This window comes from Leptospira wolffii serovar Khorat str. Khorat-H2 (genome assembly GCF_000306115.2).
Classification (GTDB): Bacteria; Spirochaetota; Leptospiria; order Leptospirales; family Leptospiraceae; genus Leptospira_B; species Leptospira_B wolffii.
Genome location: NZ_AKWX02000007.1, coordinates 863,153 through 920,285 on the forward strand (window position 1 = coordinate 863,153; position 57,133 = coordinate 920,285).

The 57,133-nt window shown below is 46.0% G+C and carries 61 protein-coding genes (2 of these 61 cut by a window edge); 56 read left to right on the forward strand and 5 right to left on the reverse strand.

Annotation, left to right across the window (positions count from 1 at the left end):
* Both LEP1GSC061_RS08230 and LEP1GSC061_RS08235 read left to right on the forward strand, forming a co-directional pair.
* A protein-coding gene (locus LEP1GSC061_RS08230) for a flagellin N-terminal helical domain-containing protein (RefSeq protein ID WP_010515586.1) crosses the window boundary here: on the forward strand, positions 1-356 show its 3' portion. It extends 493 nt beyond the left edge of the window; only the last 356 of its 849 coding nucleotides appear in the window; its start codon lies off the left edge, out of view; its stop codon occupies positions 354-356.
* Positions 357-645: 289 nt separating this feature from the next.
* Entirely contained in the window at positions 646-2,289 is a 1,644-nt protein-coding gene (locus tag LEP1GSC061_RS08235) for an ArnT family glycosyltransferase (protein ID WP_040508138.1), read from the forward strand.
* On the opposite strand, the gene LEP1GSC061_RS08240 is transcribed toward LEP1GSC061_RS08235, so the two are convergent.
* The gene (locus LEP1GSC061_RS08240) at positions 2,280-3,269 is read right to left on the reverse strand and encodes a glycosyltransferase family 2 protein (RefSeq protein ID WP_016544817.1); all 990 of its coding nucleotides are present in this window, start codon (positions 3,267-3,269) and stop codon (positions 2,280-2,282) included. The genes LEP1GSC061_RS08235 and LEP1GSC061_RS08240 overlap by 10 nt on opposite strands.
* Before the next feature lie 167 nt (positions 3,270-3,436).
* Between LEP1GSC061_RS08240 and LEP1GSC061_RS08245 the strand changes: the two genes are divergently transcribed.
* The 8 genes from LEP1GSC061_RS08245 to LEP1GSC061_RS08280 all read left to right on the forward strand — a co-directional run bounded on the left by LEP1GSC061_RS08245 (position 3,437) and on the right by LEP1GSC061_RS08280 (position 12,077).
* Positions 3,437-4,528: a CehA/McbA family metallohydrolase domain-containing protein gene (locus LEP1GSC061_RS08245; protein WP_016544182.1), complete on the forward strand. Its 1,092-nt coding sequence runs from the start codon at positions 3,437-3,439 to the stop codon at positions 4,526-4,528.
* A gap of 88 nt (positions 4,529-4,616) precedes the next feature.
* A complete protein-coding gene (locus LEP1GSC061_RS08250) occupies positions 4,617-5,042 on the forward strand; it encodes a hypothetical protein (protein ID WP_016544300.1) in 426 nt (141 codons plus the stop codon).
* Positions 5,043-5,084: 42 nt separating this feature from the next.
* Positions 5,085-6,473 carry a TolC family protein gene (locus tag LEP1GSC061_RS08255; protein ID WP_016544856.1) on the forward strand — a complete coding sequence of 463 codons (1,389 nt, stop codon included), beginning with the start codon at positions 5,085-5,087 and terminating at the stop codon, positions 6,471-6,473.
* A complete protein-coding gene (locus LEP1GSC061_RS08260) occupies positions 6,470-6,925 on the forward strand; it encodes an LIC13259/LIC11441 family protein (RefSeq protein WP_016544503.1) in 456 nt (151 codons plus the stop codon). Before LEP1GSC061_RS08255 ends, LEP1GSC061_RS08260 begins: the two co-directional genes overlap by 4 nt.
* A 25-nt stretch (positions 6,926-6,950) precedes the next feature.
* Positions 6,951-7,976, forward strand: a complete 1,026-nt coding sequence (locus LEP1GSC061_RS08265) for an efflux RND transporter periplasmic adaptor subunit (protein ID WP_415751829.1) — start codon at positions 6,951-6,953, stop codon at positions 7,974-7,976.
* A 9-nt stretch (positions 7,977-7,985) separates the two neighbouring features.
* A complete protein-coding gene (locus tag LEP1GSC061_RS08270) occupies positions 7,986-11,378 on the forward strand; it encodes an efflux RND transporter permease subunit (protein ID WP_016544697.1) in 3,393 nt (1,130 codons plus the stop codon).
* Between the two features lie 33 nt (positions 11,379-11,411).
* Positions 11,412-11,624, forward strand: a complete 213-nt coding sequence (locus LEP1GSC061_RS08275; protein WP_040508139.1) for a hypothetical protein — start codon at positions 11,412-11,414, stop codon at positions 11,622-11,624.
* A gap of 144 nt (positions 11,625-11,768) precedes the next feature.
* Positions 11,769-12,077, forward strand: a complete 309-nt coding sequence (locus LEP1GSC061_RS08280) for an LIC_10421 family protein (protein WP_016545084.1) — start codon at positions 11,769-11,771, stop codon at positions 12,075-12,077.
* A gap of 74 nt (positions 12,078-12,151) precedes the next feature.
* Here the strand turns inward: LEP1GSC061_RS08280 and LEP1GSC061_RS08285 are convergent, their stop codons facing one another.
* Positions 12,152-13,003 (reverse strand): flagellin N-terminal helical domain-containing protein, encoded by an 852-nt coding sequence (locus tag LEP1GSC061_RS08285; RefSeq protein ID WP_016544695.1) that lies wholly within the window; start codon positions 13,001-13,003, stop codon positions 12,152-12,154.
* 317 nt (positions 13,004-13,320) lie between these two features.
* Between LEP1GSC061_RS08285 and LEP1GSC061_RS08290 the strand changes: the two genes are divergently transcribed.
* Genes LEP1GSC061_RS08290 through LEP1GSC061_RS08300 form a run of 3 tightly spaced genes read left to right on the forward strand, consistent with a single transcriptional unit; the run spans position 13,321 to position 16,405 of the window.
* Positions 13,321-13,881, forward strand: a complete 561-nt coding sequence (locus LEP1GSC061_RS08290) for a cob(I)yrinic acid a,c-diamide adenosyltransferase (RefSeq protein WP_016544570.1) — start codon at positions 13,321-13,323, stop codon at positions 13,879-13,881.
* Positions 13,851-15,155, forward strand: coding sequence for a peptide MFS transporter (locus LEP1GSC061_RS08295; RefSeq protein WP_016544841.1), 1,305 nt, complete (start codon positions 13,851-13,853; stop codon positions 15,153-15,155). Before LEP1GSC061_RS08290 ends, LEP1GSC061_RS08295 begins: the two co-directional genes overlap by 31 nt.
* Positions 15,155-16,405, forward strand: a complete 1,251-nt coding sequence (locus LEP1GSC061_RS08300) for a C40 family peptidase (protein WP_016544331.1) — start codon at positions 15,155-15,157, stop codon at positions 16,403-16,405. The genes LEP1GSC061_RS08295 and LEP1GSC061_RS08300 overlap by 1 nt, the downstream gene beginning before the upstream one ends.
* 105 nt (positions 16,406-16,510) lie before the next feature.
* Here LEP1GSC061_RS08300 and LEP1GSC061_RS08305 read toward each other — a convergent pair whose 3' ends face one another.
* A complete protein-coding gene (locus tag LEP1GSC061_RS08305; protein ID WP_016544913.1) occupies positions 16,511-17,122 on the reverse strand; it encodes an LON peptidase substrate-binding domain-containing protein in 612 nt (203 codons plus the stop codon).
* Between the two features lie 62 nt (positions 17,123-17,184).
* On the opposite strand from LEP1GSC061_RS08305, the gene rfaE1 reads away from it, so the two are divergent.
* The 28 genes from rfaE1 to LEP1GSC061_RS08445 all read left to right on the forward strand — a co-directional run bounded on the left by rfaE1 (position 17,185) and on the right by LEP1GSC061_RS08445 (position 41,044).
* Positions 17,185-18,195 carry a D-glycero-beta-D-manno-heptose-7-phosphate kinase gene (rfaE1, locus tag LEP1GSC061_RS08310; protein WP_016544599.1) on the forward strand — a complete coding sequence of 337 codons (1,011 nt, stop codon included), beginning with the start codon at positions 17,185-17,187 and terminating at the stop codon, positions 18,193-18,195.
* Complete coding sequence (rfaE2, locus tag LEP1GSC061_RS08315; protein WP_016544254.1) at positions 18,192-18,686, forward strand: D-glycero-beta-D-manno-heptose 1-phosphate adenylyltransferase; 495 nt, start codon at positions 18,192-18,194, stop codon at positions 18,684-18,686. The genes rfaE1 and rfaE2 overlap by 4 nt, the downstream gene beginning before the upstream one ends.
* A 99-nt stretch (positions 18,687-18,785) precedes the next feature.
* Positions 18,786-20,399 (forward strand): CTP synthase, encoded by a 1,614-nt coding sequence (locus LEP1GSC061_RS08320; RefSeq protein WP_016544824.1) that lies wholly within the window; start codon positions 18,786-18,788, stop codon positions 20,397-20,399.
* A gap of 2 nt (positions 20,400-20,401) precedes the next feature.
* Positions 20,402-21,256, forward strand: coding sequence for a 3-deoxy-8-phosphooctulonate synthase (gene kdsA / locus LEP1GSC061_RS08325; RefSeq protein ID WP_016544498.1), 855 nt, complete (start codon positions 20,402-20,404; stop codon positions 21,254-21,256).
* 72 nt (positions 21,257-21,328) lie between these two features.
* Positions 21,329-21,883, forward strand: coding sequence for an LPS export ABC transporter periplasmic protein LptC (lptC, locus tag LEP1GSC061_RS08330; protein ID WP_040508278.1), 555 nt, complete (start codon positions 21,329-21,331; stop codon positions 21,881-21,883).
* Positions 21,884-21,886: 3 nt separating this feature from the next.
* On the forward strand, positions 21,887-23,215 hold the full coding sequence (locus LEP1GSC061_RS08335; RefSeq protein WP_016544260.1) for an LptA/OstA family protein: 1,329 nt from the start codon (positions 21,887-21,889) through the stop codon (positions 23,213-23,215).
* An 8-nt stretch (positions 23,216-23,223) separates the two neighbouring features.
* Entirely contained in the window at positions 23,224-23,949 is a 726-nt protein-coding gene (gene lptB, locus LEP1GSC061_RS08340; protein ID WP_016544377.1) for an LPS export ABC transporter ATP-binding protein, read from the forward strand.
* A complete protein-coding gene (gene rpoN, locus LEP1GSC061_RS08345) occupies positions 23,946-25,376 on the forward strand; it encodes an RNA polymerase factor sigma-54 (protein ID WP_016544478.1) in 1,431 nt (476 codons plus the stop codon). The genes lptB and rpoN overlap by 4 nt, the downstream gene beginning before the upstream one ends.
* A 4-nt stretch (positions 25,377-25,380) precedes the next feature.
* Positions 25,381-26,343, forward strand: coding sequence for an HPr(Ser) kinase/phosphatase (hprK, locus tag LEP1GSC061_RS08350; RefSeq protein ID WP_016544588.1), 963 nt, complete (start codon positions 25,381-25,383; stop codon positions 26,341-26,343).
* Complete coding sequence (locus LEP1GSC061_RS08355) at positions 26,318-26,584, forward strand: HPr family phosphocarrier protein (protein ID WP_198014244.1); 267 nt, start codon at positions 26,318-26,320, stop codon at positions 26,582-26,584. The genes hprK and LEP1GSC061_RS08355 overlap by 26 nt, the downstream gene beginning before the upstream one ends.
* Complete coding sequence (locus tag LEP1GSC061_RS08360) at positions 26,581-28,377, forward strand: LIC_11548 family sensor histidine kinase (protein WP_016544415.1); 1,797 nt, start codon at positions 26,581-26,583, stop codon at positions 28,375-28,377. Before LEP1GSC061_RS08355 ends, LEP1GSC061_RS08360 begins: the two co-directional genes overlap by 4 nt.
* A 1-nt stretch (position 28,378) precedes the next feature.
* Positions 28,379-29,722 (forward strand): sigma-54-dependent transcriptional regulator, encoded by a 1,344-nt coding sequence (locus tag LEP1GSC061_RS08365; RefSeq protein ID WP_016544546.1) that lies wholly within the window; start codon positions 28,379-28,381, stop codon positions 29,720-29,722.
* Positions 29,715-30,569, forward strand: a complete 855-nt coding sequence (locus tag LEP1GSC061_RS08370) for a hypothetical protein (protein WP_016544204.1) — start codon at positions 29,715-29,717, stop codon at positions 30,567-30,569. The genes LEP1GSC061_RS08365 and LEP1GSC061_RS08370 overlap by 8 nt, the downstream gene beginning before the upstream one ends.
* Positions 30,566-32,509, forward strand: a complete 1,944-nt coding sequence (gene priA / locus LEP1GSC061_RS08375) for a replication restart helicase PriA (protein WP_016544372.1) — start codon at positions 30,566-30,568, stop codon at positions 32,507-32,509. The genes LEP1GSC061_RS08370 and priA overlap by 4 nt, the downstream gene beginning before the upstream one ends.
* Positions 32,509-33,453, forward strand: a complete 945-nt coding sequence (fmt, locus tag LEP1GSC061_RS08380) for a methionyl-tRNA formyltransferase (RefSeq protein ID WP_016544782.1) — start codon at positions 32,509-32,511, stop codon at positions 33,451-33,453. The genes priA and fmt overlap by 1 nt, the downstream gene beginning before the upstream one ends.
* Positions 33,450-34,454 (forward strand): PASTA domain-containing protein, encoded by a 1,005-nt coding sequence (locus tag LEP1GSC061_RS08385; RefSeq protein ID WP_040508140.1) that lies wholly within the window; start codon positions 33,450-33,452, stop codon positions 34,452-34,454. Before fmt ends, LEP1GSC061_RS08385 begins: the two co-directional genes overlap by 4 nt.
* Complete coding sequence (gene rpe / locus LEP1GSC061_RS08390; protein WP_016544560.1) at positions 34,451-35,107, forward strand: ribulose-phosphate 3-epimerase; 657 nt, start codon at positions 34,451-34,453, stop codon at positions 35,105-35,107. The genes LEP1GSC061_RS08385 and rpe overlap by 4 nt, the downstream gene beginning before the upstream one ends.
* 93 nt (positions 35,108-35,200) lie before the next feature.
* Entirely contained in the window at positions 35,201-35,467 is a 267-nt protein-coding gene (gene rpsP, locus LEP1GSC061_RS08395) for a 30S ribosomal protein S16 (RefSeq protein WP_016544449.1), read from the forward strand.
* Positions 35,467-35,697 (forward strand): KH domain-containing protein, encoded by a 231-nt coding sequence (locus LEP1GSC061_RS08400; protein WP_016544305.1) that lies wholly within the window; start codon positions 35,467-35,469, stop codon positions 35,695-35,697. Before rpsP ends, LEP1GSC061_RS08400 begins: the two co-directional genes overlap by 1 nt.
* A complete protein-coding gene (gene rimM, locus LEP1GSC061_RS08405) occupies positions 35,690-36,208 on the forward strand; it encodes a ribosome maturation factor RimM (RefSeq protein WP_040508141.1) in 519 nt (172 codons plus the stop codon). The genes LEP1GSC061_RS08400 and rimM overlap by 8 nt, the downstream gene beginning before the upstream one ends.
* Positions 36,198-36,866, forward strand: a complete 669-nt coding sequence (trmD, locus tag LEP1GSC061_RS08410; RefSeq protein ID WP_016544991.1) for a tRNA (guanosine(37)-N1)-methyltransferase TrmD — start codon at positions 36,198-36,200, stop codon at positions 36,864-36,866. Before rimM ends, trmD begins: the two co-directional genes overlap by 11 nt.
* Positions 36,863-37,291 carry a 50S ribosomal protein L19 gene (gene rplS / locus LEP1GSC061_RS08415; protein WP_016544183.1) on the forward strand — a complete coding sequence of 143 codons (429 nt, stop codon included), beginning with the start codon at positions 36,863-36,865 and terminating at the stop codon, positions 37,289-37,291. The genes trmD and rplS overlap by 4 nt, the downstream gene beginning before the upstream one ends.
* A gap of 147 nt (positions 37,292-37,438) precedes the next feature.
* On the forward strand, positions 37,439-38,137 hold the full coding sequence (locus LEP1GSC061_RS08420; protein ID WP_016544808.1) for a ribonuclease HII: 699 nt from the start codon (positions 37,439-37,441) through the stop codon (positions 38,135-38,137).
* Positions 38,100-38,903 (forward strand): hypothetical protein, encoded by an 804-nt coding sequence (locus LEP1GSC061_RS08425; protein WP_016544179.1) that lies wholly within the window; start codon positions 38,100-38,102, stop codon positions 38,901-38,903. The genes LEP1GSC061_RS08420 and LEP1GSC061_RS08425 overlap by 38 nt, the downstream gene beginning before the upstream one ends.
* Complete coding sequence (locus LEP1GSC061_RS08430; RefSeq protein ID WP_040508142.1) at positions 38,891-39,172, forward strand: EscU/YscU/HrcU family type III secretion system export apparatus switch protein; 282 nt, start codon at positions 38,891-38,893, stop codon at positions 39,170-39,172. The genes LEP1GSC061_RS08425 and LEP1GSC061_RS08430 overlap by 13 nt, the downstream gene beginning before the upstream one ends.
* Positions 39,169-40,353 (forward strand): HD domain-containing phosphohydrolase, encoded by a 1,185-nt coding sequence (locus LEP1GSC061_RS08435; RefSeq protein WP_016544459.1) that lies wholly within the window; start codon positions 39,169-39,171, stop codon positions 40,351-40,353. Before LEP1GSC061_RS08430 ends, LEP1GSC061_RS08435 begins: the two co-directional genes overlap by 4 nt.
* 42 nt (positions 40,354-40,395) lie before the next feature.
* A complete protein-coding gene (locus LEP1GSC061_RS08440) occupies positions 40,396-40,752 on the forward strand; it encodes a YraN family protein (protein WP_016544577.1) in 357 nt (118 codons plus the stop codon).
* Positions 40,753-40,846: 94 nt separating this feature from the next.
* Positions 40,847-41,044, forward strand: coding sequence for a hypothetical protein (locus LEP1GSC061_RS08445; RefSeq protein WP_016544752.1), 198 nt, complete (start codon positions 40,847-40,849; stop codon positions 41,042-41,044).
* Positions 41,045-41,076: 32 nt separating this feature from the next.
* Here the strand turns inward: LEP1GSC061_RS08445 and LEP1GSC061_RS08450 are convergent, their stop codons facing one another.
* Entirely contained in the window at positions 41,077-42,612 is a 1,536-nt protein-coding gene (locus LEP1GSC061_RS08450) for a YifB family Mg chelatase-like AAA ATPase (RefSeq protein WP_016544867.1), read from the reverse strand.
* Positions 42,613-42,702: 90 nt separating this feature from the next.
* Here LEP1GSC061_RS08450 and LEP1GSC061_RS08455 point away from each other — a divergent pair, with 90 nt between their 5' ends.
* From LEP1GSC061_RS08455 to LEP1GSC061_RS08525, 15 genes are all read left to right on the forward strand, one after another.
* Entirely contained in the window at positions 42,703-43,068 is a 366-nt protein-coding gene (locus LEP1GSC061_RS08455) for a type II secretion system-associated lipoprotein (RefSeq protein WP_040508143.1), read from the forward strand.
* A complete protein-coding gene (locus LEP1GSC061_RS08460) occupies positions 43,037-44,050 on the forward strand; it encodes a M23 family metallopeptidase (RefSeq protein WP_040508144.1) in 1,014 nt (337 codons plus the stop codon). The genes LEP1GSC061_RS08455 and LEP1GSC061_RS08460 overlap by 32 nt, the downstream gene beginning before the upstream one ends.
* 83 nt (positions 44,051-44,133) lie before the next feature.
* Positions 44,134-45,030 carry a type IV pilus biogenesis gene (locus tag LEP1GSC061_RS08465; protein ID WP_016544623.1) on the forward strand — a complete coding sequence of 299 codons (897 nt, stop codon included), beginning with the start codon at positions 44,134-44,136 and terminating at the stop codon, positions 45,028-45,030.
* Between the two features lie 7 nt (positions 45,031-45,037).
* Positions 45,038-46,825: a type II secretion system secretin GspD gene (gspD, locus tag LEP1GSC061_RS08470; protein WP_016544296.1), complete on the forward strand. Its 1,788-nt coding sequence runs from the start codon at positions 45,038-45,040 to the stop codon at positions 46,823-46,825.
* A 6-nt stretch (positions 46,826-46,831) separates the two neighbouring features.
* Positions 46,832-48,505, forward strand: coding sequence for a type II secretion system ATPase GspE (gene gspE / locus LEP1GSC061_RS08475; protein ID WP_016544375.1), 1,674 nt, complete (start codon positions 46,832-46,834; stop codon positions 48,503-48,505).
* Between the two features lie 9 nt (positions 48,506-48,514).
* Positions 48,515-49,741 (forward strand): type II secretion system F family protein, encoded by a 1,227-nt coding sequence (locus LEP1GSC061_RS08480; protein ID WP_016544965.1) that lies wholly within the window; start codon positions 48,515-48,517, stop codon positions 49,739-49,741.
* A gap of 24 nt (positions 49,742-49,765) precedes the next feature.
* Positions 49,766-50,233, forward strand: a complete 468-nt coding sequence (gspG, locus tag LEP1GSC061_RS08485) for a type II secretion system major pseudopilin GspG (protein WP_016545096.1) — start codon at positions 49,766-49,768, stop codon at positions 50,231-50,233.
* Between the two features lie 6 nt (positions 50,234-50,239).
* A complete protein-coding gene (locus LEP1GSC061_RS08490; protein WP_016544728.1) occupies positions 50,240-50,806 on the forward strand; it encodes a type II secretion system protein in 567 nt (188 codons plus the stop codon).
* A complete protein-coding gene (locus LEP1GSC061_RS08495; RefSeq protein ID WP_016544398.1) occupies positions 50,778-51,311 on the forward strand; it encodes a type II secretion system protein in 534 nt (177 codons plus the stop codon). The genes LEP1GSC061_RS08490 and LEP1GSC061_RS08495 overlap by 29 nt, the downstream gene beginning before the upstream one ends.
* Positions 51,311-51,994: a type II secretion system protein GspJ gene (locus tag LEP1GSC061_RS08500; RefSeq protein WP_016544983.1), complete on the forward strand. Its 684-nt coding sequence runs from the start codon at positions 51,311-51,313 to the stop codon at positions 51,992-51,994. The genes LEP1GSC061_RS08495 and LEP1GSC061_RS08500 overlap by 1 nt, the downstream gene beginning before the upstream one ends.
* The gene (locus LEP1GSC061_RS08505; protein ID WP_016544203.1) at positions 51,991-53,127 is read left to right on the forward strand and encodes a type II secretion system minor pseudopilin; all 1,137 of its coding nucleotides are present in this window, start codon (positions 51,991-51,993) and stop codon (positions 53,125-53,127) included. The genes LEP1GSC061_RS08500 and LEP1GSC061_RS08505 overlap by 4 nt, the downstream gene beginning before the upstream one ends.
* On the forward strand, positions 53,127-54,743 hold the full coding sequence (gene pilM / locus LEP1GSC061_RS08510; protein ID WP_016544281.1) for a pilus assembly protein PilM: 1,617 nt from the start codon (positions 53,127-53,129) through the stop codon (positions 54,741-54,743). The genes LEP1GSC061_RS08505 and pilM overlap by 1 nt, the downstream gene beginning before the upstream one ends.
* Positions 54,744-54,761: 18 nt before the next feature.
* A complete protein-coding gene (locus LEP1GSC061_RS08515; protein WP_016544816.1) occupies positions 54,762-55,295 on the forward strand; it encodes a hypothetical protein in 534 nt (177 codons plus the stop codon).
* A gap of 3 nt (positions 55,296-55,298) precedes the next feature.
* A complete protein-coding gene (gene gspN, locus LEP1GSC061_RS08520; RefSeq protein WP_016544389.1) occupies positions 55,299-56,237 on the forward strand; it encodes a type II secretion system protein GspN in 939 nt (312 codons plus the stop codon).
* A gap of 40 nt (positions 56,238-56,277) precedes the next feature.
* On the forward strand, positions 56,278-56,790 hold the full coding sequence (locus LEP1GSC061_RS08525) for a hypothetical protein (RefSeq protein ID WP_016545009.1): 513 nt from the start codon (positions 56,278-56,280) through the stop codon (positions 56,788-56,790).
* A 106-nt stretch (positions 56,791-56,896) separates the two neighbouring features.
* Here LEP1GSC061_RS08525 and LEP1GSC061_RS08530 read toward each other — a convergent pair whose 3' ends face one another.
* A protein-coding gene (locus LEP1GSC061_RS08530; RefSeq protein WP_016544943.1) for a vitamin B12-dependent ribonucleotide reductase crosses the window boundary here: on the reverse strand, positions 56,897-57,133 show its 3' end. The gene runs 3,363 nt beyond the window's last position; only the last 237 of its 3,600 coding nucleotides appear in the window; its start codon lies off the right edge, out of view; its stop codon occupies positions 56,897-56,899.

A 57,133-nucleotide genomic window follows, 5' to 3' on the forward strand; every position in this document is an offset into this window, starting at 1 on the left:
TCGAAACGATGAACACCGCGGCTCTGGGTCTCAGAAACCCGACCGTTCTGACTTTCATCTCTCTTTCTACGGCGGGAAAAGCGAACTCCGTAATCGGCCTTGCCGACGACGCTCTGAGATTGATCTCCAAGCAAAGAGCGGACTTGGGAGCTTATTACAACCGTCTGGAACATGCTGCTAAAGGTCTCATGAACGCTTATGAGAACATCCAAGCGGCTGAATCACGGATTCGTGATACTGATATGGCTGAGCAAATGACCAGCTTTACCAGATATCAGATTCTGACTCAAGCTGCGACTGCGATGCTCGCTCAGGCGAACATGAAGCCGCAAACCGTGCTCCAGCTATTGAAGTAATTCAAGTAGCTAACCTGCCGGTTTGACTCGTGTGATTCCGGCAGGGGAGCGCCAAGCCAGTGAATGTTGGTTCTTTCGACGGGACCACGGATTTATAATTTATTATAAATCGCCGTACGACTCTGAAGCCTAACTTCTCGTAACGAAGGTTAGGCTTTTTTTTATTTTTATCCGTTTTGTAATAGAACGAGCGGTTCCGGCCACGGTTTTAGAATGCCGATTTCATAGTGTTTCCATTTTTGGAAGAGGGAAGGTGACTCCTCCTTTCCAAGGATAGATTCTTTCTTCGATGCGAAATCCGTTTTTCCCACTCTCTATTTTGGCTTATATCGCACTTTTACTCTTCGGTTTGGGAAGCTTTCCCCTCATCGATTGGGATGAGAATATCTACGGGGCTATTTCGAAGGGAATGTTCCAATCCGGAGAATACTTCCGGATGCAAGTGAACGGTCAGACTTTCGGAGAAAAACCTCCCTTGTTTTTTTGGATCGCAAACGGATTCTATAAGATCTTGGGGATTTCGGAAATCTCCACAAGACTTCCTTCGGTTCTGAGCGGACTCATTTCTTTCTTCGTTTTGGTCCGCTTCGGTTCTTATCTTCGCAACCGAAATTTCGGATTCGTCTGGGCTGGGATCTACGCTTCTTCCCTGCTCCCCTTAGTACTTGCGAGAACCGCGTATATAGATCATCTATTCAATACTCTCATTCTTATTTCCGTTCTCAGTTTTTATCTGTATAGCGAAAGAGAAGAGCAAAACTTCCGAACGAGGATTGTCTGGGCGGTCGGTGCCGCATTCTTCGGGAGTCTGGCGGTTCTAACGAAAGGTCCTTTGGGACTCGGGATCCCGATTCTAATCTTTGTGGGAAATCGAATCTGGGAAAGAAGGTTTCGATTCCATTTTTCGGATGCTCTTGTTTTTGCGGGAGTTTGCTTGGTCGTTCTTTCCTTTTACTACCTGACGAATTTTCTTATCTACGGAGATGAATTCCTGGTTCAATTCTTCGATTTCCAGAAGAAGTTACTGACCCAATCCCTGGAATCGCATACGGGTCCCTTTTATTATCATTTCATTGTGGCCTTCATCGGATTTTTCCCGTGGACGGTCTTTCTATTTTACCTACCCAAGAATATTCAGATTTTTAAATCTAAGGAAACTGCAAAAATCTCCCGCTACTTTCTCATCTGGATACTTTCGGTTTTACTTATCTTCTCCGTTGTCAAAACCAAATTGCCTCATTATTCCTCTTCGATCTATGTCGGTTTCGCTTTTTTCGCGGCCTTGCTATGGGAAGAAAGGAAAACCGAATTAGGCAAAGCGTTTGGATTCGTATTCCTTGGGATCGGATTGGTATTCGGATTATTATTTGCCGGCCTCCCTTGGATCCTGTTACAGGTCGCATCCAATTTCGGAGTTTCCCCTTCAGACCTCCCCGAATTTTCGGCCTGGGATTCTATCCCCGGACTCTTGTTGGTTTTAGGAATCACGATTTCCTTTTATTACCTAATCGACGATAAAAGGAAAGGCTCGGTGAATTTCCTAATTTCCGGGGTATTCGGTATGCTTTTGTTTATCGCAAGTCTCTCGGCGATTTTAGTTCCTAAGGTGCTTCATTTTTTACAAGACGGAACCTTGAGACTCTTCGATTCGGCGTCTTCTTCCGGAAATAAGATCGTATTTTACAAATATCTTTCCTTTTATCCCATGTTTTATCGGGAAGATAGAATCCATATAGTAGGAAGCTATAAATTCAAGGACGAGTCGGAACTATTCAAATCCACAGAGAAACTTTCCATTATCTGCAATGAAAACAGTCTATTGGAATTGGTTCTCTCTTATCCGGATCGCAAATTCGAAACAGTTTCCAAGGAGAATACGGTAATTCTTATCAAATCCGAGCCCAAGCTCGGATCCGGTTCGGATCAGCGATAAGAGACCGGATCGGAGAATATCTTAGAATATTGCTTTCCGCTATTTCTGCTTTCGAAGCGCAATAGAGAATGTTCGAAATTCGTTCTTTGGATTTTGGCGACAGTATGAAGAATAAGACCTATACTGATCTGGATCCAGGATAAAACAACTAGGCCTGTCGCTAGGATCGCCAAAGGAACATGATATACGTATCTAAAACGGATATAATCCACAATTGCCGGATAACCGGCCAAAAGCGCAAGTCCGGCAGTCACCACGGAAAAGAACCCGAAGAATTGCATCGGTTTGTAATCCTTGAAGATCCATAAGATATGTTTGAGAACCCGGTATCCGTCCCGAATCGTATTCAATTTGGAAAAACTACCTTGGGGCCTATCCTTATAAGCGATCGGAATTTCTCCGATGCGGAATCTCTTATCCAAAGCGTGTAGGGTCATTTCGATTTCCAGCTCGAAACCGGAAGCAAGCACGGGGTAGTTCTTTACGAATTTACGAGAGAATACCCTATAACCGCTCATGGGATCCCTCAGTTTGGAACCGAATAGAAAATTGATCAGGCTAAGGACCAATCGATTCCCTGTGGAATGGAAGGGACGCTTATTCTCCTTGCCGTATCTTCCGTTACTCAATCTGTCACCTACTAGCATATCCAGGCTTTTCCTTTCTCTCTCCGCAAGTAAGGCGTGGATTTCTTCGGCGGGGTAGGTAAGATCCGCATCCGACATGATATATATGTCCGCATCGGTTTCGTAAAACGCCGTCCGAACCGCATTCGCTTTTCCCGGGCGAGGCTCGTGTAAAACCGTCCCTGTTATTTTATATTCTTCTAATGTCTTCTTTGCGATCTCGAAGGTTTTGTCCGAGGATCGATTGTCTACGATCACGAACACCGCTTGAGGCAATTCTCGAAAAAAGGAAAGAATCGTCTTTTCTATGGTCAATTCTTCATTATAGGCTGGTAGTACGACGGCGATTTTCATCTTCTTCCGGTTTGAAAGTGTGTAGAAGATTGTAACTTCCAATTCATCCCGGGATTGTTACAGAAGGATGAAATCCGTTCTCTCGAAATTTTTCGTATAGAAGTTGTAATATTCACTTTGGCGAATTCTTGTTTTCACTCGAACCTCGAGGATAGACTGGGAAAAGAATGTGGAAAAAAAGAGCCATTCTATCCGCCATCGGAATTCTAGGCGTAGCACTTGCGTTCAATCTAATCACTTGGATCCTATTGAGAGCCGAGCCGGACCTGACTCGCACAGAAAAGGACATACTGAAATTCGGAAATCCGTATGCCAGATCGACCGGCTTACGTTGGCTGAAAGCGGGTATGCATCTCCATACCAACCGGACTTGGTTCACTCCCGGCAGAAATTCTCCGGAGGAAATCGAAACGGCTTATTCCTCCAATGGATACCAGATTTTAGGTTTTACGGATTACGAAAGAATCACCAAAACAGAACACCCACAGCTCTTGCAAATCGACGGTTACGAATGGGGAATGAACCTGAGAAAAAGGCATCTCTCCGTTTTCGGGTCGGAGTCTCCGAAATACGATTTGTTTCCATTCTATGCGGATCAGAAAAACCTGCAATGGCTGATCGATACCATCAGGAACGAGAACGGATTTATTGTAGTCAATCATCCCAATTTAAACGACGCATTTCCTTTGGAATCCCTCTCCCAATTAAAAAATTATAATGCGATAGAAGTTTTCAGTCCCTTCGGAGACATTCCCAAATTTTGGGACAAGTTGCTCACAATGGGAATTCCTTCCTTTTGTATGGCCTCGGACGATTTGCATTATCTTCCCAGGGAGGAATATTTACGAACCCGAACCTCGGGAATCCCGAACTGGAGAGATCTAAGCTCCGAGATCTACCAGCAGGACGGAGAATCTCTCATGAGGTATATACTCGTAAATGCGGACGCAAAAACCGAGCCGGAAATTTTACGCTCCTTATCGGAGGGCAATTATCTTTGCATTCGCAAGATGGCGAGGACCTTGGACGACCCGAAAATCAGGGATTTGGGCAAAAAAAAGAACGGGGAGATTTTCTACGAATTCGAGGACACTCCCATGACTGTGGATTTCGTAGGGCCGAATTCGGAAATCCTCGCAAGGACTTCCTTCCAAAAGAAGGGAAGCTATCTTATGAAACCGAGCGATAAATATGTGAGAGTCCAGGCGGTGTTTCCTACGGCGGTTCTACTAAGTAATCCTTTCTTCAGCTTGCCCTGATTCGTTCTCTGCCGATTCGAAAAGGTCAACCTGCTCGATCTCTTTTTTTATTGACATTTTTCCGGGAATCATAGTCAGAATAGATGGTATGACCCGCAGGGCGAAACAATCGATCGGTTTGTTCATAGGAATCGGATTCCTATTACAACTCGTTTGCGTCTCCTTCGCCCAAGTTTCCGGAAATTGCCCTATTTTGATCTCCTCTCAGGAAAAGAAATCGGAGGCATCGGAACTTCCTCCTTGTCATCACAATACATCCTCGGAAAAGCAAACTTCTGATTCTTCCGACCAAAAGGAGAATTGCTGCAGCAAGGATGCCCAGGTTTCCGTTTCCGAATTAAGCCAGAGCTTAGATTGGAAAAAATTAGGAATCCAGAAGGTTCTAGTGGATTGGTTTATTCCCTCCGAGAATCCGACTGTATTTTCCCTAAGCAATAAGGAGTTCGGTTTTCTCCTAGCCTTTCTACCTTCTTCTCCGCAAGAACAAAGCGTACTCCAAGTATTTTTGATTTAAGATTCTCATCTTCTTCTCTTCGTAAATTTTTAGGAGGAAGATATGAATCGCGCATTCATCGTCTCATTCATTATAATATTCTCATTTTCCCTTTCGGCCAAGGCCGAGAAAAAAGACCTAGAAGAGATTCTAGGAATACTAGCTACGGAACATCCCGAATCCAAATCCTTGGCGGGACTTTCCCAGGCTCATAAATCCCATTCGGAGGCGGCAGGTATCCTTCCGGATCCGAAAATCGGATTCGCTTATAGGAATTATCCCACTCGAAACGGATATTCACTAAATGGAGATCGTGCCCTGGATACTCCCACCATGACCGGGGTGGAGCTTTCCATTTCCCAAGAGTTTCCATTTCCGGGAAAACTAGGAACGGAGAAAAGAATCTCCAAACTCATGCAAAACGAAGCCTCTTTCGCATATATGTCGGGGGTAAATAGAATTCTTGGAGAATTCTTTTCTAAATTAAATCGCTACCAGCATTCGGAAAAGAAAAAGGCCATTAACGATAAGATCCTAGTCGTTCTAGGCGCCCAAAAATCCATTAGCGAAAGTTCCTACGCTTACGGAGGAAACACTCTCTCAGGCGTTCTGAAATCCGCCGTGGCAAAAACGGAAGCCGCAGAAAAGGAGACGGAGTATTCTACCCAACTCAAGGACCTAAGGTCCCAATTGGAATATTACCAAATCTCCAATAAGCTTTCTTTCCAAGAGATCCGCGAATTGGAATTGGATTCTTTCCTGGACAAGAAATTCGAGGAACTGGAGAATTTGGTCGGCTCCGAAGCGAAATTAGTCGAAGAAAGTCCAGAGTACAAGATCCAAACCGAAGAGGAAAAACGACTTAAGGAACAGGCCAAATTGGCGAAATATTCCCTGGCTCCCCAAACGGAAGTATTCTTTTCCTACATGAAGAGAAGATCCCAGACCTACGCTCTGGACCAAGGCCCCCTGAATTACGGACTCATGGATAGTACGGAATATAGAGGAGATCTATTCAGTTTGGGCATGAACATGCGAGTGCCGTTCTGGTCCGCCTTCAAATGGAATTCCATCACCGGAGAAAGCGAACACCTTGCGGAAGTAGGAAAAGACTCCGTAGAAAAGACAAGAATCCAAATGCGTTCCGAGTTGAATCGTAGCCTATCCCTGGCGAAAGGAACGATGGATCAGATCCGTCTTGTGGAAAAAAGACTCATCCCTGAATTGGAGCGCTCCGCAAGAGCCGGTTCCTACCAATATGCGGCGGAAAAATCCACGGTCCAAGACAGTCTGCTCGCGCAAACTGAGATTCTAAACGCTAAAATAAGATTGGAGGATTTGAAGGAACGTAAGAACGAATCCGTTCTGAACGCCTTGAAACTTTTAAGCCTTATCTATAAAGAGAACGAAATTCCAAACCACGATAAACACAATACGGGAGATAAAAAATGAAATTAGCTCTTTTCCATCTTATACTTATCCTATCCATCGTTCTTTCCTTGCCGGTTTTCGCCCACGAGGGAAAGGAAACCTTCGTATTGAAAGAAGTCTCTAAGATCCACTCCGAGATCTTCGCCGAAAAACCGGGACCATTGGATACCAAGAAACTCTCCGACTTACTTAAGAAAGAAGCGGACAGTAAGAAAGACACCGAAGCATTTCGCAAAGCCGCTCCCATTGCGGAAGAGCTAGGGCGCACAAATGAATTGGATAAGAAGAGGGAACTCTTCCAAAAGCTTTCCGAGGCATTGGAACCTATCTTAGGGCATCATGATAAATCAGGAGTTTCCTTATTCTATTGTCCTATGCTGAAAAAGAAATGGCTCGCTTCCGGTAAGGAAATTCGAAACCCCTATGATAAAAAGATGAAAGGCTGCGGGGAGATCGTTCGTGAAGCCCAGTGATTTTTTGCCCAGGGCAAATCATACGATCTTGAGAGGACTCATTCGATCTTCTTTTATACTCGCAGTCTTATTCTTTATCGTAGAATGCGGGCATAAGAAAGAGATCTATTATTGCCCGATGCATCCGCATTATACATCGGATAAACCGGGTACTTGTCCTATCTGTAATATGGACCTCGTAAAAAAAGAGGATAGTAATTCGGACCATTCCGATCACGAGAAAAAATCCACTCTTTCTGAAGCTAAGCAAATGGAAGAAGGAGAACTTCTTCTTTCCAACGAAAAACAACAGTCCATCGGAATCAAGACCGAGGAGGTTGCATTGAGAGATCTGGCCAAAAAGTTCCGGGCTTATTCCAATGTCGCCTATGATCCCGAATTGTACGCCGCCTTGACGGAATACAAGGAAGCTTTACGGTCCTCTGCTGTGCTTTCCGATTCCGCTGGAATCGGTTTGGGAAACCTACAACTTAGATTACGACAGCTCGGACTCTCTCCCGACCAGATCCGACTCTGGGCCTCCGGAAAAAGGGACCCGTCCGAATTGATCCTAGGTGGAAAAGGGGGAAGGGCGCATATATATTCCCAGATCTACGAATCGGATCTCACCTCCGTAAAACCGGGCCTGGAAGTTCGATTCAAGACGGACGTCTATCCTGAAAAGGAATTTCCCGGAAAAATCCAAAGCATAGACACTATATTAGATAAAAATAACAGAACCTTGCGATTACGCAGCGAGGTATCGGATCCGCAGCATCTTCTCAAACCCCAAATGTTCGGAGAAGTGGAGATCGACTGGAAATTGAAGAGAATTTTATCCGTTCCGACCTCCGCCATTCTGGATACGGGCAGAAGAAAAATCGTATATATGCAAACGGGACCCGACCGATTCCGCGCCGTAGAAGTAGAAACCGGCAAGTCCACGGATACTTGGACGGAAATTCTTTCCGGCCTAGAGCAAGGCCAGAGAGTCGTAAGCGAATCCACCTTTTTATTGGATTCGGAAGCAAAGATCCGATTCGGTTCCGGTTCCGAACCGCATGTACACTGAGGAGAATTTATGATCCAAAAGATAATTCGATTCTCCGCTGAGAACAAATTCTTAGTCATCGGGATTACCCTTCTTCTGCTCTTATCCTCTTACTTCGCAATGAAGAATATTCCTCTGGATGCGATTCCTGACCTTTCGGATACGCAGGTAATCGTCTATTCCCGCTGGGATAGAAGTCCGGATATCATAGAAGACCAAGTCACTTATCCAATCGTGACCTCTCTTTTGGGCGCACCCAAGATCAAGGTAGTCAGGGGATTTTCCGACTTCGGTTTCTCCTATGTTTACGTCATTTTTCAGGACGGAACGGATATCTATTGGGCGAGATCCCGGGTCTTGGAATATCTATCTAGAATCCAATCCTCTCTTCCTCCCGGAGTTAAGACGGAACTCGGACCGGATGCAAGCGCGGTCGGATGGGTTTACCAATACGCACTGGTGGATAAGGCAGGAAACAATTCCCTTTCCGATTTACGAACCTACCAGGATTTCCATTTACGCTACCTTCTGAACGCGGTTCCGGGAGTCTCTGAAGTCGCAGGCATAGGAGGATTCAAGAAACAATACCAAATCACAGTACATCCGAATGCTTTAAGATCCTATAATATAGATTTCGAAACCTTGGTAAGAAAAATCCGCGAAAGCAACCAGGAGACGGGCGGAAGGCTTCTGGAAATTTCCGGCGCTGAGTATATGGTGAGAGGTAGGGGATATCTATCTTCTTTGCAGGATATTGAGAATATTCCTCTCTCTACGGATCTGAACGGAGTCCCTATTCTTTTGAAGAATGTGGCCTCCGTACAACTCGGACCGGATATACGAAGAGGAATCGCCGATTTAGACGGAGAAGGGGACGTTGTAGGCGGCACAATCGTTATGCGCCACGGGGAAAACGCTCTCTCTGTGATAGAAAGAGTGAAGGAAAAACTATCCGAGATCAAGGAAAGCCTTCCTAAAGGTTCGGAACTGTTAGTTACCTACGATCGGTCGGAGCTCATAGAGCATGCCATTTCCAACCTACAATGGAAACTTATTGAAGAGATGCTCATAGTCTCCTTGGTGATTTTGATTTTTCTTTGGCACTTTCCTTCCGCGATCATCCCGATTCTTACGATTCCCATTTCCGTATTACTCGCCTTCATTCCCATGTATCTTGCGGACATTCACGCCAATATCATGTCTCTCGCCGGAATGGCGATCTCCATCGGAGTGCTTGTGGACGGTGCCATAGTGGAAGTCGAAAACGCTTACAAAAAATTGGAAGAATGGGAATCCGGGGGAAGAATCGGTGACTATCATGCGGTGAGATTGGAAGCTTTATTGGAAGTAGGACCTTCCGTTTTCTTTTCCCTACTTGTGATCGCTGTGGCGTTTTTCCCTATTTTTACGCTGGTAGACCAGGAGGGCAGACTCTTTAGACCTCTTGCATATTCTAAAAATATCGCGATGGCAGTGGCCGCTATTCTTGCAATCACGTTGGATCCGGCTCTACGTATGCTATTCACCAGAATGGAACCCTTCCGGTGGAAGAATCGCAGACTTTCCGAATTCGCAACCACTTTATTTGTTGGAAAATACTATCCGGAAGAAAAACATCCGGTGAGCAGGATACTTTTCCGCTTCTACGATCCGGTATGTCGTTGGGTATTACATAGACCGAAAAAAATTCTTCTTTCCGCGTTAGCCGTCACTCTTCTGACGATTCCTGTTTATCTCCATTTGGGATCGGAATTTATGCCTTCTCTTTACGAGGAGTCTCTTCTTTATATGCCTACGACCCTGCCGGGGATCTCCGTCGCGGAGGCTGAGAAACTCATGACCGTTATGGACAAGAAGTTGAAGAGTTTTCCGGAAGTAAAAAGGGTATTCGGAAAAGCGGGAAGATCCGAAACCGCAACCGATTCCGCCCCTTTCTCCATGATGGAAACCGTCGTTCTTCTTCGCCCGCAAAGCGAATGGAGAAAAGCGGATCGATTCTACTCCAACTTACCTAGAATCCTGCAGTATCCTTTTCTTCCTTTTACTTCCGAGAGAATCACTAAGGACGAGCTCATAGAAAAATTGAATCGTGAGATGCAATTTCCCGGCGTCACGAACGCTTGGACCATGCCGATCAAAACCCGTATCGATATGCTCAGCACAGGAATGAGAACTCCGATCGGAATCAAGATACTCGGCTCCTCTCTAGAAGAAATAGAAAGGATCGGCGTCGAGATCGAATCCGTTTTAAGAAAGGCGCCTGAAGTCAGAAACGTATTCGCGGAAAGAACTGCCGGAGGTTACTTTTTGGATCTGGAATTAAAACGGGAGAAGCTCGCGAGATACAATATCTCCGTGGATACCGCACAACAGATCATAGTAGCGGCAATAGGAGGAGAATCCATCACCCAAACGATCGAAGGTAGGGAAAGATTCTCCGTAAATTTAAGATACCCGAGAGAACTAAGGGACTCCGTCGAAAAGATAAAAGCAATCCTCGTCCCCACCCAAGCCTTCGGGCATGTTCCCATTTCCGAAATCGCGGACGTAAAGCAAAAGACAGGACCTTCTATGATCCGGGACGAAAACGGATTCTTGGCGGGCTACGTTTATGTGGATCCGTCCACTTCGGATATCGGAGGATTTGTGGACAGATCCAAAAAACTCGTTTCGGATTCCGTTCGCCTGCCTGTAGGATATTCCATCGTCTGGAGTGGACAATACGAGAATATGCTCCGAGTACGGGAGAGAATGAAATACGTTCTGCCCCTGACCTTGGCCATTATCTTTCTACTCCTATATCTGAACACAAAGTCCTACGCCAAGACTCTAATCGTACTTATGGCGGTACCATTCTCTTTGGTGGGAGCGGTAGGACTCTTGTATATCCTGGATTATAATGTGTCCGTCGCCGTCTGGGTGGGAATGATCGCCCTTATGGGATTAGATGCGGAAACGGGAGTGTTCATGCTTCTTTATCTGGATTTATCCTACGAAGACGCAAAAAAGAAAGGCAGATTAAGAAATAGGGAAGAATTGATCGAAGCGGTTGTACACGGAGCCGTCCATAGGGTTCGCCCAAAAATCATGACGGTTCTCGCCGCAATGATGGGGCTTTTGCCCATCATGTGGTCCGACGGAACGGGCTCGGACGTGATGAAGAGAATCGCTGCTCCTATGGTAGGAGGACTCGTGACGAGTTTCATTCTGGAATTGCTGGTCTATCCTCCTTTATACATGCTTTGGAAAGAGGGGAGGCTCACTCTTCCGAACCTATTTGCTACCAAAAAGAAATTCGGATTCGAAACGGCTCCTGCGCCAGTCGCATCCGCTCCGACTGGGATTTTGGACATGGAAGATTCCTATCCGGAAGCCGCCGAATCGGTTCGGAAGAAACCGAAAAAGAACATAAAAAAGAAGTAATTCACTAAAAGTTGATTTATGAGGTAAAAGAAAATGAGGAAAATTCTGACAATCCTATTAGGAATCGGCATCTGGGTTTCCTCCGCAGTCTATGCGGGAGATCAAACCAAAGAGCACGAGCACGGAAAGGACCATCACAAAGAACATGGAACTTCCAAAGACCACGAACACCATAAGGGAAATAAACCCGAGAAGGAAAAAGGACACGACCACGAAAAGCATAAGGAAGCCGAAAAGAAGAAATAACCAAGACCCATCCCGATTCTCGAGGCCTCAAACCGCTCGATTTGAGGATTATCAGAGAACGACCACTTCGACCGGATTCATTTCCGGTTGACGTTTTTTGTGAAATTAACACATAATGATAAACGATATAGGAGACTATGTTTCATGAAAAAAATTATCGCCCTGGCGGCTATATTGTTCGCTTTTGCCGGAAATCTTTCCGCTTTCACCGAACTGGACCAGCTGCTCATCAACGAAGCCACGACCCCGGATTTGAAAAAAATCGCTAAGGATTATTTCGCCAAGAAAGCCAAGGATCATAAAGAATTGGCCGAAAAGTATAAATCCCTAGCTAACCAATCCCACGGTGGAAAAGCAGTCGCCGACGAAGCCGACAAAAAGAAGTACAACAAGTTAGCCGAGCATTGTGAGAAGGAAGCTGCAGCTTACAAGGCACAGGCGGACAAATACTGATATAGAAACTTAGATCGCCGTACGTAAAAAAACCCGCCTTTTCCGGGCGGGTTTAAAACGTTCCTTAATACTTACTAACCGAATCTCTCGCTTAAAAGCTTCACTACTTGTTCCGGTCTCATATTTGCTTGGGCGAGCATTGCGACTCCGCTCTTGGTCAAAATCTGATTTTTAGTAAAGTCCACTATATGTTCCGCCATATCAGCGTCCCTTACCCGGCTTTCCGCTGCCACCATATTGATATAGTTGGCCTGCAGACCCTCCGCAGTGATTTCCAAACGGTTATAATAGGCTCCTAAGTCGGATCTCTGCTTGTTTACCCTTTGGATCGCATTGTCTAGAATCCCGATCATCGTGTTCGAAGAGGCCGGGGAGGACAGAGTTTGCTTCTTGCCGTTATTCTCCAATTGGAGAGCTCCCGCATTCATCGCATCCACGAATATCTCAAGCTTTTCGTTTTGATTGGGTCCGACATGCAATTGGATCGGATTCTTGGATTCTTTGGAATAGGAACCGCTCAAAGGACGAATCTTATTGAATTCGGCGGATTTCCCCAACCGATCCACTTCGTCTATCAGCTGATCCACTTCCAATTGAACCAGTTTCCGGTCGTCGTCGGAGTAGATCCCGTTGGAGGTCTGGATGGATAATTCCCGCAATCTTTGCAGAATATTATTTACCTGCTCCAAATTTCCTTCGGTTACCTGAATGAAGGAGACCCCATCCATAACGTTTCTTTCCGCCTGGGCAATCCCGCGGATTTGGGTACGCATCCTTTCGGATACGGCAAATCCTAAAGCGTCGTCACCGGCACGATTGATCCTCATTCCGGTGGAAAGCTTTTCGGTGGTCTTGTCCAGTTCGTTGTTGACTGTCTTCAGTACATTATTTGCACGAAGAGCGCTGATGTTGTGATTGATAATCATCAACAACCTCCCTGTAGCTAGAGTTCGGATCCGTCCGAACCGTATTTTCCAGACTTAGAGAAGAGTGGGGAACTCTTGCTCGTGGGGTCGGGTCCCACTGCGAATTTCACTCCCTTATTTTTGGGGGGAGATTTTTTTTTGAGATTTTTCCTAAAGACTAAAGGCGAAGTCGCCGATATTCCAAAAAGGGAAAAATCTATCTCGATCTTACCACTACAAACTCCGCTTCTGCAACTTTTTTTCCTATAAAACGGCTTTTCCTAGGGAAATTTAGGTAGTTTTCCGAATTCTGTCCCTTAAATCCTGGGTGGAAAGCAATGAAGATCTATACTAAAAAAGGGGATACCGGAACCACTTCTCTTGCCTCCGGTTCCCGTGTCTCCAAATCCGACAAACGAGTAGAGCTGTACGGCACAGCGGACGAATTGAATTCCTCCCTAGGGGTCGCGCTTTCCTTCCTTCGGGCCGATTCTTCTCTGAGACCCGGACTTGAAAGGATCCAAAATCTTCTTTTTGAATTGGGTTCGGAGCTTGCGGGATTCCGTAAGAAGGACGATACCTCCTGCATCTTGGAAGACGACATACTCTCCTTGGAAAAGGAGATCGATCTTTGGCAAGAGTCCCTGGTGCCTTTAAAGAATTTCATTCTACCGGGAGGCTCTGCGCCTTCCTCCTTTCTGCATATATCCCGTACGCTCGCAAGAAGACTAGAAAGAGATCTGGTCCGATATAAGGAAGAAGGGGCGGAAGTATTTCCGGAGAATCTTAGGTTCCTGAATCGACTCTCCGATTACCTTTTTGTAGCGGCTAGATTCGCGAACTTCGAATCCAAAATCGAGGAGCCTCAATGGAAGTCCAGAGCCAAGGGACAACAATAAGACATCCGCGAGGACTTTACGTCCTATTCTTCGTAGAAATGTGGGAAAGATTCTCCTTCTACGGAATGCGAGCCTTGCTTGTACTGTTTTTGACTAAGGCCTGGCTTATGGCCGATGCGAAAGCGAACCTGATCTATTCCTTCTATAATAGTCTCGTTTATTTCACTCCTATCGTAGGCGGATACCTCGCGGACCGCACATTAGGATATCGTAAATCGATTTTTCTAGGCGGATTTCTGATCATGATGGGGCATCTCTCCCTATCCTTGAACGAACCTAATTTCTTTTACGCAGGGCTGGGCTTTTTAATTTTAGGTAACGGATTTTTTAAACCATGTATATCCACCGTGGTGGGAAAAATCTACGAACTGGAAGGAAAAGAGGATCTCAAGGATTCCGGATTTACCATCTTCTATTTCGGAATCAACGCCGGAGCGGTCTTGGGAACCTGGGCCTGTGCCAATCTTGCGGAATATAAAGGCTGGCATTACGGATTCGGCGTAGCCGCTTTCGGGATGCTTTTAGGACTTCTCATTTTTTGGTTTTTAGGAAGAAGAATCGATCCTAAGGCATTCTCCTCCGTAACCGACTCTTCTCCTCTTTCGGAAACTTCCGCCTCGACAGCTAATCCCAAAACGGATCGGGAAAAAATCCTCGCCATTTTAGTTTTCTCCGCTGTCACGATTACTTTTTGGGCCTCCTTCGAGCAGATGGGCTCGACCATGAATCTGATCATTGACAGATATGTGGACAGAAACGTATTCGGATGGGAAATACCGGCAGCCAATTACCAATCCTTAAATCCTATTTTCGTAATGTTGCTGTCTCTACTGTTTTCTTGGGCCTGGAAAAAGACGGAAGAATCGGGGATCCATGTCTCTTCGGTCACCAAATTCTGTTTGGGGCTCGTCGTCTTGGCTTTGGGCTTTCTGTTACTTTCTGTCGTGACGGCAGGATCGTCTGAAAAAATTTCCTCTCTCTGGATCGTTCTGGGATTCTTTCTTTTGACGAGCGGAGAATTATTCGTTTCTCCCGTGGGCCTTTCCTTAGTCACGAAACTTGCCCCGGTAAGAATCGCTTCCATGATGATGGGGATTTGGTTTCTAGCCACAGTGTTCGGACATTCCTTGGCCGGATTCTTGGCGTTGTTTATGGGAAAGCAGGATTCTCTTTCCAGATTCTTTCTCATCTTCTTCTCTTTACCTACGTTGACCGCAATTTGTCTTTTTCTATTTCGTAAGAAACTCGAATCCTGGATGCACGGAATCAAATAATGAAAAGAATATTCTTATCCCTCCTATTCTTAGGCGCGAGTCTTTCCTTGAACGCCGATCCGTTTCAGGATCTATTGAAATCGGATTGGAACCAAAGCCAAAGTCTTCTTATTAAAAATTCCGTTTTCCAAAGATTGGGAAAAAGAGCAGGCGAAAAGGATGTACTCGTCATAACGAAGAATGTAGTTCCTTGGGCCATCCTGGAAGGGGTAACTCCGGAGAAAACGGCGGATCTCATCGTGAACCTGGATTATTCGGTTCGCTCCGGACTGACTTTCGAAGAAGCGGAAGACGCAATCCCTGTTTCCTCCAAAAGGGATCTTTCTCCGGAAGACTTCAGCTATATCGGCTTGTACTTCAAGGAAACCAAAAAAGCGGAGATTCGAGAAGAGGTACGAAATCGATTCGTGGAAGCTGCCTTGGAAAAGAAATGGGACGGTTTCTCCATTCTTGCCGGGGGGAGAGCGCTTATCTCCGGAAAACTGGTGGACTTCCCGCAGAACCGTTTAGCCTCCAAGATACTCACCCAAATGCCCGGTAAAGGCAGATCGGTTCCATTCGAAAAAATCGAATCCGGCTTTAAGAATTCCCTGGATTCCAAATTGGAAGGAGGAGCTTATATTCTTCTTTCTAATTTAAAAAAATTGCATGCGGGAGAAAAGGAGACCTCGGGCTCCGGAAAATTATCCGCGGCACGATCCATTGAATCCTCTTTGGACGAGGTAGGAGGAATCGTAATCGGAGACAGGCCGAGAATCGAACCCTTGCCGGATCCTCCTCTGATTCCGAATCTACCCGAACCAGGTGAGCCGGAAGATCAAAAACCCCCCAAGGAAGGTTGGGAGACTCTCACCGCTAGCGTTTTGAGAAAAGTCGCCTCCGAATGGGTAGGAACTCCTTATAAATGGGCCAACGCTTCCAAGACCGGAACGGATTGTTCCGGATTCACCTATAGAGCTCTTACCGATGGTAGGGTCGGAGTTCCGGAAAAAATGGTCTCCCGTGCTTCCAGCGCTCAAACAAAAATCGGAGTGGGAGTCTCTCATAGTCAAATGCGTGCCGGGGATCTGATATTTTTCTCCGCTTCTCCGAACCAATCCAAGGTGACTCATGTGGGTTTGGTATTGTCCGGAGAAGATTTCGCGCACGCCTCGTCCACTCGCGGAGTCGTCATAGATAAGATCCGAATGAAATGGTGGTTGGACCGATTCGTCCTCTCCAGAAGACTTTTTAAAAAAGTAATAGAATAGCCCCACAGGTCCGGCACGATCCTCCAGTACGGTTCCTGAGTGATTCTCGCTTCGCGTGAATCGTATCGAAGGGCGAAGGGGACCGTACTGAACCTGGGGCGTGATTTACTCGGCGAGATTCATTTTTTCCACGATTTCGACCAGGACTTTGGCTTTAAAGATTTGGTCCGGATTGGAAAGAATTTCCTGTTTTTTTTGTAGATTGAAATTTAAAATCGAGGAGATAAAGTCCACCGGAAAAGGATGGCTCCATAGATCATTCATTCTTAGGATCAGTTCCTCGTTGGCGCCTTCAGTTAAGAGGATTCGTTTTGTGAAATATAGAATCCGATCGAAAGTTTCCTGGAATTCCAGATTGTCTAAATAGCGTTCGTCCGGATCGATCTTGTCCACCATTCCGATCCGAAAGGGCTCCATGGTTTGGTATTCTTGCAATTTGGCGATTCCCTTTCCTTCCAATAGAATATTGGATCTTCCGTCGGGCAACGGTTCTCTCCGAACGATTTGCCCCCATCCGAATATATTTTCGATTTCCGGATGAGCATCGCTCCCATGCGCGGATGCTTTGAAAGGAGCTACGGCTAATTCTTCTCCCGATTCGTAACAATAATCCAACATCATCCTGTATCTGGGTTCGAAGATATGCAGGGGAAGAAAAGTGCCCGGAAAGAGAATGACTTCCGGAAGAGGGAAGATAGGAATTGTAGTTCTTGACACCTGCCAGTTATCCTAACCTTTTGAAGGGAAAACGCAAATAAAATAGTAACCTCGGTTAGAAATTGTATTACTTAAATAAAAATCGTTATCTCCAGGCCGCTTCTCATCTTTCCCAAACCAAGATCATAATCATAGGCGATTTGATCCTGGACGAATATCTCATAGGCGAGGTAAATCGCATCTCGCCCGAAGCTCCGGTTCCGGTCGTCTGGGTACGAAACGAGAAGATGACTCTAGGGGGAGCGGGAAACGTAGTCAAAAATCTCTCTAAGCTCGGAGTACAATCCTTCGTCTTCGGTAGAGCGGGTGCGGATAAGACCTCAGAGATTCTGGACAAACTCTTGGAGTCCGAGAATACCGATCCTCGAAAGAATACTATCCTTCGTTCCGAAAACGTTCCTACGATCCTGAAGACCCGAGTCATTGCAGGTCACCAGCAAGTATGTAGGATAGACAGAGAAGAGACTATTCCCTTGAACAAGGAAGAAGAGAAAGCTCTTCTAAAAGGATTTTCCGAACTAATACAAGAAGCGAGCGGAGTCGTTCTCTCCGATTACGATAAAGGAACTCTGACCCCGACTCTGATCCGTGAAATCATAGATATTTCCGTTAAAAACGGTAAGATCGTAACCGTGGATCCGCAAGTGTCTCATTTCTTCCAGTATGAAAAATCCAGCGTGATGACCCCGAACCACCACGAAGCGGGAAAGGCCTTAGGCAAAAAATTGGATTCGGATTCGGATGTAGAGGCTGCGGCAAGAGAGATCGCGGAAAGGCTGCATTCTCCTTCCATGATGATTACCCGAGGCGAAAAAGGGATGAGTCTGTATATTTCTTCGGAAAACAAGACCTACCATATTCCGACAGTAGCTAGAGAAGTCTTCGACGTAACCGGTGCGGGAGATACTGTCATCTCGGTTTATACCGCCTTTCTCGCGGCAGGATTAGGAGAATTGGAATCGGCTTTGGTAGCGAACGCCGCTGCGGGCGTAGTCGTAGGAAAATTGGGAGCGGAGACGGTTTCACCCGAGGAACTCTTACAAGCCTTGGAAAAAAGAGGGATCTTCCGTTGAAGGATTCTTTCTCCCGATGCGTTTCTAAGATCATTCCCTTCGGAGACGCTAAAAAAATTTCGGAGCAAATCCGCTCTTCTAAGAAAATCGTTTTTACGAACGGAGTATTCGACCTAGTGCACAAAGGACATCTTAGCTATCTTGCCGAGGCAAGAGATCTAGGAGATTGTCTCTGGGTAGGACTGAATTCCGACGCCTCCGTGAAGCGGCTCAAGGGTCCGGAACGTCCCGTCCATCCGGAAGAGGACCGGGCCCTTCTTCTTTCTTGTCTTTCTTTCGTGGATTTCATTACTGTTTTCGGCGAGGACACGCCTTTAGAACTCATCTCCAGAGTCGCTCCCCATATTCATACCAAGGGAGGGGATTATGATGTGGAAGCCTTACCGGAGACTCCCTTGGTTCGTAGTCTAGGTGGAGAAGTGAAAATTCTTCCCTTTGTGCCCGGATTCTCCAGCACGGACCTGATCCGCAGGATCCGTTCTACCCCCTAAACGGGGAATTTCTTCCAGAATAAGATGGCCTTTGCCGGAAATTCCGAGTTGGATTTTCCGCGACTGAAGAAAACTCTGTTCAGCAGGTAGGAGACTGGCTTGTCCAAGACTAAGTTTATTTTCGTGACCGGAGGAGTTTGCTCCTCATTGGGAAAGGGGGTTTCCGCAGCCGCCCTCGGATGCCTTCTGGAAAGTAGGGGATATACCGTTTCTCTGCAGAAAATGGACCCTTATATCAATATTGATCCGGGAACCATGAGTCCGTACCAGCACGGAGAGGTTTACGTAACCGAAGACGGTGCCGAGACGGATCTGGATTTGGGGTATTATGAGAGATTTACTAAGTCCAAGTTCACTCGTAAGAACTCCGTTTCCACAGGACAGATTTATAATACCGTTATCCAAAGAGAAAGAAAAGGGGACTATTTAGGAAGAACCGTCCAAGTCGTTCCACATATCACCAACGAAATTAGAAATAGAATCTACACTCTTGCTCGCGAAAATGCGACGGACTTCGTGATCGTAGAGATAGGAGGAACCGTAGGCGACATCGAATCCATTCCTTTCTTGGAAGCGATCCGACAAATGAGATACGAACATGGTCCCACTCAAGTACTATTCATCCATGTGACTCTAGTTCCTACAATCACCGTAGCGGGAGAAGCTAAGACCAAACCGACCCAACACTCCGTAAAAGAACTCTTAGCTTTAGGAATCCAACCGGACATTTTGATCTGTAGGGTCAATCAACCCATGCCCAAGGAGATGAAGAGTAAAATCTCCTCCTTCTGTAACGTGAAAGAGGAGAATGTGATCTCCGCCTCCGACATCAGCACTTCCATCTACGAAATCCCCAAGATGTACAAAGAGGAAAAATTGGATCAAGTCGTTCTAAAGACACTGGGACTGGAACTCGGAAAATCCAATTTCACCGAATGGGAAAAAATCATCAAGAGCCTCCAATCCGCTAAACATACGGTCCAGATCGCCGTGGTGGGAAAATATATTTCTTTGCATGACGCTTACCGTTCCGTTTACGAAAGCCTTTCCCACGGGGGAATCGCTAACGAAGCCAATGTGGAATTCATAAAAGTCGATCCGGAAAAACTGGATAAAACGAACGTGAAAGACGTTCTGAAATCTGCGCATGGAGTTCTCGTTCCGGGAGGTTTCGGAGACAGAGGCATCGAAGGAAAGATCGCCGCCATCCAATATGCTAGAACCAAAGGAATTCCTTTCTTCGGAATCTGTTTGGGAATGCAATGTGCGGTGATCGAATATGCACGTAATGTATTGGGTCTAAGGGAAGCCAATTCCACCGAGTTCCGTCCCGATTCTCCCGACCCGGTCATTTCTCTCATAGAGGAACAAATGGATATAGACCAAATGGGCGGAACGATGAGGCTCGGCTCTTATCCATGTAAAATCAAAAAGAACACCCTGGCTTTCAACGAATACAAACAAGAACTCATCTACGAAAGACATAGACATAGATTCGAGTTTACGAACCGATACAAACAGATCTTCGAAGAAAAGGGAATGGTCCTCTCCGGTATTTCTCCCGACGAAAATCTGATCGAAATCGTGGAAATTCCCGACCACCCTTGGTTTATCGGAGTCCAGTTCCATCCGGAATTCACCGGAAAGCCCACTAAGCCGCATCCATTATTCGCGGGTTTCATTCGCGCGGCAGTCAAATTAGCAAGGAAGTAAGAATGAGCGATCGCACGGCACAGGAAAGGGAATTTTTAGGCGGTTCTAAAATAGGAGGGGCAAATCCCTTCTTTCTGATCGCCGGTCCCTGCGTGATGGAAAACAGAGACCTTTTAGACGGGGTCTGCGCCCAGATGCAGGAAATTTGCGCGGAACTAAAGATTCCTTTTATCTTCAAGAGCAGCTTCGATAAGGCGAATCGTTCCTCCGTAAATTCTTACCGTGGTCCGGGTTTATCCGAAGGGATCAAACATCTGGAGTATATTAAGAATAAATACAACGTTCCGGTCTTAACCGATATCCACGAGACTTCCCAAATCGGTCCTTTAAAAGACGTAATCGACGTGTACCAGATTCCCGCTTTTCTTTGCAGACAGACGGATCTGATCGCGGAATCCGCAAAGACAGGAAAATGGGTAAACGTGAAGAAGGGACAATTTCTCGCTCCGCAAGATTGCCGTCATATCAAGACCAAAGTGCAGGAATCCGGTTCCGAAAAATATCTAGTAACGGAAAGAGGAAGCACCTTCGGTTACGGGAATCTTGTCTTCGACGGTAGAACGGTTCCTATTTTACACGGATATGATATTCCGGTCGTATTCGACGCAACTCATTCCGCTCAATTGCCCGGAGCCGCAGGAAATATCACCGGGGGACAAAGAGAATTCATTCCCAGTATAGTAAGAAGCGCTGTCGCTTTGGGAATCGAAGGAATCTTCATGGAAGTGCATCCGGATCCAGCAAAGGCTCTTTCGGATGCCACCACGCAGTATCCGCTCTCCGAAGTGAAATCTTTATTAAAGGAATTAGTCGGTTTAGATCGCTACGTTAAACAGGAAATTCTAAACCGTAACTAAGCGAAGACTTTGATTTCCATCCGAAAACTCCTAGTCTCCCTGGACCGGGAAAAATTAAAGAAATACGGACCGATGACTCTATTCGGTTCCGTTCTAATATTAATTCTTTCCTTTTTTATCTTTAGAGGAAAGCCGGGAACGAAGTACAGCCGGGTCGAGGGGGAAAGGGAAAAAGGCTCCACCGTATCCTTCAAGAATTTCCAAAAGGATCAGTACGACGATACAGGTACTGTACTATGGAAATTGAAGGCGGAAGAAGCGTATCTTTTCGCAAAAGAAAAAAGATACGTGCTCTATGGAGTGGATTTCGATCAGTACGAAAATGGTAAGTTCAAATCCAAACTGACCGGCAAAAAAGGGGATATCAATCAATCCAAACACCTGATAGTATTGGAAGGGGATATCGTCTTGAGGACGGTGGAAAATCGAACTCTCAAAGCCAAGTCTCTACAATACAACGAAGAAACAAAGGAACTTACCTCTAACGAAGAGGTGATCATCGACGCCAACGGCACTTTTATCCGCGGAGTCGGACTAAAAGCGGATAAGGATCTGAACAAATTTACCATTCTTCGCCCCTCCGCCATCACTCAGGGCGGCGCTAATCCTCTTTCTTCCCCTAAATGAGCCATGCTAAAACGTCTTTTTATAATATTCTTATTTATTGCTGCTTCTTCTCTTCTTTCCCACAGCAGGCCGCCGCTTCTTTTTTCTCCCGAAAGCTTGGACAGAAAATCCTTCGAAGGAATCGGGGAACCGGATCCTAAACGACAGGAAAGTTTTCCCACCTATTGGGGAGCGAGCGCCCTAACCCAAGAGGACAGGGAAGTGCAAGGGCTCAAGGTCACCATATTCAGTTTAGAGGGAGGGGCTTGGATCCAACATAAGAAAGTCAAATTGGGCGCGAATAGAATCGAAGTCTACGGCAAGGAGGCTTATAAGGCCTATCTGAAAAACGGGGTACATGTGGAGGACCAGGAAAACGGGACCACTCTAAGAGCCGGAGTGGGAGAATACGATAAATACTCCGAAATGGTCTATATCCGGGAAAGGCCCAGATTATACTTCCGTGATAAGACCGGCAAACAAACGGTCATCTCCGCGGTGACGATAGAAAGGGAACTTTCCACCAAGGTCACTAAATTTAAAGGCGGGGTAATCGTTTCCCATCCTGAAATTACGATCTTCTGTTCGGAGGCCGTCTTCAAGGAATCGGAGCATACGATTAGTACGGATCCGAATCCTATTCTTCTCTCCAAAAATCGTTATCTTACCGGACAGAGGCTTACATTCTATACGAACGAAAGTCGTATCGTTTTAGAAGAAAAGAATGTACTCTTTCAAACCGCAATCGAGACCAAAAAGGACCAAGAAGGAAAAGAAGCGAACGAGACGGTTCTGACCATCCTAAAAGGGGACAAGATAGATAGCGGACCGAACCAGGAAAACGAAAGGACGGTTCGGCTCTCCGGCAACGCAACCGTTCTTAGAAAGGATCTGAAAATCACAGCGGACGCGATCGAATCCGTAGGAGGAGACTCGAGGATCATTAAGGCCAAGCAGAATATCAAGGTGCATGATCGGGAGAATCGACTCCTTCTCTCCGGACATATTTTCGAATTCTTTCGCCAAGAGGATTACCTTCATCTTAGAGAAGAAGCTAAGATGGAATTCTTGGACAAGGATTCCTCCAACGTTACGAGTACAGTCTTCGCACAAGAGTTCGAAAGATTTACAGATAAAAAAGAAACAGTGATCCGAGGCGATATCCGAATCAAGGCCAAGAATACCGACGCATTAGGAGAATACGCAACCTATTATGAGAATGATGAATCGATCATTCTAGAGGGAAATCCGCGTATCGATCGGGCCGGTAAGTTGTTGAGAGCGGGAAAAATCGTCTTTTATCCCAGAGAAGGAAGATCAATTCTGACCGAAGGGGTCCATTTAGGAAATTAAAGAGCAGAATGGGACAAAGAATCCGATGTCAAAATCTAGTAAAAATCTATAATGGTCGCAAGGTAGTAGACGGAGTCACATTCGATGTCCGTAAAGGCGAAGTCGTTGGCCTGCTCGGACCCAACGGTGCCGGAAAAACCACATCATTCTATATGTCAGTCGGATTCGTTCAACCGGATTCGGGACACGTATTCATAGATAACGAAGACGTAACGGAAGCGCCTATGCACGTTCGTGCTAAATTAGGAGTCGGTTATCTAGCGCAAGAGGCTTCCATTTTTCGTAAGCTAACGGTGGCGGAAAATCTGGAAGCGATTTTGGAGACTCTCAAAATTCCTCGTTCGGAAATCGTACGAAGAAGAGACGAACTACTGTTAGAACTGCAAATTATGAGGGTCGCCAATCAAAAAGGGTTTACACTCTCGGGAGGAGAAAGAAGAAGATGCGAGATCGCCCGGGCATTGGTAACAAATCCGGACTTTATCCTTCTTGACGAGCCGTTCGCGGGAGTGGATCCTATAGCTGTTAAAGATATTCAGACCGTTATAAATAGTTTAAAACAGAAAGGGCTGGGGATTTTAATTACCGACCATAACGTTCGGGAAACCTTGAAAATTACGGATCGTGCATATATCATGCACAGTGGGAGAATCCTTATCGCGGGAACTCCCAAAGAATTGGTGAACGATAAGGAAGCCAAGAGAATGTATTTAGGAGAGGACTTCAAACTGTGAACCTCAACCACCAGTTAGTCCAGAAACAGACTCAAAAGTTGGTCATGACGCAGGATCTGCGCCAGTCGATCGAGCTTCTGCCTCTGTCTACCCTGGAACTAGCGGACCGAATCAGCGCCGAGCTGGTGGAAAACCCTATGCTGGAGGAAGAGCTGTCCTCCGAGAGAAGCAAAAGTCCCGAACTTTACTCTGTGGATGATTTACGCAGAAAAGAGAAAAACGATTTTCTCAAGAATTCGGATCAGGGCTGGCAGGATTCCTTCAGTCTGGACAAGCCGCAATATCGAGGAACCGACGCCTCCGATAGAAATCAAAAATACATAGAGTCTTCTCCCAATACCCAGTCCCTGTCAGAGCACCTTCTCTGGCAATTGCGGATCTCCTCCCTAAAAGGAAAGGAGATGGAGATCGCGGAAATTCTGGTCTCGATGCTGGACGATAGAGGTTTCATTTCCCAAACCAAAGAAGAGCTAGCGGCAGAAATCGGCGTCAGCACCAAAATCATCCGCAAAGTATTGGAGCAAATCCATCAATTGGATCCTCTGGGAATCGGCGCGGGTAGCATCCAGGAAACCTTATTGGTCCAGGCAAAGATACTAAAGCCCGAAGATAAGAATCTTCACGAACTTATCGCGGTGTATCTGAAGGACCTGGAAAAACTGGATTACCGTGGAATCTCCAAAAAAATGGGACTACCGGTAGAGTCGATAGAGGCTATGGCTGCCGACATCAAAAAGCTCGAACCGTTTCCTGCCACTTTATATACTCCTAAAAAACCGGATTACGTCGTTCCGGACGTGATCATTCGTGAAATCGACGGAGAATTTAGTATTCTTCTGAACGACGAATGGCTTCCCAAACTTAAGATCAACAAAGAATATAAAGGAATCTTAAAGAAGGGCGCAAAGGACTCCGACAGGGAATATATCTCCTCCAAATTGAATTCTGCGGAATGGCTGATTCGTTCCGTAAATCAAAGAAGACAAACTCTTTATAGAGTAGTCTCCGCAATCATAGAGCTGCAGACCGAATTCTTTCGTAAGGGAGTTCGTTTCCTAAGACCTCTTACTCTCAAAGATATCGCGGAGAGATTGGATCTGCACGAATCCACAGTTTCCAGAATTACATCCAATAAGTATGTCCAGACTTCTTGGGGGATTTTGGAATTGAAATGGTTCTTCTCCTCCGGATTAAAATCCAAAACTTCGGAAGGGGGAATGGAGTCCTCAAAGACGATTCACGATATCATCCGCAATTTAGTAAAAGAAGAAGATCCGGAAAATCCTCTCTCCGACCAAGACATAGTCGAAAAAATAGAGAGCAAGGGAATCGAGATCGCAAGACGCACAGTCGCGAAATACAGAAAAATTCTGAAAATTCTTCCTTCCAACCAAAGGAAGAAGGTAAAATCTCTGGAAGCCAGGTGATCAGATGTCCGTTCCCGGAATCAACGTATCGAATATTCTAAACGACCACCCCGAACTCGGGTTAAAGCTCATCGCCGGAGAAGCAGGCTTACAGAATCGTATCCATAGCTCCGAAATCAATCGCCCAGGTCTTTCTTTGACCGGCTTTTACGAAAGTTTCGCTCACGATCGTATACAAATCTTCGGAAAAGGAGAATGGGCTTATATCACTTCCCATGAAGGGGAAAGCTTGCTAAAGATCGCAGCCGACTTCTTTCATTTCCATCTGAACTGCATCATATTCACTCACGGCAATCCTCCTCCTCCAATTTTCGTGGAATATTGCGATAGGTTGAATATTCCTCTTTTAGGTTCCGACGTATCCACTCACAAATTCATCACTTTGATTTCCCAAATCCTGGATAGAAGTCTCGCTCCTAGAACCATGAGGCACGGAGTTCTCATAGAAGTCTTCGGGATAGGAATTCTTCTCTCCGGAAAAAGCGGCGTAGGAAAAAGCGAGACCGCTTTGGAATTAATAGAAAGGGGACATCGTCTAGTCGCCGACGATATGGTGGAGATCCGAAGATTATCGGAAAGCTATCTGATCGGTACCTGCTCGGATCTTTTAAGACACCATATGGAGATACGAGGATTAGGAATCCTGAATATTAAGGATATTTTCGGAATCGGTTCCGTCCGGGATCATAAACTGATAGAACTGATCATCCATCTGGAAGAATGGACCGACGAGAAGGAATTCGACCGCACCGGTCTCGAAAACAGAACGGAAGAAGTTCTGGGTGTGAATATTCCTCTCATCAAGTTACCGGTTCGACCCGGAAGAAATATCCCTATTATCGTGGAAACTGCAGCCATGAACCAGCGCTTAAAAAAACTAGGTAAGAATGCTGCGGCAGAATTCAGCCAAAAACTAAATCTTTATTTGCAGCAAGGGAAAGTTGAAAGAAATCCACCTCAAAATTAACGAACAAAGCACCGGTATGCACGCCCGCCCCGCCTCCGTCTTCGTAAACTGCGCCTCCAAGTACAATTGCGAGGTGTTGGTATCCAAGGATGGCGTGGAAGTAAACGGAAAAAGTATTATGGGACTCATGATGTTGGCTCTCGCTCCGGGACAGGAATTTACGATTAAAACCCTAGGAGACCAGGAAGAGGAAGCGGGATCCGCGCTCGCAAAATTGGTGGAGAGCGATTTTGCGGTATGAGTCTGTTCCCTTTTAGGAACGAGGAGAATCGCTACTACTTCAGGGATTTATTCATACTCTCGGGAGTGATTCTTTTCGGAATATTCTTAGCGGAACTCATTCATTTCAGACAAAATTCCGACTTTCATTTCGTAGATAGGATCCTAGTTTACTTTTATTATACGGTCCCTCTATTCATTCTTTTCTTGGCTCTTTCCTACTTTTATAGGAATAAACGTAATCTGGAAACGGGCAGACTCAAGAGCTCGATACGGTATAGACTTTCTCTTTCCTTTCTATTCGTAGCGATACTTCCTTCGATTCCCATCTTCTTTCTTTCTTCCAATATAATCGGTAAGGTGTTCGAAGGATTCTACGGCTTGGATATCGCCCAAGCCTTGGATTCGGGAGATTATTTCATTCGCAAGGAATTAGCGGGAGAAAAAAGGGATTTGATAGAAAAGGCGAAACTTTTGCGCAATCTAGTCCTCCAAGAACGTCCGAACGCGCATGTATTGACCGAAAGATCCAACCAACTGGACCTCATCTCGAATCCGAACTATTATGTGGGATGGCATGAAAATCATACTCTCATGTTGGAGAGTCGCACCTTAAAGATCCCCATGACAGATGCCGGCCAATTCATTGATTCCGAGGAGGAAGGAATCCAAGAGAATATCAATGTGCAACCCAATTCCGCCTATTATCTTTTAAAGATACAGGCAAAGGATCCGAGTAAATATTTGATTCTGGGAAAACGTATTTTTTCGGGAGAAGAAGAGAAGGCCTATGCTCTCTGGAACACTCGTAGAAACTATCTAGCTGCGAATCTTGCGAAAGAAAAACTTCCTTACGAAATCCGCCTTACGGTGAGTCTCATTACTATCTTTACCTTTTTATTATCCATCATATTCTCTCTGGTATTTGCGCGAAAAATTTCCAGACCCATCATAGATCTCGCGAACGCCACCCAAAAAGTTTCCTTAGGCGATACGGATATCAATCTTCCGTTAACCGAAGGAGGGGAGATCGGAGCCTTGGTCGAGTCCTTCAATCAGATGGTCAAGGATCTCAAATCCAAGAACGAAGAATTGATGCATTCCCAAAGAATCGCCGCCTGGAAAGAAGTCGCTCAGAGAATGGCTCACGAAATCAAGAATCCTCTCACGCCTATCCAATTGTCAGCGGAGAGAATCCGTAGAAAATTGAATGCTAGCGTTCCTGAAAATTTCCAAGAGATCGTCACAAAAGGAACGGAGACGATCATAGGACAGGTAAAAATTTTAGAACATCTGGTGAACGAATTCTCCGAATTCGCGAGAATGCCGGCACCTAGACTCATTAACCAACACTTGGAACCTGTCGTTTTAGAAAGCGCAAAATTATTCGAACATTCTCCCGGAATCCAAATCGAATTGAACCTCGGCAAAAATCTCCCGGAAATTTTTCTGGATAAGAAACTATTCCAAGGAATCATGAATAATCTCTTCAAGAACGCGGTCGAAGCCATAGAAAAGAGAAAAGCAAAGGAAGAGTCTACTTCTTTAGTAGGAAAAATCCGCATCACTACGAAACTAGACAGAAGGATCATGAGAAGATCCGTGGTGCTACTCGTAGAAGATAACGGGATCGGCATTTCGCCCGATTATAGATCCAAAGTATTCGAACCTTATTATTCCACTAAGGACGAGCACACCTCCGGAATCGGCCTTGCAATCGTTCAGAAAACTGTGATTGACCATAACGGTCATATTTCCGTAGATTCGTCTGAGCTGGGCGGATGCAAATTCCGGATCGAACTCCCTGTAGCCTGATATGAGAATCTTTGTAGTAGACGACGAACCGGAAATCAGAAAGTCCCTCAAGGATATTTTGGAAGACGAGAGCTACGAAGTGGAGCATTTCTCTTCGGGCAAAAATTTTTTAAAGCAACTCAAGATAGAAAGACCCAGTCTAGTTCTTTTGGACGTATGGCTTGGAAAAGAGGACGGGCTAAGCATTCTAGACGAATGCAAAAAAATCTATCCTACGGTTCCAGTTCTCATGATCTCCGGACACGGAACCATAGAATTAGCGGTCCAAGCCACCAAGAAAGGGGCGATGGACTTCTTAGAAAAGCCGCTCTCCATCGCCAAAGTATTGGAATCAGTAGAAGACGCTCTATTGCATTCCGAAAAATTCGAATCTCCCGAAATTAAATTGGAGAACGACGAGATCCTAGGAAATTCCCCGGCGATCCAAAAAGTAAAATTTTCCATCGCCCAGGCAGCCGCGACCAACGCTCGTGTTTTTATTTATGGGGAGAACGGAACCGGCAAGGAACTCGTTGCCCGCACAATCTTCAAAAATTCCAAACGCAAGGAACAGCCTTTCGTAGAAGTAAACTGTGCAGCGATTCCGGAAGATCTAATAGAATCCGAACTATTCGGTTATGTAAAAGGCGCTTTTACCGGAGCGACGGAGAACCGGATCGGAAAATTCGAAGCGGCAAACGGCGGGACTCTATTCTTAGATGAGATCTGCGATATGTCCTTGTCCACCCAAGCCAAGGTGCTTAGGATTTTGCAAGAGCAAAGATTCGAAAAATTAGGAAGCACCGAAAGAGTCTCCGTGGACGTTCGAATCATCGCGGCCACGAATATACCCGTAGAAGAAGCGATCCGGGACGGAAAGTTCCGGGAAGATCTATACTACAGATTGAATGTGATCCCGATTATCATTCCTCCTCTAAGGGATAGAAGATCGGATATTCCTCTACTCGTGGACCATTATGTGCGATTGACATTGGAAGAGAACCATCTTCCCACCAAAATTATAGAGAAAGAAGCGCTAAATCTCTTAGAGAGTCATTTCTGGCCGGGTAACGTAAGAGAACTTAAGAATGTGGTGGAAAGACTCTGTATTATGACCGTGGGAGAGGTTATACGCGCTCAGGATGTAAAGGATTCTCTCACCGGATTCCTAAAAGCGAACGATTTGGCGGAAAAAGGGGATCTAAAAAGAGCCAAAGAAGAATTCGAAAAACAGTATATTATAAAAACTTTGCAATTAAACGAAGGAAACGTCACTAAGACTTCCAAAGCTCTTGGAATAGAGCGCACCCATCTATATCGCAAAATGAAATCTTTAGGCATCCAGGCGGAAGATATTCATGAGTAACGGAAATTTCATAACCGAACTCAAAGGGATCCTGAAGGACTTAAAATATCTGATCCTCAAGGACGAATTCCCCATTCTCAGAAAGCAAGGAGAAGAGGATCCCCAAAACCTAGATCTGATCTGGAAAAATTCCTGGAACTGGCTCCCTTCCGCGACGGCCGCAACTAAGGAAAATCCAGGGTCTGCAGCTCGGGGTCCTATCGCACGGACGCCCGCCAAAAAAGAGGAAAGAAATTTTTCCTGCAAGCTATGCTCCGACAGACTCAGCGCAATCCGTCATTTCATTGTGAGAGGCAGAAAAAAGGTCCTGGTTCTGCATTATACCGGAGAGACCGTACCCGGAAAAGAGTCCTATATTAAAACCTCTCCCTTAAAGACGTTTCGTAGTTCCGAAGCGGAAGACGTATTCGAAAGAATGGTGCAGAAAGTCTTCGGATTCTCCATGAAGGAATTCTTCTACCAGGAATTTCCCGCCTGTTTATTTTCCCAGGACAGATCTTCTGAATCGGATTGGAAAAGAAGAACGGAAAATTGTAAAACTCACGTGCTCGAGACCGTAAATGAAGAGGGCATCCAAGGCGTTATTTTATTGGGAGCTGCAGCGACTCTTTTTTACGGCAAGGACGAGGCGATGAAAAAAATGGGCAATACTCTGGAGCTCGAACCGGGTCTTCCCATGATCGTCCTACGATCTCCAGAAGCTATTTTAGCCGCAGAGCAAAAACGTAAGAATAGCAAACCCGACACCCCGGAATTCCAGGAAGCCAAGAAGAAGGAAATAGAAGTAAAAGAAAGTATCCTGGCCCAATTGGAAATTTTTCACTCAGAGGTAAAGGAAAGGATTTGATCCAGTACGCCGAAGTAGCCTTCGACCTTCCGATTTTGGAAGACAGCTTCACTTACGAAGTCCCGCCCGGCACTCAGGTGGGAGTGAGGGTAGAAGCGAAACTCCGAGGCAGAAAAGAAGAAGGCATCATACTTAGCCTGCATCATAACGAACCGAATTACGAAGTTCTTTCGGTCGAACGTGTCGTAGACAAGACTCCAATCGTTAACGAAGAACAGATCCAACTAGCATATTGGTTAAAGGAACAATACCTGGCTTCCCTGGGAGAATGCATCCATAAGATGATCCCCGCGGGTAGAAGACATTCCAAAGTGGATCTAAAAAACGGGGCAGAGGAAACCTCTCCTCTGGAGTTGAACGAAGAACAGAAACTCGCCTACGAAAATATCAAAAGAGACTTCGGAAAGGATGCCGTCCATCTTCTATTCGGGATCACCGGAAGCGGAAAAACGGAAGTTTATCTGCATCTGATCCGGGACATCTTAAAGAACACGAATAAAGGCGTACTACTACTCGTTCCGGAAATCGGATTAACGTATCATATTATCCGAAAACTAGATTCTGTATTCCCGGGGCAGATCGCATTATTGCATTCCGCATTAAAAGTCTCGGAAAGATTCAAGGCGTATACAGATCTTTTGCACGGAAGAAAGAGAATCGCGGTCGGAACCCGCTCCGCGGTATTCGCTCCTATCCAAAATTTAGGACTGGTAATCATAGACGAGGAACACGACGGTTCCTTTAAAGAACATTCCACTCCCAGATACCATGCGAGGCAGGTCGCTTTGCATAGATGTAGGAAGAATTCCGCCGTTTTGGTTTTAGGCTCCGCTACTCCCTCTTTGGAAGTGTATCATTTAGCGAAAACCGGAAAAATAGGAATGCAGGTGCTTTCTAAGAGACCTGGAGCCGCCAAACCTCCGACGATTCGGATCGAGGAGAATAGGAAAGACGCGAGACTCTTAAGTTCTCCGCTTACGTTCGCAATCAAACAAAGGTTGGATAAAAAGGAACAGGTCATTCTTCTCTTGAATCGAAGAGGATACAGCCCTCTTTTGTATTCCGAAAACCAAAAGAATTATATTCCCTGTCCGAATTGCACCTCCCATTTGTGCTATCACAAAAAAGGAAGCGTTATCTGCCATCTCTGCGGATTCACGGACTCCTTGGCTCATCTGGAAGCGAGGTTGGGTGAGAAGCTCGTCCTTATGGGAACTGGAACCCAGAAATTGGAGGAGTTCCTACTCGAATCCTTTCCCGGCGCGAAGGTGGAAAGATTGGACCAGGACTCTATCCAGGACAAGTCGGTCCTTACGGATGTGATCGGAAGACTCGTAAACGGAGAAATCGATATTCTCACCGGAACCCAAATGATTTCGAAAGGACTCGATGCGGGGAGAGTCACTTTAGTGGGAGTCCTAAACGCAGGAATCGGTCTAGGACTTCCTGACTTCCGCGCGGGAGAAAGAGTATTTTCCCTTCTGACACAAGTCGCAGGTAGAGCAGGGCGCTCTCATTTGGAAGGAGAAGTTTTGATCGAAACCAATACGGTGGATCATCCGGTCATCCGAATGGCTTTAGACCAGGACTATATTCGATTTTACGAATCCGAACTTCCGATCCGTAAAGAATTGTTTTATCCTCCGTTTTCCCGGTTGGTAAGGATTCTTTCCCGCTCTAAGGACGAAGAGGTTTCCTTAAAAGTAATAGAAGAGGTGCATAGAATCTTAAAGCGCCATCTTCCCGAACCGAATACTGTCGTTTTGGGTCCGGCTCCTTGTCCCTTCTACAAGATAGACGCGAATTTTAGGAATCATATTCTAATCAAAACGACAGTGCAAAACAAATGGAGAGATATCTTAAGGGAAGAAGTCCGGCCTATGAAACTGCCTAAAAATGTTTACCTCGAATTGGATTTTGATCCAGTGGATCTAGTCTGATGAGAATCGCATTTTTCGGAACCCCCGAACCTTCCGCCGCTCTACTCCAATCGCTGATCCAAGAACCGGAGATCCAAATCGACTTCGTGGTGACGAATCCGGATCGTCCCAAAGGAAGAAGTAAAACGCCTGTACCGAGTCCTGTAAAGACTGTGGCCTTGGAAGCGGGCCTTCCCGTTTTTCAGTATGAATCCATCAAAAAAGAGAAGGAGACCGCTCTCATGGATTTTTCCGCGTTCCAACCGGATTTATATGTGGTCTTCGCTTACGGTTCCATTCTTCCCAAGGAAATCTATTCCCAGCCAAGATTCGGATCCATCAATCTACACGGTTCCATTCTTCCCGATTTGAGAGGAGCATCCCCCATCCAAACAGCGCTCTGGAAAGGATACTCGGAGTCCGGAATCAGCATACAATACCTGGGAGAGAAAATGGACGAGGGCGATATCATCCATATCTCCAAAGTCCCGGTGGATATCGAAGACGATACCGGGTCCCTGATGCAAAAGATCACCCACGCAGGAATCGAATCCATAATCCCTTTATTGAAAGGAAATCGAGAGAATCCATTTCCGGCGATCCCCCAAGACCATAGCAGGGCTACCTACTGCACGAAAATACAACCTGAAGATCGGACCTTAGATATGAATCTTCCTGCCCTGGATATACACAATCGGATCCGGGCATTGAGTCCGGAAATCGGAGCTGTTTGCAAATTTAGAGAAAAGAGAATGGTTCTCTGGAAAACGAGACCGTCCGAATTTTCCGATTCCTCGCTTGAGCCCGGCAGATTGAAACGAATGGACAAAAAGGCCCTTATTTTCCAGTGTGGAGATGGCCGTTTCCTGGAAATACTTTCCGTGCAACCGGAAAACAAAAACAAAATGAATGTTTCCGATTTTCTAAACGGTTTCCGAATTACGGATGAGGATCGTTTCGAGTGACTAAGGAAGAACTCCGCACCAAATATCTCCCTGCAGGGGGATACTTTTTTTTCATCGCATTCGGCTTGGTCGTTTTTTTCATCGCAGCCTTCTTGGTGGTCTTCATCCGAACCAAAAGCGCTACTATGGTGGTCATGCCGGACGTAGTAGGTAAACCCTATAACGAAGTCCATAACGAATTAGTAAGACTCCAATTAAAGGTCCGCCTCGAATCCAAAAGATATCCCGATAAGACCGACGGAATCATCATCTACCAATCCATTCGTCCCGGAAGGGAAATCGAAGCCGGTTCCAAAGTTTCTCTCACAGTAAACGTCGGGTTAGACCGACTCATCATGCCGGACGTAAAGGGACAATCCTTGGCATCCACAAAGAATTCCCTAGAAAAAGTCCTTTCCGGAGAGACCTACGTTTCCATGACGATAGGCGGAATCACATATGTGGAAGCGAAGGAAGGCGAGCTACCCGACGTTGTGGTGGATCAAATTCCCGAGGCCGGTAAGAATACTACCGCGGCCGAAAAAGTATTTTTATTAGTAACTAAATCCCCAGCAAAGAAAAAGGAGGGCGAGGCCCCCCAGACCCTGGACTTTAAGCCTGGAGATTCCTTTGTTTTCGCTCAAAGGACATTGGCGAGAGCGGGGATTCCTTCCAGAGCGGAAGTACTTCCTACTAAATTCCGTCCCGATTCGGGTAAGATAGAATCCGTACAAAAGATCGGGAACGAATACCAATTCAAGGTTTTCTATTTCGAACCGGAAGACAGAGTCGAAAGCGGATACGAAAGCTTCGAGTACAAGATCCCGGAAAACGGAACCTACAAGCTCTTAGTGAAGGACCAAAACGACGATTCCAAACAAACGGAAATCTCCGCTCCCACGCAATACAAAGAGGGAGATAGGATCCAGACCGTATTTTATAGAGCCGGAGACGTTACTCTTGTTCTACTGGACCAAAGCGGATCTAAAGTAAAATCCAAAGATTACGAGAACGAATTTTGAAAATATCTGCCTCTATTCTCGCCACACAACTCAGCGGACTGGCGAATATCGTCCCAAGCTTTAAGAAAGAAGGGATCGATCTGGTTCATATGGACGTAATGGACGGAAATTTCGTCCCCCAGATCAGCTTCGGAGAAGCTATCAACAAGGAAGTTAAAGCAATGACTTCCATCCCTCTGGATGTGCATTTGATGGTGGAGAAGCCGGAGAATCACGTTCATAAATACTATGAACTAGCTCCTTACTGTATTACGTTCCATGCGGAAACCACACGTTTCCCGATTCGTCTGGCCCAAGAAATCAAGAAGAATGGGACCAAAGTTGGAGTCTCCTTGAATCCGGGAACCCCAGTAGTAGTCTTAGAGACTCTTCTTCCTTATATCGATTTAGTCCTCATTATGACTGTAGAGCCGGGCTTTTACGGCCAAAAGTTCGTGGATGGGGGAATGGACAAGATCCGCAAGGTCAAGTCTCTCATCTCTTCTTATCCGATCGAATTGGAAGTGGATGGGGGAGTCAACGATAGCAATATCCAGGAACTTTCCCAAGCGGGAGTGGATATCTGCGTCGTAGGGGCGGGGCTTTTTAAAACCGGAGATCCGAGCGAAAACGGAATCCGTCTGAAAAAGATCGCAGCCGAAGCTTCCCGTTAAATCTTGACATAAGGGCCTGGCGCGAAAAAATGGTCTATTAAGGCGTACTGTAAGAACAGGGCGCTATCGTAATCGATACGAAGGAATTTTACTTTGGTTAAGATCAGACTACAAAGAACCGGTGCCAAGAATAACGCTCACTACCGCGTAGTGGCTGCTGATAGCAGATCCCCTAGAGACGGTAAATTCATCGATATTCTGGGACATTACCATCCGGCGGAACTCAAAGGGCAGACCACTCTGAACAAGGAAAAGATTCTTTCCTGGCTCGGAAAAGGCGCTCAACCTACCGGAACCGTTCTGAACCTTATTAAAAACGAGGGAATCTGGGCGGAATTCAAGCAATCAGTGAAGAAGTAATGGAAGATCTGATTCGCTATATCGTTACCTCTCTGGTAGATCATCCGGAAGAAATTTCCGTGACCGAGATCGAAGGCGAGGAGCAAACCGTCTTAGAACTTAGGGTTTCCCCCAAAGACGTAGGAAAAGTGATCGGTAAAAACGGTCGTATCGCCAAATCCTTGAGAGCGATTCTAACGGCAGCCTCCATCAAAGCCGGAAAAAACTTTTCCTTGGAAATTATTGACTGAAACTCGCATCCTAACCGGCAAACTAGGTAAACCCTTCGGACTGAAGGGTTTACTGCGTTTAGTGGCCCAGGATAGCGCAGTCCCCCAACTGAAATTCCCCGTTCCCGCTCGTATCGAATTCCCAGGCAGGGAAGCAAAAGAAGTCCAAATACTACGCGTGCAAATCCAGTCGGGACGGATCCATCTGCAATTAGAAGGAATCACGACACCGGAAGCGGCCTCTTCCTTAACCGGCGGAAATCTATATATAGAACGTTCTTACTTTCCTAAGTCCAAAGGAGAAGAATACTATCTCTTCGAATTAAAAGGCCTGAAAGCGGTGAGCGAAAAGGGAGAAGAATTGGACTGGGTGCTCACGGATATTATTGAAAATCCGGCACATTCCATTCTAGTCTTTCAAAAAGAGGACTCCGAGATTCTTGTTCCTTACGTGGAAAAGCATATCGGAAAGGTCCTTCTAGAAGAGGGTAAAATCCAAATCAAGGCCCCGGAAGATTGGAATGAAGTTTAATTTCATCACATTATTCCCTTCCAAGATAGAATCCTATTTTTCGGAGGGACTGCAAGAGAAGGCGATCCGAAACGGAGTGTTCTCCGTGAATGTAGTCCATCTCAGGGACTTCTCCAATAATAAGCATCTCAAGGTGGACGACACTCCTTACGGAGGAGGGCCGGGTATGCTTCTTAAAGTGGAGCCAATCCATTTGGCCTTAGAGTCTCTAGGCAAGGAAAAAGGGGTCGTCATCCTGACCACTCCTTCCGGAACTCCCTTCGATCAGAAGGTCGCAGAGAAGCTAGCGGGGCTCCAAAAGCCGATCACACTCTTATCCGGATATTATGAAGGGGTGGATCATCGAGTTACCGAGCATCTTGTTGACATAGAACTGTCCCTTGGAAATTATGTAATTTCAGCCGGAGATTTGGCTAGCCTTTGCATCGCAGACGCTGTGTCCAGGCTTTTGCCCGGCTTTTTAGGCGACCGAGAGAGCCTGGAAGAAGAATCTCATAACGAGAGGGATGTTCTTGAATATCCCCAATATACGAAACCTTCCGAATACAATGGCTGGAAGGTTCCTGATATACTCTTGGGCGGAAACCACGCGGCGATAGATTCTTGGCGCAATGCCAATCGAAAGAAAGTCGACCCTGATATTACGAGGAAATTATGAAAGAACTTCTCAAAGGCGGTTTGCCTACCGAAGCCAATCGTACCCTGAACTTTAATGTCGGGGATACCGTAAAGGTCCACTACAAGATCCAAGAATCCGGTAAGGAAAGGGTTCAGGTTTACGAAGGAGTGGTGATCTCCATCTCCAACGGCGGAAACGGAAAGTCCTTCACCGTTCGTAGGATTTCCTACGATGTGGGCGTAGAGAGGGTATTTCCTCTTTACTCACCAAGAATCGCAAAAATCGAATTAGTACGCAAAGGACGAGTTCGTCGTTCTAAGCTATTCTTCTTAAGAGAGCGTTCCGGAAAATCGGCTCGTATCCGCGAGTTGAAAGGCGGAAAAATTTTGGTCGCTGAAGACAGAAAGCGCCAAACTGTGGAAGAAGCCGCTGCTGCCGCTCCGGCCGAAACTCCCGCTCAATAAGATTCCTTCTAAGAACCGACCGCTTGTATATGCGGTCGGTTTCCTGATTTTACCTCTCCTTTTTCTCCCTTTTCCTTTTCCTCCGAATCGATTGCCAATTTAGATTCTATTCTTATCCTAGCCTCCAACACGGAGCCATGATCAACCTTGCCTACTGCATCCTTTGAACCGGAAGAACTCCGCTTATATAAAAATAATATTCCTTGCGGGGTCGACGAGGCCGGAAGAGGTCCCTATGCCGGGCCTCTATCGGTAGGACTCGTGTCCTTCTCCCCGGAAGTGTTAAACGAAATCCAAGAAGGTAGAGTTTTAAAAGGTTTGAACGATTCCAAAAAGCTTTCGGAGAACAAACGAGAATCCCTATATTCCGAAATCTTGGAGATCGCCCAAACGGTTTCCCATGCATTCTTATCCCATACGTATATAGATCGATTCGGAATCAACCGAGCGGTCCTGGAAGGAATCCTCAAATGTTATAGAAAGGCGATACCGGGACCGATAGAAAAAGAAGAGAAAGGGATTCTACTCTTGATAGACGGGAACTATAACTTTTCCCGTTATAAAGAGTCGGAAGTTCTTGCTTCCCAGTCTTATTATTATAAGAAAGGGGACTCGCGAATCGCAAGCATCGCCGCCGCTTCAATCATAGCCAAGGTCAAAAGAGACCGGTTCATGAAGGGGATTGCGGCAAAATTTCCCGGTTACGGTTTCGAATCGCATAAGGGATACGGAAGTTCTTCCCACGAGGAAGCGATTCGCAATCTGGGAATTTCCAGAATCCACAGAAGATCTTTTACGAAAAAATTTCATGCTCCCGATTCCTCCCAGTCCTATAGAACCGAATAAGGCAAGCTCACCGAATCGATCGGAGAGACTCCCGGAGACCCATAGGGTCTCTTTCTACGCGGATTCGGCGTCCCTATTCAAGAATCCGGAACTCTTCGACGGAGAATCCAAAGAAGCGCCTTTTTTTAGAGTCTGGGTAAAGGAAGGAACTAGAGACGGAAGGGTTCAGCTCTTTTGGAAAGGAAAAACGCTGGATGCGGATACCAAGACCCCTTTGCTTACAGGAGAAAGCATAGTTTTAGTTCGAAACCAAACTTCTCCTACGTTCGAGTGGAAAATCCAAGAAAGAAAACTAACGGATGACGAGAACGCGTCGGAAGTCTTTTCTCCCGTAGAAAAAGGACTCGCAGGAGCACTAGAGAAAATTTTATCCCACGAGGAAGGCCCTGCCTCCCAAGATGCGATTCTATCCTTTCTGAAGAGCTATTTTCCTTTTTTAGAATGGAAACCGGACACTCCGATTTTCGACTGGGAATGGGAAGAGGGGAAAGCGGAAGGTTACCTGGACCAGGAAGGTTCCGACAAAATTTTCGTACTGTTCATGGAAACTCCCCAAGACGGTCCGAGTCTCTATCGCTTTCATTGGAAGAAGGAAGATGCTTCCGACCTGGTCCTAACCGCAGTTTATACTAGTTCTAAAATGTACTTGCATATGGGTCGGAATCGTAAAAAATTTAAGCAGTTCCTGGAAGATTTAGGAATCAGAATCCAGGAAGTCCGGATAGAATGGAAACCCTCTCTACAAAGGAGGGAATGGACCGCGTGAAATTAGGAATCGCCCTGAAATTCGTACCAGAAAAGAACCAAGGACCCGTGGTACTTGCGACCGGAGAAGGTCTCCTCGGAGAAAAAATCGCAAGGATCGCGCAAATGCACGGGGTCCCGGTGGTAGAGGATGCTCCTTTAGCACATGCTCTTTCTCCTTTACCAGTAGGAAAAGAGATACCTGAGAATTTATACCGGGCAGTCGCCGGAGTATTCGCATTTGTACTGAGCCAGAATGAGGAAAGCGAACCTAAGGATCGCAAAAAATGAAAAAGTTAAACGTATCTGAACTGAAAGCGGGAATGAGATTCACCAAACCGGTTTATCTGGATAAGGAAAATCTGTTCATCACGTCCAATACTCCAATCACCGATTCCGACTTGGAAAGACTCAAACGCTTCGGTATTACGGAAGTTCTGACTCACGGAGACATTCTGGTCATAGACGTGGATCCCGATCATTTGGAAACCCAGTTAGAGGATTTCATCGTCAGTACGATCGTGGACGAGGACCTTCTTCCCCTAAAAGGAATTTACGATAATTTAAATAGAATTAAGGTCCAGTTCTCCAATCTATTTAAGAATACTTTCAACGTGGTTCAGGATGTGTATCGCAAGGCCGCCGACGATAAGATATTCGATTTTGGACCGGTAAGGGAGCAAGGAGAGGCTCTCACTGATTTCGTGCGCACTCATTCCAATCTGTCTTATCTCATTTTAGGGATGAATAATCCGGGATATTATCTATATAATCAGATCACGACTTCCACTTTTTATGCTTTGATCATAGGAAAGCTACTGGATTTTTCCCGACCCAAGATGTTGGACCTCGCCATTTCCTGTCTTGTGGCGGATGTAGGAATGACCAAGGTTCCCGCTACGATTTCCGAAAAAACGGACCAACTTACGGACGAGGAATACAAATCCATTCTAAAGCACACAATCATCGGCTATCAAATTCTGACCCAAAAAGTCAAGATCAAGAATAGCCTCGCAATCGTAGCTCTACAGCACCATGAGAGATTCGATGGAAAAGGATATCCTCAGAAATTAGCCGGAGTCGCGATCGAGGAAAACGCGAGAATTTATGCGATCGCGGATAATTTCTCCGCGCTTATTACCAATCGTCCTCATCGCCAAAGGATTCTTCCTCACGAGGCGATCAAATCCATGATTAGCATGGATGTGGGAAAGTTCGACCTAAAGATTGTGCGCACATTTTTGAACCAAGTATCCCTATATCCGGTAGGTTCCTGCGTAGAGCTCTCCGATAAAAGAGTGGGAATCGTTTTAAGTTCCAATCCCGATAAACCTTTACGCCCCTCCATTCGTATTATAAAAGACGAATATGGAACCTACGTTAGAAATCTGATTCTCGTGGACTTAGTAAAGGAGAATCATTTATTCATCGTCAAGGCCTTAGATCTGATCGAAGCCACCGCGAATAAATAAAAATTTCACGCAAACCTCCCGGCGCCGGAACCGGCTTTTCGTATGGAAAAAGATCGTTCCAAGCGAGAAGCGGGGATCACCGGAGAAAATCTTGCGGCGGATTTCCTTTTAAAAAACGGGTATAGCATTCTTGCCAGAAATCATAGAATCCGGATCGGAGAAATCGACATAATCGCCTTAAAAGAGGAAACTATTCATTTTATCGAAGTGAAGCATTGGACCTCTCCCGGATACTCGGACCCCCTGGAGACGTTTACCCCTAAGAAAATCAAAAGGATGAGAGCGGCAGCCGCGGATTATTTGCGCAGAGATCGTTCTCTTCAAAACTATTTTGTCTCTTTTTGCCTAGTCTCTGTGGGTGAAAAAAGGGAACTGAATTTTTATCTAAATCTATTCTAAAAGCTTCGTTAAGCGTTTCCCGGAACGGGTCGATTTTCGAATTGTCTGCGGGTTCTCAAGGATGAGGACCTTAAATCGTTACAAGGAAGTAACTATGAAAAGCATCCAAATTCTCGGCAACTTGGCCGGGACCGATCCTTTCGGCCCCGATCCTGTGATCCTGAGAAAACGAGGAGTTCCGATCAAAAAGCGGAAGTTCGAGGACTACAAGAAGAAGATCGAGGACGAAAACTATATTGATTTCGCCATCGATAAGATCGCTATGGAGCTCTCGCACTTCCTGTCAAAGTAACCACAAAAATAAAACCGTCGAAAGAACGAAGCTTAGGCTACGGCCCTGTTTTCCGGAGACCATCCGGAATTCAGGAAAACAAGGGCCTCCTCTAAGTGCCTCTCCAAAATCTCTCCGCTACCTTCCAAATCCGCAATCGTTCTCGCCACCTTTCTCCATTGGGAAGACTTGCGAATACTGAACCTCAATTTAGAAGCCGACTCGTTTAGGAAATCGGAAAGTTCCTTCGAGAGGGGAATACAAGCCTCCACCTCGTCGCCCCGAAGTCTTCCGTTATACAATTTTCCGGTTCTTCTCCAAAGTCTTTCTCTTTGGATCTCTGCCGCCTTGGTCACGGAGTCCCGGATCTTTTTCAAGTCTACGGACACTTTTCTCTGATCCGGATCGCCCGAGACGCGCAATTGGCAGAAGATTTCCACTCGGTCCCAAAAAGGTCCCGTAAAAGGAGCCTGGTATTTTTTCACCGTAGAAGGAGAACATATGCATGGCCTAAATCCGGATTCGAAATATCCGCAAGGACAGGGGTTAGTAGCCGCCATAAGAAGGAACGGGGCAGGGTGGGTGACGGATCCTGTGATCCGAGAGACCGTGATCTTTCCTTCTTCCATAGGTTCTCTCAGAGCTTGCAGCGTTCTGGATTGGAATTCGGAAAGTTCGTCTAAGAAAAGAATTCCGTGAGAAGCCAAGGAAACTTCTCCCATTTTTAAATTACTGGAACCTCCCACTAGAGAAATATCCGAAGCGGTATGGTGGGGACTCCGAAAAGGCCTCTCTACTTCCGTATCGCAAAGCAATTCTCCGAAGGAACGAAGAGCTAAGAGTTCCACTCCTTCCGATTCTCCGATTGGAGGCAAAAAAGAATACGCCAATTTGGAAAGCATCGTTTTTCCCGTTCCCGGAGAACCTGAAAGGAGACAATGGTGAAAGCCCGCACTCGCGATTTGCACCGCCCGAACGGCAGGAAGTTGGCTCCTATAAAATTCCGCCTTCCAGGGATAGACTTCCGGTTTCATTCGGATCCTTCCTTTCGGTTCGGGCGAAATTCCTCCCTTCAATAACGGGACCAAATCTCTCAAATGGGATATGGGAAATACGGAGAATTGTCCCAGAACGGACGCCTCCTCTCTATTTTCGTAAGGAACGACCACTTGAGAATATTCCGAATTTCCGACCGACATAAGAATCGGAAGAATTCCTCTCAATGGCTTGAGGCTTCCGTCGAGTCCTAGTTCTCCTAGTAAAAGGAATTTTTCCAGCTTCGCCGGATACGGGAGCTGGCCGGTAAGAGAAAGAATTCCCGCGGCTATGGGAAGATCCAAATAGGTTCCTTCTTTTTTTCTGCCGGCAGGGGCAAGATGCACTAGAATATTCAAAAGGGAGTAATCGAAACCGCTGTTTTCGACGGCGATCCGGATTCTGTCGGCCGATTCCTTGATTGCGGTCGTCGCGAGTCCCGTAATCGCGAACCTGGGAATCCCGCGTTTCATATTGATTTCAACGGAAACGGGGAAGGCCCGGATTCCTTCCAGAGAGGCACCTTGGAGTCGAACTAGTTTTAATGTTTCCATGCAGGTCTCGATTCCTCGAAAAGGACTTCCGCGCGCTTTTTTTTAAAAACTAGTTTATCCTCTTCGGTCCCCGAATATCCTTTGCCTGAAATGGTGCGATTGCCGGCTTTTTTACTGACTCTATTGACGATTCAATGTGCAGCCAGATTGATTAAGCAGGACAAATTGTTGGATATCAACGCGCATTACCAGGACAAGGTCTATTCTCTGAAAAAGGACACCAAAGTGTCCACCTCCGAGACCTTCCGCAAGGGAATGCTAGTGCGAATCTATGTGGAATCGACTCCGTCGCTCATTAAAATCAAGTGTTACCCCGCCGACCAGAAAAGGGAACACGCGATCGGTAGGTTGATTGCCTATCAGGTAAACGACGATTTCGAGAAGAAAGCCATCAATATCGAGGATTTGGATAAGATTGTTGAAAATGAGCTCACGGAATATAAAAAGAAAAAGTAAACGTCCTAGACTCCCCGGTTCAAGAAGGCATCCCGACCCGACCGATATTAAATACGTGAAACGGACGATTCTTTGCCTTCCCATTATCTCTGCCATGCTTACCTCATCGTTGTCGGCCGATCCGCTCAAAAACTATGATTCTGCAATTAGCGACTATGCTAATAAGGATTCTTCCTTCTTCACTGACAAGGAAGAGCGTAAGATTAAGCAATTATTCTCCCAATCTCCGGAAGAATGGGAAGCGGATAAGTTCTCCTCCTTAAGTTATAATAAAGACAAGTCCAATTTGGAATTGCCTTCCTTTATCAGCATCAACCCGATCATTTCTTCCAAAATCGTGAATCAAAGCGGTATCGTTTTGAAATCCTATGTCGTAAAACCTAAGGACACGCTTTTTAGAATCGCAAAGTCTTTAAAGACCACCGCTTCTAAGATCACGGAAGCCAACGGTTTAAAAAAGGGTTCCGTGCTGAAAGTGGGACAAAGTCTTAGCGTTCCCGTAAAGGTAGCTAACGCATCCCGCCAAAAAATCGAATTCAGAAGGGTATTTCTGACTCCAGTATTGAATGCTCGGGTATCCTCCCGCTTCGGCAAAAGAAAAGACCCGTTCCATACGGGAGGAGGGGGTTATCATACTGGAATCGATTTAGCCGGTCCCCAGGGAGCTCCTATCCTTGCCTCCGCCGACGGAGTGGTTAGTTTTGCCGGAGTCAACGGCGGATACGGAAATTCGGTAATCGTGGATCATGGAAACGGCTATAAAACCATGTATGCCCACTGTGCAAAAATTACGGTGGAAGTGGGAACAAAAGTAAAAGCGGGAACGGTCATAGGGGCAGTAGGTCGTACCGGTTCCGCCACGGGTTCCCATCTTCACTTCGAAGTATTTTACAACGAAAAGAGAATCAATCCAGAAGCGGCGCTCAGAAAAACCTTAAAAATCGTAACCAATCTAGATACCGGAAAGGTAGCTAAAATTTAGAATTCGAAGTTCTAAGTCTTCTCGCAAGAAATTTCGGGAACGGCTTTTTTATCGGATTTTAAGGGCGGTTATAAAAGGCGGCAATGAACGCGTTTTTCATAGAATTAAGAAAGCATACTTTCCTGGCATTGATTCCCATTGTGGTGCTATTCTCACTATCCTTGGCCTATCTTTGCAGAGGAGTACTCTTGCTTTTTCTTACCCCCGACGTTCAAACAAGCGCCTCGGGAACCGCCTATGCAAGAAGACCCGTTTCGACTCCCATCGTTTCCATAGAATCCTATAAGGAACTCGTAACCGGAAATTTTTTCCGAGGTAGTCTTGCTCCTCCTCCGGGAGAAACCGCTTTGGGAGCGGACGGGAACCCGGCTCCTCCTGACACAGGAGAAGGGGAGGAGATGCGGATCACTGGTACCCTAAGCGGGCACTGGAGTTTTGCTAGAGTTACCATATTAGAAAAAGGAAAACAAAACGCGGAAGAATTCGCAACCGGCGAAACCATAGCGGGCTATAAGGTCAAGGCGATCAATCTCACCCATGTGGTCTTGGAAAAAGGAGGCTCTTCCCTCAAGGTCGAAATCGGTCAGACCCCTGGAGAAGCTAGAGCGAAATTAGGAGCCGCCGCCCAAGGACCTGTACCGGCAGGTTCGGGGGACGCAGTACGTAAGATTCTTTCCAGACAGGACGTAAATAGAAAGCTGGCGGATCCAACCGCAATCTACAAGAACGCCAGATTTGGCCCATTTATGGAAAACAACGCGATTACCGGCTACAAAATCTATAGCATCGGAAATGAGCATATATTTTATTCCTTAGGCGCCCGGAACGGAGACGTAATTCGCCGGGTCAACGGTATGCCTCTCAACGATACCGTAAAAATGTTAGAAATGTGGAATTCCATTAAAACGACCGATAAAGTCTCTGTAGACGTAGACAGAGGCGGAAAGATCCTGACCTATGAATTTATTATCCGGAACTGAAGAATAGATGCGCAAAAGAGAATTCAAATCCCTTTATCTTAGAAATGCGACTTTCGCGGTTTTACTTCTGCTTTCGGTGAATGAGGGTGTATATTCCCAAAATACGAAAAAAGGTAAGAGAAGTACGACCCCGGCCGCGGAAGATACGAAAGAGCGTACATTCTTCGCAAACTGGAGAGACACCGAGCTTAACGATTTCTTAAAGGGGATGAGCGCAATCCTCCGTAAAAACATTCTCTTGGACGAAAGCCTAAAAGGCAAAAAAATCACCATCATCTCCCAAAAGGAGATCCCTGTTAAGAACGCGTTCCCTTTCATGAAGGCGGTACTCGAGTCCATGGGATTCGCCGTGGTGGAAGAAGCAGACCTGATCACGATCGTAAAGTTAAAGGACGCTCTGGCTCGTTCTCCTTATGTTAGAGTGGGAAAAGAGCCGATTCCGGATAACGAGGCTCTGGACAATAGAATCATCACTCAAATCATTCCTGTGGAAAACGTAAAGCCGGAGGAATTGGAACCCATTCTAAAAAGATTAACTTCTCCGAATACGGATGTTATCGTTTACAGAAATACGAACACCATCGTCCTCTCCGGTTCCACCGCCGACATCAATAAGCTTTTGACCCTCGTAAACGAATTGGATATCAAGCCGGACGAAGCAGGTCCGGGATCCGTCTCTTCCGCAGGCGACGTACATATTTATACTTTGGAATACAGCGAAGCTGAGAAAATCGCAGCTACTCTCATCAAGCTGGACAATCCGATAGTGGGAGACGTTCCCACTCCGAGCGGAGCACCGGGTGCTCCTCCACCTCCGGCTCCCAAAGTGGAAAAGATCAAAGCGGTCTCCCACAAGGAATCCAACTCCGTCATAGTAACCGCAACGGAAGCGGAATGGAACGAGATCCGTAAGATCATCCGTGTTTTAGATTCTGCGAGAAAACAAGTCTTATTGGAAGTGTTGATCGTAGAGCTCTCCTCCACGGATACGAACGATTTCGGTATAGACTGGAGATTCCAAGGCCAAGGACCTTATAGCCAATTTAACTCAGGGCTTGCCAAAGAAGGAAATATCATCAACTCTAGCGGTAGGATCAATCCGAACCTGAACACATTATCCGGCTTCTCCTTAGGATTCGTGCAGGCCGGTGCTCAACAGATTTTAGGAATCTTAAGTGCCAATCAAGGGAATGAGAATTTTAACGTCCTTTCCGCTCCGCAGGTTCTCACTTTGGATAACCAAGAAGCGGAGATCAACGTGGGTCAGGATGTTCCGGTAAGAACCCAAAGTAGAAACGCGGGATTAGGCGGCGCGAACGCCGTTACCGTGGATAACTACGAATATCGACCCACAGGTATCAAACTGAAATTCACTCCCCATGTGAATAAGAATAATAAGATCACGTTGGATCTATTACAAGAGATCAAGAATATCGCCTCCATCGCGTTGGCGGGAGGTAACCCTACCTTCAATAGAAGGGAAGTCAAGACCACGATTACCATAGATAATAAGCAGACCATCGTTATCGGAGGACTCATCTCCAACGATAAACAAAAGCGTCTCATTAAGATCCCTCTTCTGGGAGATATTCCTTATCTGGGTTGGATCTTCCGTAGAACCACGGAACAATTAAAAAAGACCAATTTGATGGTCTTTATCACTCCTCATATCCTGGACAACCGCGAATTGGCCGATAAAATGACGGTCAAAAAGAAGCTCCAACAGGAAAGATACGAGATCGAAAGAGAAAGAGTTCTGAACAAGGAAGCAACGATCAAGGAACGCGGAGAATAATCCAAAGTGAAGACCCTAGGAGATATACTCGTCGAGGACGGAGTCATTTCTGAAAAAGATCTGGAGGAATCCCTTAAGCTCCAGAAGAAGAACCATCTTCCCCTAGGTCATATTCTGCAAAAAAAAGGGATCGCCGGAGAGATAGACGTCTTAAAGGCGATGGCTCGTCTCTACCGGATGGAATTCCGGGAAAAAATAGATTTCAAGGGAATGGAAGAGATTTACGATCGCATTCCTCTCAAGCTTATCCAAAAAAGCAGGCTTGTCCCTTTCGAACTTGCCAAGAAGACGGTCCGAGTAGCTGTCTCAGATCCTACGGATCTCCATCCCATGGACGATGTCCGTGCTAATTTAAGAGAATTTAAAGTAGAATTCATTCTCGCTCCGGAACCGGAGATCATGAGAATCATCCACTCCCAGTTCGACACCACCTCCGCCGCGGCCAAGGATCTTTTGAACGAGATGGAGGGAAGTTTCTCCGAACTGGCGGAAGGTTTCGATAACGAGACTATAGACTTATCAGACGACGCGCCCATCATCAAAATGGTAAACGTCATCCTCTCCCAAGCGGTGAACGAGAGAGCTTCGGATATACACGTAGAGCCTTACGAAAAAAGCCTGGTGGTTCGTTACAGGATAGACGGTATTCTGCATAACGTTCTAACTCCTCCTAAGTCCTACCACGCTGGGATCACTTCTCGTATCAAAATCATGTCCAACCTGAATATCGCCGAGAACCGATTGCCTCAGGACGGACGGATCAAATTGAGATTGGCCGGAAAGGATGTGGACATCCGCGTATCCACGATCCCTTGCCAATTCGGAGAACGTATCGTGATGCGTCTTCTCAATAAGACCGACCAGAAATACTCCCTAGACACGATGGGCTTTTATCCGGACCTAATCAAAACGCTTCGTACCTTAATCTACGAGCCCCACGGAATCGTACTAGTCACGGGACCTACCGGATCCGGAAAATCGACCACACTTTATTCCGCATTGAGCGAATTGAATACGGAAGAAAGAAACATCATCACCTGCGAAGACCCGGTGGAATACCAGATAGAAGGCGTTTCCCAGATGCAGATGCAGGAGAAAATCGGACTCACTTTCGCGACAGGACTTCGGGCCATTCTTCGCCAGGACCCGGACGTGATCATGGTGGGGGAGATCAGGGACGAGGAAACCGCTAGGATCGCAATCCAGGCCTCCTTGACCGGTCACTTGGTATTCTCCACATTGCACACCAACGACGCAGCATCCGCTGCGACCCGTCTTATAGATATGGGAATCGAGCCTTACCTGATCACGTCCACCGTGCTAGGCTTCATGGCCCAGCGTCTGGTGAGAACTATTTGCGAAAAATGTAAAGTTACATATAAACCCAGCGCGGAGGAATTGGAGTCCTTAGGAATTTCCAAAAAGCAACTCAAGGGCGGAGTATTGCATAAGGGAGAGGGTTGCAATCATTGTATGGGAACCGGATTCAAGGGCAGGACCGGAATCTACGAACTTCTTATCATCAACAACCCGATCAAGGGAGCGATTCTTGCGGGACAGGACACGAACAGAATCAACGAGATCGCTTTAGAGAACGGATTCGAAACGATGAGAGATTACGGAATTCGTAAGGTGATCGACGGGATCACGACTCCGGACGAAGTCCTGAGGGTCACTTAATTTCGGGACATGGCTCTATTCACATATATCGCCTTCAATAAGAAGGGAAAGGAAGAAAAGGGGATTATCGACGCTCCTAATATCCAATCCGCACGGACCAAGCTGAAATCTAAGGGACTCTATGTCCGACAAATTTCCGAGGATGCAGAGCGTAAGGATAGGGAACTATTTCCGTTTTTAGCCAAGCTTTTGTATCGGGTTCCGCGCAAGGTCATCGGAATGTTTTGCAGACAATTGGGAACATTGCTAGGCGCCGGAATTCCTCTGGATAAATCCCTCTCGAATATAGTAGAGCAGACCGACCATGAAGTATTTCGAAAAGTCGTGGTCGCAATGCAGGCGGATATCACAGAAGGTATTTCCCTTTCGGATGCGATGAGAAAACATCCGGACGTTTTTCCGAACCAGTATCCTTCTTTGGTTTCGGTGGGAGAAAGAACTGGGGATTACGAGACGGCCCTCATTCGTCTTTCGGAAATGGAGGACAAGAATATAGAGCTCCGCTCCAAAGTGACGACCGCATTAGTCTATCCTTCGATCATCTTCATTCTTCTACAACTCGTAATCATATTTCTACTCACGACCGTAGTTCCTCAAATAGAACATTTATTCGTGGAATTCAATGCGACCCTGCCTCTCATCACAAGAATCGTGATCGGAAGTTCTAAGCTCATCACCGGATACTGGTTCCTACTTTTCCCGGCGATCTTTGCCGTGGTCATCGGGTTCTTCTTTTATAAGGGAACTCCGGAGGGAAAAGAAAAGTGGGAGAGGTTCGTCCTAAAAATTCCGATCGTAAGGACTCTTGCCAAAAAAGTTCTCATCTCCAATTTCGCGCGTAATTTGGGAATTCTTCTAACGAATCGGGTTCCTCTGATCGTATCCTTACAAATCGTGGAACAAATCGTGGACCATTCCGTTTTCGGCGAGGAAATCCGAAACGCCGCGGGTAGAATCAGGGAAGGGGAGAAATTGTCCTCTTCTTTCTTAAGTTCCGAGATTCTCCCCCAAATGGTTTTGGGGATGATGTCCGCAGGAGAAGCCTCGGATAGAGTCCCGGAAATGATGAACAAATTGGCGGAAATCTACGATTCGGAAGTGGATACTTCTCTTAAAGCTGCGACCCAGGCCATAGAACCTCTTATGTTGGTTTTCATGGGTTTTGCGATCGGAATTATCATGGCGGCTATCATCGTTCCGATGTTCAGCTTGACCCAAAACCTACAAGGCATATAAAATCAATACAAAGGAGCACCGACTTTGAAAACGGGAAAGAAACGAAGACAAGGATTTACCCTGATCGAACTAGCGATCGTAGTCGCCATTTTAGGCGCTTTGATGGCGATCATCATCGTCAATATCGATATCACCGGAGTGAACAACGACACTGCGGCCCTCAAGCTTCGCAAGGATAAGCAAGAACTCAGAATGAACTTGGAGAGATATTCCCAAAAATTCGGAAATTATCCCACCGAAGACCAAGGCCTCGAAGCTTTGGCGGAAAAGCCGACCACCGGAGACGTTCCGGAAGATTGGAGACCGATGGTAAACAGTAAGGACGCACTCAAGGATCCTTGGAAGAATCCGTATAAACTACGATTCGACAATTCCGGAGAGATCCAAATCTTCACTTATGGAAGAGACGGACAGGAAGGAGGAGAGGGTGAAAACACCGACTTTGACATCCTGAAAGACGAGGATTATCCGCCTCAATTCGCTAAAAAATAATCTTCTATGCGCGGTAGGAAGTCTAGACTTCGTTCCGGATTCACTCTGATCGAGCTCGGCGTCGTAGTCATGCTCATAGGAGTGATTCTAGGTTTAGTCATTCCTTCCGTGGCTAATCTATTCACTCCCGGAGCACAGGAAGAGGCTTTCGTTCTCCACGACGTGGTTACTTTCTGCTACAAAAGAGCAAGACTCTACCAAAAGACCGTGTATCTGCAACTTGACGTGGATACGGAGACCTATTCCGTGATCGATATAGAAAGGGACGATTCGGGGATGAAGGAAAAACCGGTCTTCAAAGAAAGAGAACTCCCTAGTTCCTCCTCGATCGTGGATATAATGGACGGTCGAGGTTATCGTTATATCAAAGGCAAGGTTCGCATTCCTTTCTCACCCCTCTCGGTCGCAGAAGACTTTTATATCCATTTAGGGCCTGATCCGGAGATCAAAAGAACTCTGGTGATCCGCCGCTACGGGGGAAAATCGGAAATCATGGACGGCGAAGCGGTCGTTCCAAAAGAGAATCTGGACTGGTACAAGCAAAATGAGACGTACGGATCGAGCCAACTCTAAGCGGTCCGGCTTCACTCTGATAGAAATGACCTTCGCATTTCTAATCGCGGCAAGCTGGATAGGGTACGTACTCATGATCGTAGCGGAAGGCGTTCGTTTGAAAAGAATTGCGGCACTGCAAACCGAGGCGGCTCATTTGGCCAAGATTAAGATGGCTCAGGTGGATTCCGCAACCTTACTCCAAACGGATACGAGTTCGGGAGATATTCCAGGATACAAGGACTGGAAATTCACCACGATCATCAAAGATGAGAATATAGACTTACTCAAACTCGCCGGAAAAGAAGGTAAGAAACCGGAAGATTTGTTGGGGGGATCCAACTCCGGGCAAAACGATTTCATCGCGAAAAGGACGGGAAACAACCAAGGATCCGCTACTGGCGGACTCATCACCGTATATCATATTTATGTAACGATAGAATATCCCACCGGGGGAGTCGATACCCAAGGAAATAAGGTCAAAGAACAGTACACCGTAGAGACCTTCAAGGCGAGAAATAACTGATGCGTTCTTTTCCTTCCAGTCGACGTAAATTCAGAAGCAGAAGATCCGGATTCACTCTTTTGGAGTTATCCATCGTCGCGGCTTTACTCGGTTCTCTGCTTGTCATGGTCTTCGGAACTTATACGGCGATCTTAAGAGTCACAAGAGATAATATTCGCTCGGAGGGAGCGGACCGGGAAAAAGCCATCTCAGCCGTGGAAAACATACGCAGTTCTCTTTCTATGGCATTCTATTTTCAAACCGAAAAGAGATTGGTATTCGTGAGTAAAAGGGATCGCAAATCCGAAGACGGAAAAAAACATCCTGGAGAAAGCACGAACGATCATTTCATCGTGTTTGCGGCCATACATCCCAACTCGGAAGAAACCGCATTGCCCGAAGTTAGAGAGGTCGAATACTTCCTACAAAAAATGGAAGGCTCCGACTTATACAAGTTGGTACGCAGAGAGGATGAGATCGTGGACAAGTTTCCATTCTCCGGGGGCCAAGAATACGTCCTACTGGAGAATGTAAAAAATCTGTCCTTCAAATTCTCCAGAACCGGATCTAAATGGGAAGAAGAATGGGATTCCAGAGAAACGAAGAATATTCCCCGACTCATTCGTATCGAACTGATCGCCAATTTAGGAAACGAGGAACGTAGATTCGAGACACTCGCCTTTCCGGGGATGCTTTTGAAATGAGCGGAAGACGGGGATTGAGTATGAAAGGAACCAGGCTTTCTCGGAGAAGGGGAGCCATAGTGATGTTACTCGTCGCAGGCATCGGTTTTGCGGCGATTGCTACGACTTTAGATTTCGCCGAAAGATCCATCGCCGATTATAAAATCTCTCAAGGAGAAATGGCGGGATTTCGTGCTCTACTTCTAGCCAAGGCGGGATTCCAGGGAGCCTTGGCGGCTTTGAGAAAAATTCCGGAAGAGCAATTGTACCAGTCCGGTATCGGACTAAGTCCGCCTCCGGTTCCTCTTGGCGGGGGAATGATCTACTATAAGCTCCAAGGCGAAGACGGCAAAATCAATCTCAACTCTATATACAATACGGATACTAAGGATATCAATCTACGAAACCAGGAGATGGCCCAACGTCTCTTGGAAAGATTGGGTATGAAAAGGGAATTACTGAATCCCCTGATCGATTGGTTGGACGACGATAACCAGGGAAATTCCGAGGCGGCTTATTACGAAAAATTAATCCCTCCCCGGAAAATCAAAAATTCATATCTTTATTCCCTTTCCGAACTCACCTCCGTGAAAGGGTTCGAACCTAAAATCGTTTACGGGTCCCAAAAGCCCCCCGATTACGACCAAAAATACTCCAAGGACTTCATGACCGACGAGGAAAAGAATCTGGTGAGCGATTCGGATTTCGTTCTCGCGAATAATCTGACGGCGTTCGTGCCATTCCAGAGGAATTACGACGATAGAATCAACTTGAATGCCGCGCCGTATTTCGTTTTAATGTCCCTATCCGATTTTATGACCCGTCAGGCAGCCTTGCAGATTATGAAGCTTAAGATCAAAAAAGGCGGCTATCTGAAAGAGGTTAAGGATCTGGACACGGTTCCCGAATTCCAAGTTCCTTCCGTGGGCGGTCTATCCCTTTATAAAGAATTGGCCGGAGAGGGAACCGACGTGTCGGGAGGAAGGATCAAAACAAAGGGCGAGATATATAGAATTACGGCAGTGGGTGAGGTTTCCATCAACTCCGCCAAAAACAAAAATTCCGACGTGTTACTGGGAAAGGTAATCGCAAGAAGAATCACCGGGATTTTTGATTTAACAAATAATATCATGCTGTATTATAGAGAAGATTAATGTTCTTATACGAAAAATTTCTTGCCTTAGATTACGGAACTAGCTCGGTTAAAGGCGCCCTCTTCCAAAGAGTCGCCGGAAATCTGACCTTATTAAGGGCGGAGACCATGCCAATCTCTCCCATGGAGGAAAGGGAATACGAAACGAATATACTTCGCTTTCTGAACACCTACTTTCCAGGAGAGAGCGCTATCCTACTCGCCTTATCTTTGGATAGACTTTTCGTGAGGGAGATCTCCATACCCCTCACGACCGAAAAAGCGGTTCGAGAGGTGATTCCTTTCGAGGTGGAAAGCCGTGTCCCGTTTCCTATGGAAACAGTGGAAGTACTCGGTTCCGTTTGGAGAATCGATCAGGAGCAATCTGACGTAATCACATATACGGCGCACCATTCCGAATTCGATACCATAGCCGCTCCCTTTGTGGATTCTACCATCGTGTTCCGGGGAATCTATGTGGATTCCGTCTGCCTGGGTTCCGTCGTTTCCAAACATTCCGGTAAGGAGATCCCGTTCTCCAATGTGGCTCAGTTGGATATAGGCGGAAAGCATACTCTACTGAATGTGATCAAGGACGGCAAGATCACACATACCCGTTTCCTTTCCTTGGGTGGAGAAGTCCTAACCGATGAAATCGCCAAGGCCTTAAAGATAGGAAAAGAAAAAGCGGAAGCTTTAAAGACGAGCATACAATTCGAGCCCTTTCATTCTCCGGAAGACGGCCTAAATCTTTTCGCAAAAGAATACAGGCTTAAAGTTGCCGATATCAAAAAGGCATTTTCCATCGCCGAAGATTTTTTCAGGTCCTTGGGCGAAGAGGCCAGAAGAAGTTTCCTCTCCCTAGGGGAAACGGAACGTCCCGAAGTATTATATATCTCCGGAGAAGGAAGTAAGATCCGGGATTTGGAAACCTTCTTAGGGGAAGATCTGGGACTGCAAGTCAGAAGATACGATTTCCTGGGAACCGATCCGGATAGATATGCTACTTGCTACGGAATGGCTTATCAGCTCATCGCCTCCAAAAAAGTTAAGGTGGATTTCTTACAGACTCCTTATGTAAAAAGGCTGAATAAGAATATCTTCGACCTATCCGTTTTTATTCCTCATCTGATTCTCGCCTCAGTATCGATTCTACTTTTCATAGGCGTATTCTTTCTCGGAATCGTATCCGATAAGCGTAAACTTACCGCCGCCAATAAAATACTTTCCGAGAAGATCAAGAGCGGTATAGGATCCAATGTGCCCGTGGACAGCGACCCCTTGGATTACGCCAAGAAACTGAGAGACGAGGCCAAGAATAGAACGGAATTATACCGAAACTACCTTTCTAAGCCTACGGTTCTGGATGTATTGTACGAACTCTCCACAAAATATCCGGATCCCGGAATGCAACCCTTCCTATTCAATAGCATTACTTACGATAACGGTCACGTCACCATACAGGGTGCGGTAAACGAAATCTCGGAGATCGGAGTGATCCAAAGATCCTTGGAAAATTCCCAGATGTTCAAGAAGGTGACTTTGGAAAATAACCGCTCAAATTACGGATTAAAAACTTATAAAGTGACTTTTACCATAAAAATGGAGGTCGCGGCCTCCGCCGGAGAATCCGAATAAAGCGGAGAAGAATTTTCTATGTGGCAAAAATTAGAACCTAGAGAAAAACTTCTATTACTCGTAGCCGCGGGACTTTTAGTCTTCGTGCTATTTTTCTTGGCCATCCAGAAAGTATATAGAATGCGCCAAGACCTGAGCGAAAGGGTCAACGATACTCCTGGGCTAGCCGTCAAGCTGGACAAAATCATCTCAGAGTATCTTTACTTCCGAGGTCTTAGCGATAAGAGTTCGGGAGGAGAAACGGACCAAAGCCAATTCTCCGCGAAACTGGAACGAATCTTTTCCGATAACGGAGTCAAGGACCGTATATCCACCATGCGTCCCATCCCGGTAAAAACCGTGGATAAAAAGGGAAAATACCAGGTAATCATATTCGATGTCAATTTCCGGGGAGTCCCTTTGGAAACGATTATGGCTGTACTATACGATATAGATAAAGGCAATAAAGTGAACGCCCGGGTGGAATATTTTCAGACGAATAAGCCCTACCAAGACAAGAACACTTACGATGTGAATATGAAAATCGCCGCTTATAGCGCTACAGGAAAATAGAATATGCCTCGGGCAAAGAAAATCGAAGAGGAAGACATCATTTCCAACGAGGAAGAAGAATTCCTCACGATGGAATTGGAGGATATTCCCGAAGATCCTAGCGAAGAGGAGAGCGCCCCCCGTTTCACTCTTAAGCAGAAACTGATCCTAATCGGAACCGGAGCATTTTCATTCCTATTCTTCCTATTCTTCCTTTTTCCGTACGAGAATATTTTACGCCAAGTATTGAGTTCTTCTTCCGGAGGCCAACCCAGTGCATTCTTCTTTCGGGAGCTGAACGTATCCATTTTATTCGGAGAAGTTTCCGCAAAATCCCTGGAAATATCCGGGCCTAGCTTGCGTATCAAAGCGAATCAGGCAAGCGTCTCCGCAGGACTCATATCCCTTCTCAGAAAGAAAGTTAACGGAGATTTCGAAGTAAACGGTTTAAAGATCGAATACGACGGAGAACCGATCGGAAGTATCACGAGCCTCGAAGGCCTCGTAAAAATCGATTCTCTCATAGCTCCGATCAGCAGGTTCAACGGAGCATTTTCCTTAAAAATGCCCGAAGGAAAAAAAGGAAATTTGTCCAATTTGCCCGAGCTTCCGGTATTGGGAAGATTGGAAAACATTATCATAAATAAGATTTCCTTAAAATCCAAATTGGACCAGGGAAATCTGGAGTTCGAAGAATTCCTGATCGATACGTCCATAGGTAGACTGGACATCCATGGAAACATGCGTCTCTCGGAAAATTTCGGAAGTTCCCAATTGAATATCCGGGTTTGTTTCGAACCCGAAAGGGATTTCGCGACCGAAAGAGAAGATATAGTGGGTATGCTGGCGCTTCTAGAAAAGAACGGAAACGAAAAATGCGTTCCTATTTCCGGTTTTGTGCAAAAGCCGGAGGTAAAGATCCCGGGTATCAACGGACCTCCCGTAGGCGGTCCGGTTCCTTAGGACTTACATTCCACTTTCATAAACCAAAAATTCGTTTTATATGAAAAAGAAGAGTAAGCCGGCTCCGGTTGTCGACGTAAAAGCTTCGACTTTTCCGAAAGCCTTACTGATCGCCATCGTCGGTTTCATAGTCCATTCTCCCTTCATATTCATTCTCGTCTTCTTTCCGTTCTCACATTACTTCTCGGGAATACTTTATGGATTTCCGAATCGGATTTATTATAGCATTCTTTTTTTTGCTTCTTTCTGCTTTCTTTTTACGTTCGTATATTGTTTTCTTTGGGGACTTTATGCGGAGAGACTGCTTCAATTATGGGAGGACGGAAAGATTGCCGCAGCCTATATCGGATTTCTGTTGAATTCGATTATCATGCTTTTTTCCGTAATATTCTCCCTGATTTTAAAGACTTACTATAGTTTCTATTTTAACGATGAGGGAGGTATCGGGGGATTATTTGTACATTTCTACCTTTATGGCACCGGACTCTTTCTCTCCTATATGACATCTTCCGCTATTTTATTAGTCGTCACCCGAAAGCTTCTTAGAATTTAATTTAAAAACTAGCCCATTAAAACCGGATTTTAAGAAATAAAAAAGCCCCGGCGGAAAATCCGACCGAGGCTTTTTCTTTAGAAAGTATCAACTTTCTAAATTTTTATCAGGAACAACCGGTAGTCGCACCGCAAGACATACACTTCAAGCAAGATCCGTTACGAACCATTTCGAAGGAACCGCATTCGGTGCAGGAATCTCCGGTATAACCTTTGATCCTGGCCATTTTAATCTCTTCCATGAGAGCCACTCCGGAAGCCGGTTTTTCCTTAATCATTTGTGAATAGGAAATAGTTTCCGGTTCGGAACGAGGAGTTTCCACGACCGAAGAAGGAGAAGGGGA

Excerpts from the sequence above, each read along its gene's own strand:
- LEP1GSC061_RS08235 (WP_040508138.1), top strand. The coding sequence starts at position 646 with ATGCGAAATCCGTTTTTCCCACTCTCTATTTTGGCTTATATCGCACTT.
- LEP1GSC061_RS08515 (WP_016544816.1), top strand. The coding sequence starts at position 54,762 with ATGTGGCAAAAATTAGAACCTAGAGAAAAACTTCTATTACTCGTAGCC.
- LEP1GSC061_RS08445 (WP_016544752.1), top strand. The coding sequence starts at position 40,847 with ATGAAAAGCATCCAAATTCTCGGCAACTTGGCCGGGACCGATCCTTTC.
- LEP1GSC061_RS08370 (WP_016544204.1), top strand. The coding sequence starts at position 29,715 with ATGAGTAACGGAAATTTCATAACCGAACTCAAAGGGATCCTGAAGGAC.
- LEP1GSC061_RS08425 (WP_016544179.1), top strand. The coding sequence starts at position 38,100 with ATGCTCCCGATTCCTCCCAGTCCTATAGAACCGAATAAGGCAAGCTCA.
- LEP1GSC061_RS08430 (WP_040508142.1), top strand. The coding sequence starts at position 38,891 with ATGGACCGCGTGAAATTAGGAATCGCCCTGAAATTCGTACCAGAAAAG.
- LEP1GSC061_RS08285 (WP_016544695.1), bottom strand. The coding sequence starts at position 13,003 with ATGATTATCAATCACAACATCAGCGCTCTTCGTGCAAATAATGTACTG.
- LEP1GSC061_RS08480 (WP_016544965.1), top strand. The coding sequence starts at position 48,515 with ATGGCTCTATTCACATATATCGCCTTCAATAAGAAGGGAAAGGAAGAA.
- LEP1GSC061_RS08455 (WP_040508143.1), top strand. The coding sequence starts at position 42,703 with ATGGTGCGATTGCCGGCTTTTTTACTGACTCTATTGACGATTCAATGT.
- LEP1GSC061_RS08450 (WP_016544867.1), bottom strand. The coding sequence starts at position 42,612 with ATGGAAACATTAAAACTAGTTCGACTCCAAGGTGCCTCTCTGGAAGGA.
- LEP1GSC061_RS08260 (WP_016544503.1), top strand. The coding sequence starts at position 6,470 with ATGAAATTAGCTCTTTTCCATCTTATACTTATCCTATCCATCGTTCTT.
- LEP1GSC061_RS08400 (WP_016544305.1), top strand. The coding sequence starts at position 35,467 with ATGGAAGATCTGATTCGCTATATCGTTACCTCTCTGGTAGATCATCCG.
- pilM (WP_016544281.1), top strand. The coding sequence starts at position 53,127 with ATGTTCTTATACGAAAAATTTCTTGCCTTAGATTACGGAACTAGCTCG.
- LEP1GSC061_RS08240 (WP_016544817.1), bottom strand. The coding sequence starts at position 3,269 with ATGAAAATCGCCGTCGTACTACCAGCCTATAATGAAGAATTGACCATA.
- trmD (WP_016544991.1), top strand. The coding sequence starts at position 36,198 with ATGAAGTTTAATTTCATCACATTATTCCCTTCCAAGATAGAATCCTAT.
- LEP1GSC061_RS08300 (WP_016544331.1), top strand. The coding sequence starts at position 15,155 with ATGAAAAGAATATTCTTATCCCTCCTATTCTTAGGCGCGAGTCTTTCC.
- LEP1GSC061_RS08295 (WP_016544841.1), top strand. The coding sequence starts at position 13,851 with ATGGAAGTCCAGAGCCAAGGGACAACAATAAGACATCCGCGAGGACTT.
- rplS (WP_016544183.1), top strand. The coding sequence starts at position 36,863 with ATGAAAGAACTTCTCAAAGGCGGTTTGCCTACCGAAGCCAATCGTACC.
- LEP1GSC061_RS08270 (WP_016544697.1), top strand. The coding sequence starts at position 7,986 with ATGATCCAAAAGATAATTCGATTCTCCGCTGAGAACAAATTCTTAGTC.
- fmt (WP_016544782.1), top strand. The coding sequence starts at position 32,509 with ATGAGAATCGCATTTTTCGGAACCCCCGAACCTTCCGCCGCTCTACTC.
- LEP1GSC061_RS08290 (WP_016544570.1), top strand. The coding sequence starts at position 13,321 with ATGAAGATCTATACTAAAAAAGGGGATACCGGAACCACTTCTCTTGCC.
- LEP1GSC061_RS08495 (WP_016544398.1), top strand. The coding sequence starts at position 50,778 with ATGAGACGTACGGATCGAGCCAACTCTAAGCGGTCCGGCTTCACTCTG.
- LEP1GSC061_RS08275 (WP_040508139.1), top strand. The coding sequence starts at position 11,412 with ATGAGGAAAATTCTGACAATCCTATTAGGAATCGGCATCTGGGTTTCC.
- LEP1GSC061_RS08440 (WP_016544577.1), top strand. The coding sequence starts at position 40,396 with ATGGAAAAAGATCGTTCCAAGCGAGAAGCGGGGATCACCGGAGAAAAT.
- lptC (WP_040508278.1), top strand. The coding sequence starts at position 21,329 with ATGACTCTATTCGGTTCCGTTCTAATATTAATTCTTTCCTTTTTTATC.
- LEP1GSC061_RS08460 (WP_040508144.1), top strand. The coding sequence starts at position 43,037 with ATGAGCTCACGGAATATAAAAAGAAAAAGTAAACGTCCTAGACTCCCC.
- LEP1GSC061_RS08500 (WP_016544983.1), top strand. The coding sequence starts at position 51,311 with ATGCGTTCTTTTCCTTCCAGTCGACGTAAATTCAGAAGCAGAAGATCC.
- gspD (WP_016544296.1), top strand. The coding sequence starts at position 45,038 with ATGCGCAAAAGAGAATTCAAATCCCTTTATCTTAGAAATGCGACTTTC.
- LEP1GSC061_RS08250 (WP_016544300.1), top strand. The coding sequence starts at position 4,617 with ATGACCCGCAGGGCGAAACAATCGATCGGTTTGTTCATAGGAATCGGA.
- LEP1GSC061_RS08365 (WP_016544546.1), top strand. The coding sequence starts at position 28,379 with ATGAGAATCTTTGTAGTAGACGACGAACCGGAAATCAGAAAGTCCCTC.
- LEP1GSC061_RS08525 (WP_016545009.1), top strand. The coding sequence starts at position 56,278 with ATGAAAAAGAAGAGTAAGCCGGCTCCGGTTGTCGACGTAAAAGCTTCG.
- hprK (WP_016544588.1), top strand. The coding sequence starts at position 25,381 with ATGTCCGTTCCCGGAATCAACGTATCGAATATTCTAAACGACCACCCC.
- gspN (WP_016544389.1), top strand. The coding sequence starts at position 55,299 with ATGCCTCGGGCAAAGAAAATCGAAGAGGAAGACATCATTTCCAACGAG.
- LEP1GSC061_RS08255 (WP_016544856.1), top strand. The coding sequence starts at position 5,085 with ATGAATCGCGCATTCATCGTCTCATTCATTATAATATTCTCATTTTCC.
- LEP1GSC061_RS08465 (WP_016544623.1), top strand. The coding sequence starts at position 44,134 with ATGAACGCGTTTTTCATAGAATTAAGAAAGCATACTTTCCTGGCATTG.
- LEP1GSC061_RS08335 (WP_016544260.1), top strand. The coding sequence starts at position 21,887 with ATGCTAAAACGTCTTTTTATAATATTCTTATTTATTGCTGCTTCTTCT.
- LEP1GSC061_RS08245 (WP_016544182.1), top strand. The coding sequence starts at position 3,437 with ATGTGGAAAAAAAGAGCCATTCTATCCGCCATCGGAATTCTAGGCGTA.
- LEP1GSC061_RS08435 (WP_016544459.1), top strand. The coding sequence starts at position 39,169 with ATGAAAAAGTTAAACGTATCTGAACTGAAAGCGGGAATGAGATTCACC.
- LEP1GSC061_RS08280 (WP_016545084.1), top strand. The coding sequence starts at position 11,769 with ATGAAAAAAATTATCGCCCTGGCGGCTATATTGTTCGCTTTTGCCGGA.
- LEP1GSC061_RS08360 (WP_016544415.1), top strand. The coding sequence starts at position 26,581 with ATGAGTCTGTTCCCTTTTAGGAACGAGGAGAATCGCTACTACTTCAGG.
- LEP1GSC061_RS08490 (WP_016544728.1), top strand. The coding sequence starts at position 50,240 with ATGCGCGGTAGGAAGTCTAGACTTCGTTCCGGATTCACTCTGATCGAG.
- LEP1GSC061_RS08505 (WP_016544203.1), top strand. The coding sequence starts at position 51,991 with ATGAGCGGAAGACGGGGATTGAGTATGAAAGGAACCAGGCTTTCTCGG.
- lptB (WP_016544377.1), top strand. The coding sequence starts at position 23,224 with ATGGGACAAAGAATCCGATGTCAAAATCTAGTAAAAATCTATAATGGT.
- kdsA (WP_016544498.1), top strand. The coding sequence starts at position 20,402 with ATGAGCGATCGCACGGCACAGGAAAGGGAATTTTTAGGCGGTTCTAAA.